Genomic DNA, 57,671 nt, shown 5'->3' with positions numbered 1-57,671 from the left:
CGGCGTAGAACAATAAGGTTTCCGCCCCCTCCCGAAAGACCGAGAGAAAACTCAATGAGAGCATTGAAAATAGGCTGCCGGTCGCTAGCGCTTTATGGATATGCTTTTCGACAAAACGTTTCCAGCCTTGCATTGAGGCTTTGCTATGCAGCCACGCACCGACAATTAACATCATTGCCACAGCGATGATCCCGACAATGCCTTCTAAAATTTCACGGTTTTTGCCGGCAGAGATAGCAGGGAAAAATTGCTGTAATGCCACCGCCCCTGCCACACTTGCCATTAGCCCTAGACCTGCACCGGCATAAACCCAACGTTTTGCAGTCGGTTGTTTGGCAAGGTTGAGGGTGGTGAGCAATGCCATAATAATGAGCAGGGCTTCTACGCCCTCCCGTAATAAGACCAGCATTGCGTCAAGCATATTATAGCCGGCATCAAGTGCTAGGGCGTTCAGATCCTGTATCAGTTGTTGAAAGGCGGCAAGGTTTTCTGGCGCATCGCCTTTGGCTAAGATGAGTGGCAAATCGCTTTCGACACGGCGGTATAAATTGCCGTTGCGGGTGCTGACTTCGCCCTCAAAAATCGGCCACTGCTGAATGAAAAGGGTAATATCCGCCTTGGCTTGCTCGTGTTGCGATTGGCTGAGAGCTTGATAACTTCGCTCAAGCAGACGAATGCCGTCTTGTAAGGTCTGCGGCGCATTATCGGCGAACGATTGTGGTTGTATTACTTTGCCGGCATTGAAATCCGCTAAGGCACTCGCGAGAGCGTCCGCCTGTTTCGCCATTTCTTCAAATTGCACCGGCTCGGACAGCATTGCGATACGCAGCAAAGTCATTGCCGTTTCAATTTGCCCGTAATGTCCAAGGCTGGTTTCTCTCACCACTTTTTCATTGACCGCCCAAGTAGTGTTGAAGCGTTTATAAGCGGTTTGAACGGCGGCTAAATCCTGCGATTGCACCGCATCTTTGAGGGCGTGATACACGGGCATTACCCGCTTGGCGAATTGTTGGCGTTTTTGGCGGTAATCGACCGGATTTTGCTCTTTTTCAAAGGTGTAGAGTGCTTTGGCAAGTTGCTCCAAGCGTGCAAGCTCAGGCTGCTGTTTTGCCGATTTTAAGGCGGAACTGACCGCTTGCCCTGCTTGAGATTGATGGTTCGGTAACGCTTCAAATTCTTGCTGTAATGCGGCGAGATACGGCTCGGCACTTGCAGCCTCCCCGTTTTTGACTTGTGCCATTGCGTCCGACAGATGCACAAAGAGTGAGCCGGTTTCCACTTTGGCATAAGCACAAACGCTCAGCACGAGGCTGAGCGTCATCACTGCAACTAGGCTAAATCGCATCAAATAATGCTTTGCCCAAATAATCATTGTCATCTTTTACTCCCGCAAAACAAGCGAATAGCCCGCTGCCGATATGGGTAATATATTCATTCATTTTGTCGATATTGCCTAAGCGGTTTTGAATGGCGATAAATTGTGCCGGATCTTTTTGATAGGAAATAAACAGTAACCCCGCATCAAATTGACCGGTTTTCGGATCAACACCGCTGGCATAGGAAAAGGAACGGCGTAAGATTTTCGGCCCTGCCTTTTTGGCTAAGTGTAGATGAGAAATATCGGCAATTTCAAGTTCACCCTTTTCGTCTTTCCGCTCTAGATCGACAGGGTCAAACTCCTGTTTTGCGCCAATCGGTGCGCCGGAATCACGATAACGCCCGAAAGTTTCCTGCTGACCGTCTAAATTGGTACGATCCCACGTTTCGAGGTGCATTTGGATACGGCGGGCGACAAGAAACGACCCGCCTTTCAGCCAGCCATTACCTTGATACCATACGGTTTGAGCCAATTCTTCCCCCTGCGGATTACCTGTGCCGTCTTTAAAACCGAACAGGTTGCGGGGAGTATCGTTGCCTTCAAAAGAGTTAAAACCCGACTGACTCCAACGCATTGTAACGTTAGCACGGGCAATTCGGACTAAGTTACGCACGGCGTGGAATGCCACCTGCGGATCATCGGCACAGGCTTGGATACAAATATCGCCGCCGGTGTAGGCTTCCCGCAGTTGATCACGAGGAAAGTGCGGAAGCGGTGCAAGCATTGCAGGCCGTAAGCGGGCGATATTCAGCTTATCGAAAAATGAGGGACTCACGCCGAAAGTTAGGGTTAAATTTGCCGGATTTAAACTGTCCGCCTCGCCGGTATCTACCGGCGGCACAAACGGATTTGTGCCGTAGGCTTTAACATTTTGACCCGCAGTTAATTTGGCACTGTATTGTGTCCAAGTTTGGAACATTTGCTGAATGTCGCTAAGGTCGGTTGTGTGCAGATCTAACACCATAAAGTAGATATGATGTTGAGCGGGTGTGGTAATCCCCTGTTGATGTGTGCCGAAAAAAGGGTAAACGGCTTGGATTTTAACGGCAGTGCGTGGTTCTAAAGCAGTTGCAGTGCCGGCAAGCACGCCGGCACCGACAAAGGTTGCTTTTTTGAGAAAATCACGCCGACCGAATTGAAACGGTGATTTGCTCATAACGATCCTTATTTTTCGAGTAATACACCCATTTGTGCCAACGGTTCGCCTAATTTGTTTACCGCTTCGGCTAAGGCTTTAATGTCTGCGGCGGATAATTTATCGTAACTCACATAATCATAGCCTTGTTTTGCTTGATTATGTTTATCTAAGAGGGCATTCACTTCGGCAAAACGAGTCGCAATTTGTTGGGAAAGTTTGGCATCTTTCTGCTCTAACTGCGGTTTAAAAATTGCATAGATTTTTTCCGCTCCTTCAATATTGGCTTTGAAATCATAGAGATCGGTTTTAGAGAAAATCTCCTCTTCGCCGGTAACTTTGGTTGTGGAAACTTCATTAAGCAGATCCACCGCACCGGTTACCATCAATTCCGGCGTTACGTCTGCCGTTGGGATTTTGGCACGCAATTCTTTGACATCTTTCAATAATTGATCGGCAATTGCTTCTGTTCCTTTCGTCGTATTTTGCTCCCAAAGGATTTTTTCGATTTTGTGGAAACCAGACCAATCAGCCTCATTTTTACCGTCTTCGGCTAAATCGGCAAGGCGGGCATCAATACGGGGATCTAAATCGCCAAAACTTTCGGCGATCGGCTCAGAACGCTCAAAATACATTCTGGCAAGCGGGTAGATTTGCTTCGCTTTTTGCAAATCGCCCGATTTCAAATGCCCGACAAACGTTTCAGTGCTACTAACTAATTGATCGATTTGTTCAACCACAAATTGTTTATAGCTGGCGGTTTCTTTTGATAAATCGGCAGCAAAACTTGAGGCGGAAAAAAGTAATAGCGAGAGAGTAAGAGATGTTAAGCGCATAGATGCTCCTTTAGGTAAGTAATAAGATTTATTCTCAATAAGATTAAATTTTTTCCGTATATTTATCAATAAAATTTACGCAAAAATCGACAATCCGCACTTTTTTTCAGCATCTAAATTAAATCTGTGAAATAAAGGTTTGACAGAGAAGTAAATTTTCGTAGAATACGCATCGTCTTCACGACATACAACTCAAATGCGGGAATAGCTCAGTTGGTAGAGCACGACCTTGCCAAGGTCGGGGTCGCGAGTTCGAACCTCGTTTCCCGCTCCATTATCTCATCAACGGCGTGTTAGCAAAGCGGTTATGCACTGGATTGCAAATCCATGTAGCTCGGTTCGACTCCGGGACACGCCTCCATCATTTAATCCGAACCAGTCCGAACTAATCCAAAAATCTCTTAAAAATCTAGTAATTTCAATACTTTTGAGTAAAATAACTACCCGATACAGTCCGAAATAATCCTATTTAATCCAAAATTTTTGGTGGGTGTTTTTGTGGGTGTGTTTAAGGAGTTATGAAATGCCAAAAATAATTAAGCCTTTAACGGCGACAGAAGTGAAAAATGCTAAGCCTGAGGATAGTCCGTTACAAGATGGTTATGGTTTATCGTTAATCATTACTGAGTATTCAAAGCGTTGGAGTTTTCTATATAGTTCATATTGGTAAAATAAACTATAAGTTATCAGTTGATGTTCTGTTGCCTGTCTATAAAAAAGTACACCTCCGTAATTATAATAGTTCAACTTTTCCTTAGTCGATTAGCCCAAAGAGCCGCCACCTCGCACAAGGCGGTATAGCCAAAATTGACAGCCTGATATTCGTATCAGGCTTTTATTTTGACGCACCACCTCAAACCGTTATCAGCCGTGTCGGTGCACCCTTGTATAGGCAGGCGGATTGATAGCTGATAATCGGAGCGGCTCTTCCAACACCAAAATCTGCAGGTAACCTTGCGACTGGCACAGGCTTTCCATTTCAATTACCGCCAGATAGCTGTCCATTAAAATGTAACCTGCCAATTCGCCGCACAAAAAACGAATCGGCTTGCCGATTTTCTCCGATACTTTCTTATCCGTTCGCCACGGCCGCAATGTACCACTGGATAAATCCACATCTTCCGCTACCTGTGCTATAGCTTGATGCAGGTTTCATGGCGAGCGACGTGGCGCGATACCGCTGAATTGGGTCAGTTTAAGTGAAGGCATATTTTCTCCATAAAAAAACTGCCTATCTTTCGACAAGCGGTCGAGTTTTGCTTTTTTTGCTATTGTCTTGGTATAACATTCGGCTATGGGAAATTCAAGATATTGCCGACTATTGTGGCTTTTCTTATCATCATACTTATTCCCATATTATTTCTGATCCACGTTTTCCTGCTTCTGTTGATATTAGAGGTAAAGGCAGAAACAGAGCTAAAAAACTTTATTTTAAAAAAGATGTTATTGAGTTTTTTGCAACGCATAAGCAAAAAAAGGTTATTTAAGAGGGAATATATGGCAACTATCGCAAAACGTGGAGATAGATGGCGGGTTCAAATTAGTAAAAACGGCATTAGAAAATCTGCCACCTTCTCAACTAAAACGGAAGCTACCCGTTGGGCAATGTCTATTGAAAGTCAAATTGAAGCTGGTGAATACAGTGCCGTACCAAAAATGACGTTTGCTGAGTTGATCGATAAATATATTGAGGAAGTTACCGTTCACAAGGGCGGCGCAAGGGAAGAACCTTACGTTTAAATCGCATTGCTAAAACTCCAATAGGGGCTGTTCTACTTGAGGATTTATCGAAAAAAGACTTTGAAAAATGACAAGCTCAACGATTAACAGAAGTCAGTGTATTAAGTGTATTGCGTGAACGTGTGAGCTTATCGGCCATAATAACACAAGCGATTAAATGGGAATTTCTGAAAAGCAATCCGCTTTCTCTCGTCGATAAACCCAAAGAACCGCCACCCCGCACAAGGCGGTATAGCCGAGCTGAAATTGACAGCCTGATATTCGTATCAGGCTTTTCTTTTGACGCACCGCCTCAAACCGTTATCAGCCGTGTCGGCGCATCACTCCTCTTTGCAATTGAAACCGCAATGCGTGCCGGTGAAATTTGTCAGTTGAAGTGGGACGATGTGAATTTGGAAAACGCCACCGCATTTCTGCCGAAAACCAAAAACGGCTTCGCCCGAACCGTACCGCTTTCTTCTTTTGCGATCCAAATTCTCAAACACCTTTTGTTGGTGAAAAGTGAGAAAGACCCGACCGTTTTTCAAATCAAGTCTGCCACCCACGATACGGTTTTTCGCAAAATGAAAGATCTTGCCGGCTTAGGCAATGAAGATTTGCACTTCCACGACTCCCGCCGAGAAGCCCTTTCCCGCCTTGCAAAAAAAGTTGATGTAATGACCTTGGCAAAAATCAGCGGACACCGAGACATCAAAATTTTACTCAACACATACTACGCTCCCGATATGGCAGACATAGCAAAATCGATTGGTTAAATTGGCGTTATTTTGGCGTTATTAAATCCCAAATGAAACAAAATAAAACCCAAAAATACTGAATTGTAACCATTTAACTAGATAAACGATCAATGGTTATCTATCTAGGTAAAATTCAGCGAAGCCTTGTGGCACAAGGGATTTCAATAATAAAAAAGCCTAGTCGTTAAAACTAGGCTTTTATGTTTGGTGCTCTGGGCGAGACTCGAACTCGCACATCCTCTGGACACTACCCCCTCAAGATAGCGTGTCTACCAATTCCACCACCAGAGCGTTAAATTCTAAATTTTATTGCGGTATATCGTTATTTTCTGTTTTAGTCGGTACAGCTTGTTTCTGCTCGACTTGGCTTAAATCGTCAAATTGACTTTTCGGTGCGATATTATGTGCATTTAGGTTGCCGATTACAAGACTAACACCGAAGAAAATAATGGCTAAAATTGCCGTTGTTCTTGATAAGAAATTGGCTGAACCGGCTGAGCCAAATACTGTTCCCGCTGCACCTGCACCAAATGATGCCCCTGCATCTGCACCTTTGCCCTGTTGCAATAAAATGAAACCGATAAGCAAAATCGCAACGAGAAGATAAACGATTGTAAGTACGTTAATTAACATTCTTTTCTCTTAATTCTGTCAAAATAAAATTCCGCTTGCGGCGGAATTTGTTTCGATGGCATGCATCATATCGGGTTCGAGATGGCGTTGCAAGCGGAATTTGACAGTTTTCACCTGTTCGATTTATTTTTCGACACTTTGGCTTTTTTTCGCCTTAAACGACCGCTTGTTTCCTTTTGCAAGCGGTTGGATTTGAGCTAATTTTTGCAAAATTTGCCGTTGAGGTGAAATCAGCAGAGCCGGTAAATCCCGAACTAAATGGTGCATAAACTGCTGATAGCTCGCTTGCTTTTTGCTAATATCCGTTAATTGCATTTCCCAATGTGCCGTCATATCGGGTTGTGTCGCAATATCCGGCAGGGCTTGGATTAAAGTTCTGCCCGCTTCGGTGCTGTGGATATTTCGCCCTTTTTTAATCAGAAATCCCCGCTTAAATAAAAGCTCGATAATGCTTGCCCGCGTTGCTTCCGTCCCTAATCCGTCCGTTTCCCGCAAGACTTTTTTCAGTTGTTTATCCTGTACAAAACGGGCGATACCGGTCATCGCCGAGAGTAGTGTCGCATCGGTAAAATGGCGGGGCGGCTGTGTTTTTTTGCTGACAATTTCCCCCTTTTCACAGTGTAACCGCTGCCCTTTTTTCACCACCGGCAATAACGGCTCGGCGATTTCATCACTATCTTCCTTACCTAATAAAGCTTTCCAGCCGGCAACAATCAAATTGCGGGCTTGTGCCACGAACTGCCCGCCGGCAATCACCAGCGAGATTTTGCTTTTACGATACTCGGCATCAGGGCAAAATTGCAATAAATATTGGCGAGCGATAAGCCGATAGATGCGTGTTTCATTCTCGGTTAATTTAATCTGCCCTTGCCGTGCAGTCGGAATAATAGCGTGGTGAGCTTCAACTTTACTGTCGTTCCAACAACGGTTTTTACGATTAGGATCAACCACCGCTGGCTTTTCGGCATATTCGGTCAAATGGTGGGCAATTGCCGCCATTACCTTCAACCTCTCATCGTAATGCTCTTTCGGCAAATAGCGGTTGTCGGAACGGGGATAAGTAATCAACTTGTGGGTTTCATACAGTTTTTGGCAAATATCCAGCACCGCTTGTGCCGACAGACCGTAACGGCGTGCCGCATCAATTTGCAATGCGGATAGGGAATAAGGCAAAGGGGCGGTTTCCGTTTCCATTTTATCTTGATAATCCGCCACGTCTGCCGGTTGATTGGTAATCCGCTTGACGACATTTTCCGCTAAGGCACGGGAAAGTACCCGACCTTCGTCATCTTGATAATCTTCGCAGGCTTTACTCGGCTGCCACTGTGCCTGAAAGCGCTCTTGCGTTTCCGGTACGAAAATATGGGCAAGCACTTCAAAATAATCCTTAGGCACAAAATGTTCGATCTCTAAATCTCGGCGGACGATTAAGCCCAAAATCGGGGTTTGCACCCGTCCGACCGACAGTACCCCCTGATAGCCTGCCGACTGCCCTTGCAAGGTGTAAGCGCGGGTCATATTGATACCGTATAGCCAATCCGCCCTCGCTCTTGCCAGTGCGGAGGTCGCAAGCGGGACGAAATCGCGATTAAATTGCAATTTTTCAATCGCTTTACGCACCGCATTCGGATTGAGATCGCTGATTAAGCAGCGTTGAATCTGTGCCTTTTGCTCGCCAGATAGATGTAGATAGCCAAACACTTCATCAACCAACAGTTGTCCTTCACGATCAGGGTCGCCGGCGTGAACCAAAACGGAGGCTTGTTTAATCAGTTTCTCGACCACCTTGAACTGCTTGAGCGTCTCTTTTTTCGGGATCAACTTCCACTGTTGCGGCACAATCGGCAAATGTTCCATTCGCCATTGTTTAAAGCGGGCATCATAAGCGTCCGGCTCGGCTTGCTCCAGCAAATGCCCGATACACCAGGTTACCGTATTTCCTTCGCCGCACTGAATAAAGCCGTCCCCCCGTGTATGAGGTTTCGGCAGCACATCGGCAATCGCTCGCCCTAAACTGGGTTTTTCGGCAATAAATAGACGCATAATAAGTACGATGATACGTGGCGTTGCCGCCACGTTATGTGGATTATAACCCTTGAGACGATAAGATCATTTGGCAAAGCTGCGGCGGTTGCGGGATCACTTTCGCTTTAGGCTTACCGGACGGTTTTGCCGGTTCAAACCACGAATAGAGCTCTGCACCGCAACCATCGCCCGCCGGTACAGGTGCTTGATTTTCGCAATTTGTCGCATCCGCAGGGCAAGTTAAACGGACGTGAAAATGTGCATCGTGCGCATACCACGGGCGGATTTTGCGTAACCATTCCCGATCCGCCCCTGCCGATTGGCACAATTTCACCTTAATTGCCGGATTGACGAAAATGCGATCCACCCGACCATCGGACGCCGCTAATTTCAATAATTTAGTGTGATGTGCAGTCCATAGCCGTTCGTTTACCACATTTGCCGCGTGATCGACCATTACCGTTGCCAACCCTGCCGGATTACGTGCGGTGGCATCGTCCATCGGCCCGAAACGCAACCAAATATCCGCATCCAAGCCGGTTTGGTGGCTAGCGTGCCCGGAGGAAAAACGCCCGCCCGCCGGCATTCCCATATCACCGATTAAAATTGGCGGAATCCCTTCCGCTTTGGCATTTTTGGCTAACTGTTGCAAATAGCTCAACAATTGCGGATGACCGTAATAACGATTTTTCACCGAGCGGATCACCTGATAGCCTTCGCCCTTTAATGCCAACGGTTGTGCACCGATAATACAACCGTTGCTATAACCGCCGATTGACTGCGCTTTGCCGGCAATCGGCTTAGTGATTTTTTCCCACTGGCTTGTGAAGCCGTTTGCCGATAACGCCAGTAAGCCGCCCAATAAAAGTGTATTGACAAATTTCATTTGCTTTCCTCAATCGCTGAAAGTATCACGCTATTCTAATTTAAGCCCGCTTGAAATGCAAAACAGCGGTTCATCGCACCTTGCCTAATCCGATTTTGAGCACTAAAATAGACACTATTTTCCGGTATTATGTCGCAAATGCACAAAAATAGACATTGTAACAGAATGTAGGGACACACTGCGTGTGTCCTTTCTAAAAATCAAGTTATTTTAATAGGTTAAAATCCGGACACACGCAGTGTGTCCCTACAGACGAATAAAAAACAACTTTGTGCAACGGCTACATAATATTGCTATTTTCCGACTCCGAGCCTGTTTTCCTAAGTCGTCAGATATGGAAACTGTACCTGTAACACTGTTACACAGGGATTGCCGAGAAATGGGCCGTCCTCTCCCTTTAGAAAGGTGTCAAATGCAAAGTATCCCGATTAAATCTCTCGACGCAGAGCTGCTTTCTGCGTTGATTGACCGTTTTCAACGGCAATACGTCTATTTGCGGCTATCGATTACCGATGTCTGCAATTTTCGTTGCAACTATTGCCTGCCGAACGGTTATCAACGCCCTGCCGATCGCCCGCATTTTCTCCGATTGGATGAAATTCAACGCCTTGTGCGTACTTTTGCTCATCTCGGCACACAAAAAATCCGCTTAACCGGTGGCGAACCCACGTTACGCAAAGATTTTCTTGACATTGCCAGCCACATCGCCCACACCGCCGGCATTCAGCAACTTGCCTTAACCACCAACGGCTATCGAATGCAACGGGACGTACCGCTGTGGCAGCAGGCGGGCATTACCCATTTAAACGTGAGCGTGGACAGCCTCGATCCCCGCCAATTCCACCAAATTACCGGCGAAAACAAACTGCACGCCGTGTTAGCCGGCATTGATCGGGCGTTTGAAATCGGCTACCGCAAAGTCAAAGTCAATGCGGTGCTGATGAAGCAATATACTGCTCATAGTTTGAACGGTTTTCTGGCTTGGATCAAACATCGCCCGATCCAAATGCGTTTTATTGAGCTGATGCAAACGGGGGAAATGGATCACTTTTTTCAACGGCAGCATCTGTCAGGGCAAGCGATTTTAGATCGACTCTTGCAAGAGGGGTGGCAATTACAGCCTAGAGCGGTCTCGGACGGGCCGGCAAAAGTATTGGCACACCCCGACTATCAAGGGGAAATCGGGCTGATTATGCCCTATGCGAAGCAGTTTTGTGCCGATTGCAACCGCCTGCGTGTTTCTGCCAATGGCAAGTTGCATTTATGCTTATTCGGAGAAGAGGGCGTTGATCTTCGGGATCTACTCCAATCGGACGCCCAACGCCCCCAGCTTGAAGCCCGTTTAAAGTCTGCGCTACAAACAAAACGAGCCCATCATTATTTACATTTAGGCGACAGCGGCATTCGTAACCACCTCGCCTCGATTGGTGGCTGACAAGCGGTCGGAAGGCACGCATTTTTGACAAATACGATTTTGCAAGAAATCCCCCCTATCGCACCGCTTGCAAACGGACAATATAAGGTTTAAACGACAATGACAACATTTACCCATATCAACCAACAGGGCGAAGCCAATATGGTGGACGTTTCCCACAAGCCCGACAGCGTGCGGGAAGCCCGTGCCGAAGCCTTAATTTCAATGAACCAAACCTCGCTGGAAATGATCTTATCCGGCAATCATCACAAAGGCGATGTCTTTGCTACCGCCCGCATTGCCGGCATTCAAGCCGCCAAAAAAACGTGGGAACTCATTCCGCTCTGCCACCCGTTATTGCTTTCAAAAGTGGAAATTCAGCTTGAAGTTCTGCCGCACAGCAATCAAGTCAGAATTGAATCCCTGTGCAAACTGAGCGGCAAAACAGGGGTGGAAATGGAAGCCCTTACCGCCGCCAGCGTTGCCGCCCTTACAATCTACGATATGTGCAAAGCGGTACAAAAAGATATGGTGATTGAACACGTTAGATTACTGCACAAAAGCGGCGGCAAATCCGGCGATTTTGTGGCAAACACGGAGCTAAAATGATTAAAGTCTTATTTTTCGCCCAAACCCGTGAGCTGATCGGCATCGATCAGCTTGAATTGGCGGCAGATGTCGAAACCGCCGAGCAACTCCGCCAACAACTGAGCGAGCGGGGCAAAAACTGGGCATTGGCGCTCACCGAGGGCAAATTATTAGTGGCGATCAACCAAACAATTTCGCCGCTCAACACCCCGATTAAAGACGGTGATGAAATCGCCTTTTTTCCGCCGGTAACAGGGGGTTAAATGCAACAAACCCTTATCCAAGTGCAAGCCGAACCCTTCGACCAAAACCGCATTTACCGCTGGTTGAGCGAACACCACTCGGTCGGCGCAACCACGCTGTTTATCGGCAAAGTGCGGGAAATGAACTTGGGCGACAGCGTATCCGGACTGTATTTGGAGCACTACCCCGCAATGACGGAAAAAGCCCTGCGGGAGATTGTCGAACACGCCCGCAGCCGTTGGACATTACAGCGGGTCGCCGTCATTCATCGCATCGGTCAACTCACGACCGGCGATGAAATTGTATTGGTCGGGGTCAGCAGCGCTCACCGTGGCGATGCCTACGCCGCCAATGAATTGATAATGGACTATTTGAAAACCCAAGCGCCCTTTTGGAAACGGGAGCAAACGCCGCAGGGCGAACGCTGGATTGAAGGGCGGGAAAGCGATCAAATCGCCGCTCAAAAATGGCAACAAGCGGGCTAATTTCAGGAATTTTTTGCAATGACACTCTATATCGATTTACAACTTGCCTGCGAAAATCAGGATAACCTTCCCACTGCTGCCCAATTTGAGCAGTGGGTCAATCAAGCCCTTGCCCTTGAAGCAGGCACGCCCGATTATCCCGACACGGAAATCACCGTCCGCCTTGTGGACGAAGCGGAAAGCCAAATGCTCAATGCGACTTACCGTAGCAAACATAAGCCGACCAACGTGCTCTCTTTCCCCTTTGAAATGCCGACAGGGATCGAGCTGCCACTATTGGGCGATTTGGTGATTTGTCGCCAAGTGGTCGAGCGTGAGGCGGTTGAGCAAAACAAACCCCTTGAGGCACACTGGGCACACCTTGCCGTACACGGCACATTGCATCTGCTCGGCTACGATCACTTAACTGATGAGGAAGCTGAAGAAATGGAAAGCCTCGAAACCCGCATTATGCAACGTTTGGGCTTTGACGATCCCTATTTAGCGGAAAAAATCGCCTAAGGCATTCTCTAATGCGGAAATTGGTGATCCTAACCCGATTGGATGGTAGCAGCCTGCCAAACGGCGTGCCGTATTTAGCCGCACAAACGGCGGATCACCTGCCGCCGCTCATTCCGTTTAGTAATGCCAAAACGTTACTGGGACAGGAATTTCCCTGTGCCGTTTATGATATGCGAACAGCGCAAGGGGTCTGTTTAAACTTAGACGCATTGGCGATTGTTGCCGGCACAATTCAACGGGGCGGCACGCTCTACCTGCTCTGCCCCGCTTGGCACGAACTTGAACAGCAGATTGATGATGACAGCCGCCGCTGGCACGCAGGAGAGCCGATAGCCACACCGCTTTTTTACCGCTATTTCAAAGGATTGGTTGAAGCCTTTGGTTTTGCGATTGAAACAAGCGGACGGATCAACCAAGATTTTTGCAATAGTCCCGCCACGCCGATTGAGCATCTCACCCCTGAACAGCAGATCATTTTCGACAGCCTACCGCTCCTCTCGGCGCATCTGCATTTTATCACCGCCCCACGAGGGCGGGGGAAATCCACCCTTGCCGGTAAATTGGCACACCACCTGTCGCACACTCATTCCGTCATTATCACGGCTCGCAGCCACGCGGCACTGCCTAATTTTTGGCGACAGCTTGACCAACAAGGGCTGACCTTTTTTGCGCCGGATAAACTGATTCAACTGATCGCAGCACAGCAGATTTCCCCGCAACAATGGTTATTTATTGATGAAGCCGCCAGCCTGCCGTTACCTCAACTCCGCCGCTTTTGCGATTATTTTGACAAAGTAGTTCTAACCAGTACCACGCATAATTACGAAGGCACAGGGCGGGGCTTTCCGCAAAAACTCCTGCCCCAGCTTCAACGCCCGACACACCATTGGACGCTCAACCAGCCGCTACGTTGGGATCAAAATGATCCGCTGGAAACCTTTATTCATCAACTGTTGCTGCTTGAGCCGCCCGTTGCAAGCGGTCGCTTTGGAGCGGAAATTTGCAACAAGCTCGCCTTTTATCAACTGCTGGCAGATGCCCATTACAAAACTACCCCGACCGATCTCCGCCGTTTATTTGATGCCCCCGATCAGCAATTTTATACTATTTCTGACACTGAAAAGACGGTTGCGGCGGCGTGGGCGATACCAGAGGGGCATTTAGACTCATCTCTCAGCCATGCTATTTGGCGGGGCGAACGCCGCCCACACGGCAATTTAGTTGCCCAATATCTTTGCTTTCAGGGCAATCTTACCCTTGCCTGTCGCCTACGTTCCCTGCGGATTTCCCGTCTGGCGGTGCAGCCGACACAACAACGGCGGGGCTACGGCAAGCGGTTAGTTTCGCAGATTATCTCGCAAATCGATCCGCTTGTGGATTTTGTCTCGGTCAGTTTTGGGCTGAATGAAGGGCTATTGCATTTTTGGCAGCAGTGCGGATTCCAGTTGGTGCAGATCACGCCCACCGTTGAGGCAAGCAGCGGCTGCCATAGTGCGATGATGCTGTTGCCCCTGTCGGAGCAAGGCAAACAGTTTACGCAGCAAGCCACCGAACAATTTGAGCGGGATTTCCCGCTTCTGCCGTTTTCGGCGGCTTTGCAACAATTCGCACTCAACCGACCGCTTGCCGAGGCTCAACCGCTCACGGAAGCCGATTGGCAAAATCTCGCCGGTTTTGCCTTTGCCCAACGGACTTTCAGTGCCTGCTACGCAGCATTGTACCGCCTTGCCGCCCACTTCCCCGCCGCCCAAACGTTACTTTCCCCTTACCTTGAACGCCGTCAATATCAGCTTCACAAAGCGGAACAAACCGCTCTCCGCCACCGTTTAGGCGATTTTCTTCTTTCAATTAATGTCAAGCAGAATTGAAAAATGTGAGTAAGATCACATTCTTTTTTAATATTTTGGAGTATTATTTCAGTCAATATATAGCTCGTTTTAGAACAGCGTTTAGGCTGTATGCGGTAATAAAACGTTCTCTCTTTGACAATACCATAGGAGTCCAGTATGAAAAAAACCGTTTTAAGTTCTCTTGTTTTAGCTCTCGGATTAGGTGCGATTGCAACTTCCAGTCAAGCGGCAAACCGTGTCGGCGTAACTATTTATAAATATGACGACAATTTTATGTCGCTAATGCGTAAAGAGATTGAAAAAGAAGCCAAGCAGTATAAAGACATTGATTTACTGATGAACGATTCGCAAAATGCGCAATCCATTCAAAACGATCAGGTCGATGTGTTGATCTCCAAAGGCGTGAAATCATTAGCGATTAACTTGGTCGATCCGTCTGCTGCCCCAACCATTATCGGCAAGGCAAAATCGGAAAATATTCCGGTGATTTTCTTTAATAAAGATCCGGGTGAAAAAGCAATCCAAAGCTACGAACATACCTATTATGTCGGCACTAACCCGCAAGAATCCGGCGTTATTCAGGGGGATTTAATTGCGAAACAGTGGAAAGCTAATCCGGCACTTGATTTGAACAAAGACGGTAAAATTCAATATGTTTTACTTAAAGGCGAACCGGGACACCCTGATGCCGAAGCCCGCACTAAATATGTGATCGAGCAATTAAACAGCTTAGGTATTCCGACAGAAGAACTCTTTATCGACACCGGAATGTGGGACGCTGCTTTGGCAAAAGATAAAACGGATGCGTGGTTATCCAGCTCGAAAGCCAAAGATATTGAAGTCATCATCGCCAATAATGACGGTATGGCTATGGGCGCATTAGAAGCCACTAAAGCACACGGCAAAAAATTGCCGATTTTCGGGGTTGATGCCCTGCCTGAAGCCTTGCAGCTTATCAAAAAAGGCGAGTTAGCAGGCACAGTTTTAAATGACGGCGTTACCCAAGGGAAAGCGATTGTGCAAATGTCCGACAATTTAGCCAAAGGCAAACCGGCAACCGAAGGCACGCAATGGATCTTAAAAGATCGCATTGTGCGGATTCCGTATGTTGGCATTGATGCGGATAATTTAGCCGAATTTTTAAAATAATGATCATACATCATTAAACGATTAAGGGGGAGGTGGTTGGCTTTCCCCTTATTGATCTGAGGTAAATATGGCAACAGACATACAACCAAACCGCCAAATTTTGCTGAAAATGTCGAATGTGAGTAAATCATTCCCCGGCGTGAAAGCGTTGGATAATGCCAATCTCACCGTCAAATCCCATTCCGTTCACGCTTTAATGGGCGAAAACGGCGCGGGCAAATCGACACTACTGAAATGCTTATTTGGCATTTATGCAAAAGATGAGGGCGATATTCTCTTTCTAGGCAAGCCGATCAACTTCAAAACCTCGAAAGAAGCGTTGGAAAACGGCATTTCAATGGTGCATCAAGAGCTAAATCTCGTCCGCCAACGCAGCGTGATGGACAATCTCTGGCTAGGGCGCTATCCGCTAAAAGGCGTTTTTGTCGATCACCGCAAAATGTATCAAGACACAAAAGCGATTTTTGATGAGCTGGATATTCAGATCGACCCGAAAGAAAAAGTCGCCAACTTGTCCGTTTCGCAAATGCAGATGATCGAGATCGCCAAAGCCTTCTCTTACAACGCCAAAATTGTGATTATGGACGAACCGACCTCCTCTCTCTCGGAAAAAGAGGTCGAGCATCTGTTCAAAATCATTGAAAAGCTGAAAAGCCGTGGCTGCGGGATCATCTATATTTCGCACAAAATGGACGAAATTTTCAAAATTTGCGATGAAATCACTATTTTACGGGACGGTAAATGGATTAACACACTACCGGTCAAAGATTGCACGATGGACAGTATCGTGGCAATGATGGTCGGGCGTGAGCTGACCCAACGCTTCCCGCCTAAAACCAATCAGCCGAAAGAGGTGATCTTAGAAATCGAGCATCTCACTGCACTCAACCAACCGTCCATTCAAGATGTCAGTTTGACATTGCGTAAAGGCGAAATTCTCGGCATTGCCGGTTTGGTCGGTGCAAAACGCACTGATATTGTTGAAACGATTTTCGGCGTACGAGAACGCCGAAGCGGAACGGTGAAGCTGTACGGCAAGGAAATGGCAAACAAAACCGCTCTAGATGCCATCAATAACGGTTTTGCATTAGTTACCGAAGAACGCCGCTCCACCGGCATTTATGCCAACCTAAGCATTGAATTTAACTCATTGATTTCCAATATGAAATCCTATATCGGCTCGCTTGGATTACTCAGTAACCTCAAAATGAAAAGCGATACCCAATGGGTAATTGATGCAATGAATGTGAAAACGCCCTCCCACAAAACCACGATCGGCTCGCTTTCCGGCGGTAATCAGCAAAAAGTGATTATCGGGCGTTGGCTACTCACCCAACCGGAAATCTTAATGTTGGACGAGCCGACCAGAGGCATTGATATTGGGGCGAAATATGAAATTTATCAACTGATTATGCAACTGGCGCAAAAAGACAAAGGCATTATTATGATCTCCTCAGAAATGCCTGAACTGTTGGGGGTAACCGACCGCATTTTAGTGATGAGCAACGGCAAAGTTGCCGGCATTGTCGAAACCAAACAGACCTCACAGGAAGAAATCTTACAGCTAGCCGCCAAATATTTATAGAAGGAAAGAATTATGTCTGCTATGACACCCAATAAATCGTTCGATTTTCTCAAACAAAATGCGATCTATTTTGTGCTGCTGATCTTATTAGCGATTATCATCGCCCAAGATCCCAGCTTTTTAAGTTTACGCAATTTCAGTAACATTCTGACCCAATCCTCCGTCCGCCTGATCATTGCCCTTGGGGTTGCCGGCTTATTGGTCAGCCAAGGTACAGACCTTTCCGCCGGTCGCCAAGTCGGGTTAGCCGCCGTGATTTCCGCCACACTGCTACAAGCAATGGATAATATGAACAAAGTGTTCCCCAATTTAGGGGAAATTCCTATTCCTGTGGTAATTCTTGCCGTTTGCGCCGTAGGGGCGATTATCGGTTTGGTAAACGGCTTAGTTATCGCCTATCTCAACGTTACCCCTTTTATTGCCACAATGGGGACGATGATTATCGTCTATGGAATTAACTCCCTCTATTATGATGCGGTCGGCTCATCGCCTATCGCCGGCTTCAACGAAAATTTCTCCGCCTTTGCGCAAGGCTTCTTCCGCATCGGTAGCTTTAACCTCTCCTACATCACCATTTACGCCGCAATTGCCGCTTTCTTGGTTTGGATAATGTGGAACAAAACCCGCTTCGGCAAAAATCTTTTTGCCATCGGTGGTAATCCGGAAGCGGCAAAAGTATCGGGGGTAAACGTTGCCCGCAACTTAGTCGCAATTTATATGATCGCAGGCATCTTCTACGCTTTCGGCGGAATGCTAGAAGCCGGACGGATCGGCAGCGCCACCAATAACCTCGGCTTTATGTATGAACTGGATGCGATTGCGGCGTGCGTTGTCGGCGGTGTTTCCTTTGCCGGCGGGGTCGGCACAGTTATCGGCGTCATTACCGGCGTACTCATTTTCACCGTCATCAACTACGGCTTAACCTACATCGGCGTCAATCCGTACTGGCAGTACATCATCAAAGGCAGCATTATCATTCTCGCTGTGGCGATTGACTCGCTCAAATATGCGAAGAAAAAATAGGCATATCCGAAAAAGGGCGTTTAAAACGCCCTGATTTTTTATTGCAAGCGGTGAGATTAGGCGGGTATTATGCAAAATCAAAAGACTAAATAAACCTATCCCTAATATTTTGATTGCCAATTCACTCCGAATAAAGACAATAAAATGACATCACCGACATTAAATATCCGACATATCGATTTCAATCAGTTATATATTGCAATTTCTCAATATCTTTGTTTTTTTGAATAACTGACTCCGTAAATTGTTCAGTAGTAATCTGTTCAGCCCAAACACTAGAATGAAAAGAAAATACCGAAGCACCTAAAAGTGCGGTGAAAAATAAAGATTTTTAAGTTGCATTATGTTTTCCTTATATTATTTTTTTAGTTTTTTCAAATAGATATTTTTTATATCAGAATCAAAATACCCGACTATTCGATATAACTCTTTTAATTCAAAATATAAATTATCTAAATCTGCTTGATACTGTTTTACTACGGAATCACCATATTCAATTTTCTTTATTTCCAATTCGCCCTCATATTTTGCGATTTCCCATCGCTTAACAGCAATTAGTTCATAAAGCGTACAATCCGATTTATCTAAACTAAATAATTCAACCTAACAATCTTTTAAAGTTTCTTCTGATTTAGTCAGCCTTCTATTTCTAACATAGCGGTAAATGATTTTCTTAATATCTTGCCGTTCTATAATTTTTTGAAATTGTTCGGATTGTTTTCCTACAGTTTCAATTTTTTTAGATAAATCAGGTAAAGCATTCTCAATATTTTGATTTATTTCATTCAGCTTTTTCTCCAAATTTTCTAAATCTTTTTCTGCTCTTTGAGCATTCTGTGTAAAATTCTGATATGACAAAATCGCTGAAACCGCAGGCACAGCTGCCCCTGCGGTTAAAAGCACGCCTAAAAAGGAAAATACAGCTAATGTGATATTCCAAAGTTGATCGTTTTCATATCGTTTTAAAAATAATGCTAAAATAAACGAGAATAAAATAATGGCTAAGCCAATACCAATAAACCAGGATTTAGTTAAACTATTCTTCCCATTAGCCGTACTCATAAATTATTCTCCCTTATTAAAAATACGATAAAGGTCACACCCGTTTTGATCACCATTATCACAGGCTTTACCTACCCAGTATTTTGCTTGTTGCTCATCTTGTCTAACACCGTGTCCTAGAGCATACATCAGCCCCAATTTAGATTGAGCCGCTGCCTCCCCTTGCTCTGCTGTTTTCTCAAACCATTTAAACGCTTGGTGATAATCCTGCTTCACGCCTTGTCCTTTGTCATACATCAGCCCCACATTAAATTGAGCCTTTGAATCCCCTTGCTCTGCTGCTTTCTCATACCATTTAAACGCTTGGTGATAGTCCTGTTTCACGCCTTGTCCTTTGTAATACATATTCCCCAAATTAAATTGAGCCTCTGCCTTCCCTTGCCCTGCGGCTTTCTCATACCATTTCACCGCTTGGTGATAGTCCTGTTTTACGCCTCGTCCTTTACCATACATCCCCCCCAAATTAAATTGAGCATTTGAATCCCCTTGCTCTGCCGCTTTCTCATACCATTTAAACGCTTGGTGATAGTCCTGTTTTACGCCTTCTCCTTTGAAATACGCATTACCCAAATTAAATTGAGCCTCTTTTACCCCTTGCTCTGCCGCTTTCTCATACCATTTCACCGCTTGGTGATAGTCCTGTTTTACACCTCGTCCGTTGTCATACATCAACCCTAATATAAGTTGCACACTTGCAACACCTTGCTCTGCGAATGGTTTAAATAGATTAAAAGCAGCAGCGTAATCTTGGTTTTCATACGCTTTCAAAGCTTGATTAAGCTTATTTGGTGCTGAATCTGCCATCGCTAACGGGCTTAAACCGGCAGTGGAAAGGGCAAATAATGCGGAAGCAAGTAGGGTTTTAGTGAATTTCATTGTTTTTCCTCTTAAAAAATAAACGCTTAAACTGAACAAAAAATAATTATAGATTGTTTTTTTTTTGTGCAATTATTTATACTAAAAAGCAGGTTTTATGCTGAAAAAATACAAGATAAGCGGGGAAAACAATGAAGATCGCAATTTGCGTAATATTGCAGTGGCAAAAAGGGCAGGGCATCAAGCTGATTGTAAAAGGGGATTATCAACGGGGAGCATAGCAAGCGGTGGGTTAGGCAGGATTTTTTGCAAATATCCTTATCATATAGTGCTACAATAGACACATCATTTATTTATGCTAAAAGAGCCGACAATGAAACCTGCCGTTCCCTTTTTTCCGCAACGCCTGCTTAGCCGGCGTTTGCTAAGTTCCGCTTCGGCGGCATTTTTAATTGTGATTTTTATGACGGGGCTGGCAGGCGCACTGCGGATTCCGGCACTCACCGTCTATTTGCATAATGAAGTTACCAATGATCCGATGATGATCGGGGTGTTCTATTCGATTAACTCCCTCGTGTCGATGGTGCTTAGCCAGATTGTCGCCCATTATTCCGACCGCTACCCTAACCGCAAGCTGATTATTTCCCTCAGTTGTGTAATGCAACTGTTCGGCTGCCTGCTGTTTGCGTTTAATCGGGATTACTATATTTTGCTGATTTTCGGCACGCTGTTAATCGGGCTGGGCTCGTCCGCCACCTCGCAACTGTTTGCTTTGTCGAGAGAATACACTCAAGCACAAAATCGGGATAGCACGATGTTCAACAGCGTGCTGCGGGCGCAACTGTCGTTAGCGTGGATTGTCGGCCCACCTCTTGCCTATTTTCTCGCCGACCAGCTCGGCTTTACCTTTATGTACGTTGCCGCCGCGACTATTTTTGCGATCTCAATCATCATTGTAATGTTGATGCTGCCGCAAGCGGTCGGTTGCGAGCCAAAATCGGCAAATGAGGAAGAAGATAATCTGCGGGAAGAGGGGATCACCAGTAATCGCCATTCGGTGATTTGGTTGAGTATCGCCTGCCTGTTGGTATGGACGTGCAACAGTATGATGTTCATCAATATGCCGATTTATCTCAGCGAAGATTTGGGGCTGTCAAACCGTGTGGCAGGCTTGATGATGGGCACGGCAGCAGGAATTGAAATTCCGATAATGCTGATTGCCGGCTACTGTACGCGTTTTATCAGCAAAAAAAGCCTGATGCTGATCGGTATTGTGGCGGGGATTGCCTATTACCTCGGTTTAGCCCTCGCCCAAACGGAATGGCAGTTGCTGGCAATCCAACTGTTTAACGGCATTTTTATTGGGATTATCGCCTCTATCGGAATGATCTATTTCCAAGATTTAATGCCTTACCGAATGGGCACGGCAACTACGCTGTTTGGCAATACCGGTTCGGCAAGTTGGATTGTCGCCGGACAACTCGCCGGCGTGATGGCAAGCCAATTTGGTTATCAAAGCACTTGGTATTTGGCGATCGGCTTTTGTGTGATTGCGTTACTCTTTATGGGGCTAGTGCGGAAAATCTAGTGTAAAAATATCCACTAAATCGCAAAATTCCGCTATAATCTGCACCAATAATTCTCGGCACGCTCGTTCGTGCCTTTTTGATGATCGAGTATAACTTTCGGAATGACTAACCAAATCAACTACGAAGGCATTGAGCAGATGCCGATTAAGCGTTTCACCGAAAACGCCTATCTCAATTATTCAATGTATGTCATTATGGATCGTGCCTTGCCGTTTATCGGCGATGGCTTAAAGCCGGTGCAACGCCGTATTATTTATGCGATGTCCGAACTCGGCTTAACTGCGTCCGCCAAATATAAAAAGTCCGCCCGCACGGTCGGGGACGTGTTGGGGAAATTCCACCCCCACGGCGACAGTGCCTGCTATGAAGCGATGGTGCTGATGGCACAGCCTTTCTCTTACCGCTATCCGTTGGTGGACGGGCAAGGGAACTGGGGCGCACAAGACGATCCGAAATCCTTTGCCGCAATGCGTTATACGGAGTCCAAATTAGCCAAAATTGCCGAGTTACTGCTCGGTGAATTAGGGCAAGGCACGGTGGAATATCAACCCAACTTTGACGGTTCGTTGGAAGAACCCAAATACCTGCCCGCCCGCCTGCCGCATATTTTGCTGAACGGCACAACCGGGATTGCCGTGGGAATGGCAACGGATATTCCGCCGCATAACCTCAATGAATTGGCAGAGGCGTGTGTAACATTATTGGATAATCCGACCGCTTGCTTAGACGATCTACTTGAGATTGTGCAAGGGCCGGACTACCCGACCGAAGCGGAAATTATCACCCCGCGAGCCGAGCTGAAAAAACTGTACGAGCAAGGCAAAGGCTCGATCAAACTGCGGGCGGTATGGCATAAGGAAGACGGCAATATCATTATTTCCGCCCTGCCGCATCAAGCCTCGCCCTCCAAAATTATTGAGCAGATCGCCACCCAAATGCGTAACAAAAAATTGCCGATGGTGGACGATATTCGGGACGAGTCCGACCGTAAAAATGCGACGCGGATTGTGATTGAGCCCCGCTCAAACCGCATTGATCTTGATGCGTTAATGGCTCACCTATTCGCCACCACCGATTTGGAAAAAAGCTATCGGGTCAATATGAATATGATCGGCTTAGACGGCAAACCAGTGGTGAAAAATCTGCTCACCATTCTCAACGAGTGGTTAAGTTTCCGCCGCACCACCGTTACCCGCCGTTTAAACTACCGTTTGGATAAAATCCTAAGCCGCCTGCATATTTTGGAAGGTTTGCTGACCGCCTATCTCAACATTGACGAAGTGATTGAGATTATCCGTGATGACGGCGATCCGAAAACCGAGCTTATCGCACGTTTTAATTTGAGCGAGCTGCAAGCCGAGGCGATTTTAAACCTGCGGTTGCGTCATCTTGCCAAGTTGGAAGAGTACGAGTTATACGCCGAGCAACAAAAACTCACCGAAGAAAAGGAACGCCTGCAAGCGATTTTAGGCTCGCCACGCCGTCTGAATACTTTAATCAAGCAAGAAATTCAAGCCGATGCCAAAACCTATGCCAGCCCTCGCCGCTCACCGCTTGTTGAACGGGCGGAAGCCAAAGCCATTGCCGAAAGCGATCTGATCCCGACCGAGCCGATTACGGTAATTTTATCGGAAAAAGGCTGGGTACGTTGTGCTAAAGGGCACGATATTGACGTGCAAGCCCTGAATTACAAGGCAGGGGACGGCTATTTGGCGCACGTTCACGGTAAAAGTAACCAACCGGTCGTTTTTATTGACAGTACAGGGCGCAGCTACGCTCTCGACCCGCAAACCTTGCCGTCCGCCCGTTCGCAAGGCGAGCCAATCACCAGTAAAATTACGCTGACGGACGGTGCAGCCGTGCAATATGTTCTAATGGCGGAGGATAATCAAAAAGTGCTGATGGCGTCAGACTCCAGCTACGGTTTTATTTGCCAATTCAGCGACTTAGTATCCCGTAATAAAGCGGGGAAAGCGGTCATTTCCCTGCCGGAAAATGCAAAAGTGCTGCCGCCACAGCTGATCGGTGATGATCCCGACACCCTGTTGGCTGCAATGAGCAGTGTCGGCAGAATGTTAGTCTTTCCGATTGCCGAGTTACCGAGCTTGTCAAAGGGCAAAGGGAATAAAATCATCAATATTTCCGCAGCAGCCGCCAAAGCCGGCACGGAATTATTGGCACGCCTATTCATCATTCGCCCGACCAGCTCGCTCGTGTTCGTTTCCGGCAAACGTAAAATCACGCTCAAACCAAGCGACATTGAAAAATACCGTGGCGAACGTGCCAGAAAAGGCGCACCGCTTGTGCGTGGCTTAAATGTCAATACCGAAGTGGCGGTTATTGATTGATCGCCTACAAAAACAGACCGCTTGCGGTCTGTTTTTACGAGTTTTCAACATTATATTGTGTTGCGCCATACTTGAGCTGCCCCTTTTTTAACGCTACGCCAATGACCGTTTACAACTATTAACATTACCACTTCATACATAGCCTATTTTGTGGCAACCCGCTAATAACTGCCTTGTTCCGCTTGGGTAAACATCATCTTATGTGGTTGATTTTGCAACAGTTGGTAATAATAGTCGTACGCCAGTACATTTTGCACATAGCCACGGGTTTCCAAAAACGGAATTGAGGCAATAAATTCGTCCATTGCCAAACGCCCGCCGGCACGTTCCAGCCACGTTTTTACCCGATGCGGTCCTGCATTATAAGCTGCGGCAATTAAAATGCGGTTATTCGGATATTTTTCGTTTAACTCCGCCAAATGTGCCGTGCCGAGCATAATATTTTTAAACGGATCGAGCAAATCTAGCTCGCTAAACGGCAGTTGCTGATTATCCGCCGTTTGTTTCGCCGTACTCGGCAACATTTGCATTAGTCCCTGTGCGTTGGCGTGGGAGCGGGCTTGCGCATTCCACGCACTTTCTTGGCGGGCAATCGCCATTGCAAAGGTTTTTGTGATATTGTGATCGGTCAAATGCAGATCAAACCATTGGGCATAGGTATTCGGCAAGCGTAGCTGAACATAATCCCACGCTTTCGCCTGAATTGTGCCTTCCACCGCTAAATCCACCCAGCTTTGCCCGTTGGCATAATCGGTCAATGCAATTTTTTCGTCAAAACTGACCGCTTGTAACAGGTCAATCCACGCTGTTTTTGCTGCCTCAAAACGTTTTAATGCTCTCAACTCCCGCACCCGTTCCAACGCCGGTGTAAATTGTGCCTGCTGATGAGGCATTAAAGGCACAACTGACGGCAAATTGAGGGTGTAAGGTTTACCCAAGGCGTGAGCGGCAAGCATCGGGTAAAATCCCCGCTCCATTGTCAAAGCATTCAGTAAGACATTTCGCTGTTTCGGGTCGGCTTTTGCCTGCCAATAACGCCATTCCGCTTTCTCTTTTGCTTGCGGTGTTAAATTGTCCAGCCACGGTTTCAACGGCGTTTGCTGGAAAATCGCCGTGCGTAATCGCCGCTCAGTGAGTTGATCTGCCTTTAAGGCGAGCAACTGTTCGTCCCGCCAGAGCTGAAAAGCCGGTTCGAGATTGTCAAATACCCGACTGATAAACGCCATTTTCCACGCTTTTTGCGTTTCCTCGCTCAGCCCCCATTTTTCCGCCCAGCCTTGATAGACAGAAAAGTTGGGGTTATCCATCTGTTCTGCCAGTGTACGCACAAACGCAGGGAAGGCTTTCTCAATGATCCGGCGATTAACCTCTGTAAGCGGTTGGTTCTGCACAAAATGTTGCAAATTTTTCGGCTCGGCGAGCAGTTTTTCCAACGCGGTCAACCAGCTGTTTAATTCGGGATCTTGGCTATTTTCGTTAAGCGAGACTAAGGCTGGCTTCGCCCCTAACTGAAATAAATAGAGTGCCTTTTGCTGAATTTTTGCCGCCGTTTTTAATCCCTGATCTCGCCAATAGGCTTCTATTCCGCCACATTCCAAGGGCAAAACCGCATTTTTGCGCCAATAACTCGCTTCTGCCTCACCCAATTTCTCATTTTGTTGCGCGATTTTACCCTGCCAAAAAGTATCGAACGCTGTCAGCAGTTCCCCCATTTCCGGCGAAGCGTTTGCCGGGCTGCCAGCCTGCTCCGCTTCCGGATTGAGTGCTGTTTTTTCGGCTAATAGCTGAAATTTTGCCGCAAACACACGGCACATATTGTCCATTGTCTCTGGCGGCACGGCTTGGCTGTACGCAATCAGTTCCGGTAATTTCTGTGCTTGATAATAGTGCGTATAAGGCAGTTGTGCCAACCGATTACGCTTGGCAATCAACGGATATTGGGCGGCAAATTGCGCGACTTCGTGCTCCAACTGTTCCGGTGTAAAACGTTCGCTTGCCACTAACGCCTTAAAGATAAGCCAATCGGCGTCCGGTTTTAAAGGGTAGTCATCGGATATTAAACGTTTCGCCAAAGCCAGTACACGATCGGATAATTTACCCTGCTTTTCGGCGTTTTTCAGCAAGGCTTCTAATTGTAGAAACTGTTCCCGTTCGACGACTAATGTTTGTTGTGCCTGTTGATATGCCTGCGTCCACTGTTGTTTCAATGCGTCCAATTCCGGTGCGGACACGCTGTGTTTCTCCGATTTAGCCATTGTCGCCGAACTAAACAACAATAGCGACACTAAGGTTTTCTTCCACATAATTCCTCCGTTTTTGATAGCCGTTAGAATACAAAAACCGCTTGAAGTTGCATACCACAAGCGGTTAGTTTAGCGTGTTTTTTTGACAATTAGGCGTCAAGCACCACTTTGGCAATATAATCCAAATTGCGATAGCGTTGGGCATAATCAATCCCGTAACCGACAACAAATTCATCGGGAATCGCAAAGCCTATCCACTCCACCGGCACGTCAACTTCACGGCGGGAAGGTTTATCCAACAATGTGCAAATTGCCAAGGATTTCGGCTCACGCAGGCGTAAAATATCGCGCACTTTGCTCAAGGTAAAGCCGGTATCAATAATGTCTTCGACAATCAGCACATCTTTTCCGGCAATATCGCCGTCCAAGTCCTTCAGAATTTTCACATCACGGCTGGATTCGGTACTCAATCCATAACTGGAAGCCGTCAGAAAATCCACCTCCACTGGCAAATCCAAGCGGCGTACTAAATCCGCCATAAACATAAACGACCCTCGTAACAACCCAATCACCACAAGGCTCTCACAATGATTATGCTGATAATAGTGGTTAATCTCTTTCGCTAATTCCTCAATACGCTGCTGCACATCTTGCTTTGGAATAAGGGTTTGAATATGGTGTTTTTTCATTGTCCGACCTTGAAATATAAGAAATAAAAAGTGTTAAAACTGCGGTATTTTATCCTTTTTTGTAGGTTGCAACAAACTTTTACATTCGGCAAGCGGGCGGTTTTGTAAGAAATTTTACCTATCTGACCGCTTGTTTTGTTCAAAATTAAGCCGTTTGATTTTAACCGCCGCCAAAAGCCGAAATTCCGTTTGACACTTAACGCAGATCAGGGTATTTCTATGCACGTTTTCCGCTCAATGCGGGGAAAAGTTATAAGTGATTATAGCAAGAGAGGCGCAACATTCAGGCAACTTATCTTAGGGAACTAGACCGTTTGAGGATAAGTGATGGGAATGCTTGCCGAGGTGTGAATTCACTAGACAGGAATGATCATCGGCTGAGTCAGGTTGAATCCTATCAGCTGTCATTTGAGCAAAGTTCAAATGGAGTGCTCTTAAATTTGTTCTCACAAACCAAAAGTAACTCAATTCCACCCTACCATTCTACCTCTTTATTTTGTAAACACATTCATCATAGGAAATTATTATGTCTTATCTTTCCGTTGCGAAATTTGGTGGAACCAGTGTTGCCGATTTTGAGGCAATGTCCGCCTGTGCCGATATTGTTATCGCTGATGCCAATACTCGTGTGGTGGTCTTATCTGCCTCGGCGGGCATCACCAATTATTTAGTCGAGTTGGCAAACGGTTGTGAGAGCGAACACCGAGAGATCATTTTAGCGGCAGTCCGTGCCATTCAATACCGTATTATTGACAAGCTCCAGCACCCTGAAAACGTGCGTGAAGAGATTGACCGCTTACTCAATCAAATCCAAATATTAGCGGAATCCGCCGGTTTAGCGACCTCCCCTGCTCTCACCGATGAGTTAATCAGCCACGGTGAGATGATGTCTACCCGCCTGTTCACCCAGCTGCTTCACGAAAAGCAGTGTCCTGCCGAGTGGGTCGATGTGCGTAATGTGGTAGCAACCAATAGTCAGTTCGGTAAAGCCGCCCCTGACGATACCAAAACCCAACAGCAAGCCGATCTCGTGCTGAAACCGCTGATTGCACAAGGTAAAATCGTTATCACCCAAGGGTTTATCGGGCGTGATGAACAAGGTAAAACCACGACCTTAGGACGAGGCGGCAGCGATTACACCGCCGCCCTTCTCGCTGAAGTATTGAACGCAAACGATGTGTTAATTTGGACGGACGTGCCGGGAATTTATACAACCGACCCTCGCATTGTCGCCAACGCCAAACGGCTTGAAACTATCAGCTTTAACGAAGCGGCGGAAATGGCAACTTTCGGTGCAAAAGTCTTGCACCCTGCAACATTACTCCCTGCGGTACGCAGTAATATTCCTGTGTATGTCGGTTCAAGCAAAGCCCCGCAACAGGGCGGCACTTGGGTAACCCGTGATCCGCAACCCCGCCCAACCTTCCGAGCGATTGCCTTACGCCGTAATCAGATTTTGATTACCTTGTCCAGCTTGAGTATGCTGCACGCCCAAGGCTTTTTAGCCAATGTGTTCGCTATTTTGGCGAAGCACAAAATTTCGGTTGATGTGATCACTACCTCCGAAGTGAGTGTTGCCCTGACTCTCGACAAAACCGGTTCGGCGTCCTCCGGCACGGATATGCTCTCGCCCGCTTTACTCGCTGAATTACAAGCCTATTGCAATGTGCAGGTGGAATCCGATCTTGCCTTAGTCGCTATTATCGGCAATCATTTGCATCGACAAGCGGGTATTGCTGGGCAATTATTTGCAACCCTCGCACCTTACAACGTCCGACTTATCAGCTACGGTGCCAGCACCAACAACGTCTGCACCTTAGTGAAAAACGAAGACGCCAATCAGGTTGTCAATGCCCTGCATCAAGCCTTGTTTGAATAATATATACGGAGCGCCATTCGTCAATGAATGGCGTTTTTAATGATGAATGAGAACACCTTTTCAGCCTCTTTTAATCACTGTGAGATCGCTGCCGGTATTACCCAAAGTGAAAAAGGCAATTACTTGGACTTTGTCGTTCATCGCCAGGAGGGAATGAAAGGTTATATGCTTCAACTCACTACGTTCGGAAAAGGGATAATGCACGACGGCAAGCACCCTTTGCCCTTACAACGTGGGCAATTATTACTATTTTGCCCTCACAGTGTCCATCACTATTTCCGCCAACCGGAATGCCCGTTTTGGCATTCTAAATGGCTCTATTTTTATGCTAAACCGGGCTGGCTAAAATGGCTGCATTGGCGTAATAACCAACAAAATATCGGTAGAATTACCCTAAATGATTCGGTGCTTTTTCAAGAAATCAGTCAATTATTCACGAAAATTGAATGGGAGCTAAAATCCGCTCATCCTTTCAAACAAGATACTAGCCGTTGCCTATTGGAATATTTGCTGATGAAATGTGTGTCTGCCGAGCAAAGCGACACGATTTTCCCCATTGATAGCAGAATATTAAAGGTGTGCGATCTCATCTCGGAAAATCTTTCACAAAATTGGAATGTAGCATTTCTAGCCCAACAGGTCTATTTATCGGAATCCCGCCTTGCACACTTATTTAAACAAGCGCTTGGAATGGGGATTATTCAATGGCGGGAGCAACAACGCATCAATGAAGCGCAAAAACTGCTCTATTTTTCTAACTTATCCGTACATAAAATTGCCAAATCCTTAGGCTATGAAGATGCGCTTTATTTTTCAAAAATTTTTAAAAAACATACGGAGCTTTCCCCTTCCGAGTTCAGACAGCAAGAACAAAATCGCTTATAAAAATGTGATCTGCTTCGCACTTTATTTTCGGTAGCAGAATATTCCATATTTATAACTGAAATTTACCTATTCTTTTACATCTCCGACCTCTAAGATATTTCCAGCCCTTAATTGCGGTCATTAAATTAAGGAAAATCAACTCACCTACTATGAGGACTTTCTGATGAAAAAACAAATGCTTAAACCCTTGCTGCTCTCTACGCTATTCACCCTTGGCTTCAGCAGTAGTCTACTTGCCAATGATGTTGTGAACATCGCCAAAATTGACGGTATGCCTTGGTTCAATCGGATGGCGGAAGGCGTTGTACAAGCGGGTAAAGATAATAATATCAATGCCTACCAAGTCGGGCCTGCAAATACCGATGCACCCCAGCAAGTGAAATTGATTGAGGATTTAATCACCAAAAAAGTGCGAGCCATTTCCATTGTACCTAACGATGCCAGTGCATTAGAGCCGGTACTGAAAAAAGCCAAACAGCAAGGTATTGTCGTCTTAACTAATGAATCTGTCGGGCAGCCCAGTGCCGATTGGGACATCGAAGTCATTGATAATGCCCGGTTTGCATCGGATTATGTCGAAGAAGTTGCCAAATCACTAGGCGGAAAAGGCGGTTATGTGATCTATGTCGGTGGTTTAACCGTTCCGCAACACAATCTTTGGGCGGATTTATTTATTCAATATCAACAAGCTCACTACCCTGAAATGTTTGAAGTAACCAGTAGAATGCCCGTTGCTGAAAATATCAATGATGCCCGCCGCACCACGATTGATTTGGTCAAAGCCCACCCGGATCTGAAAGCCGTCGTTTCATTCGGCTCACAAGGCCCGATTGGTGCAGGCTTAGCCGTCAAAGAAAAACGCTTGAAAGGAAAACTCAATGTATTTGGAATGATGATTCCATCGCAAGCCGCCGCCCTGATTAAAAGCGGTAATATTACAATGGGGATCACTTACGATCCGGCAAATGCCGGCTATGCTTTAGCTGCCGTGGCTGCTAAAGTGCTAAAAGGCGAAGCGATTGAAGACGGATTAGTAATTCCTCATATTGGCAAAGCCAAAGTCGATCACACCAAAAAATTATTACAATTCCATAAAGTGCTGAAAGTTACGCAAGAGAATATCGACAGCCTCTATTGATCGAAGATCGACAAGTGATTCATCACACTTTTACAAAAAAGAGCGGATAACAGACCGCTTGTTATCCGCTTTTATCCGGATACGCTTGCTCTCATCAATAACCAGGAAGTCATTATGCCCTTTATTTCAATGCACAACATCAGCAAAACCTTTGGCGGTGTCAAAGCACTTAATCAAGTCGATCTTCGTTTAAATGACGGCGAAGCACTATGCCTATGCGGTCAAAACGGCTGCGGCAAATCGACCTTAATCAAAATTCTATCCGGCGTTTACCAACCGGATAGCGGTGCGGAAATTCGGATTGGTTCAACATTGCATACGCAATTAACCCCTAAAACCGCTATTGAGCAAGGTATCCAAGTTATCTATCAGGATCTCGCTTTATTTCCTAATTTAAGTGTTGCGGAGAATATTGCCATCAATCATTACCGCCAATTTGGGATCGTTAAGCCGAAAGCGATCCGAGACATTGCTCAAAATGCACTGGATAGCATCAATGCAACCTTAGATTTAACCGCTAACGTTGAAGATCTCCCGATTGCCCAGCAGCAACTGGTCGCAATTTGCCGAGCCTTAGCCCAAAATGCCCGCTTATTGATAATGGACGAGCCGACCGCCTCTTTAACCGCTCACGAAGTCCATTATTTACTGGATATTGTGCTTAAGTTGAAAAGTAAGGGGATCAGCATCATTTTTGTCAGCCACCGCTTAAAAGAAATGCTGACCGTTTCCGACACGGTGTTAGTGCTAAAAGACGGTAGTAAGGTTGGTGAATACCCGATTCAAGAGGTGGACGAAAAACGCCTGACCTTTTTGATGACCGGTCTTACATTACATCAAAAGCGGTTAGATCCGCCCGATTTTTTGCAAACGCCGACAGTACTTGAGGTTAAAAATCTCTGTCTCGCCCATCAATATCAACAGATTGATTTCTCGCTTAAACAAGGTGAAATTATTTCGTTAGTCGGTCTATTAGGATCAGGACGTACCGAGCTCTGTTTGAGTTTATTCGGCATTACTCAACCGGATTGTGGTGAAATCAGGCTGAACGGGCAACGGATTTCCTTAAAAAATAACCGCCAAGCGATCGCCAAAGGGATTGTGTACGTTTCGGAAGATCGAATGAATACCGGACTGATAATGGCAGAATCCATCCATCACAATATAATTTCAACCGTGCTTCAACGTCTCACCGACAGATTTAATATTATCCAAAACCAATCTGCCCGCCGATTAAGCCAAACGCTTATTGAAAAGCTCAAGATTAAAGCCGCCGATGCGGATTTAGCCGTCAATACATTATCGGGCGGTAATGCCCAGCGAGTGTCTATTGCCAAGTGGTTAGCCGTTTCGCCCCAAGTGATGATTTTAGATTCGCCAACGATTGGGGTTGATGTCGCCAATAAAGCGGGGATTTTTCATATTATTCAAACACTGTCCGAAAAAGGGATTTCAGTTATTTTTATTACCGATGAAATTGAGGAGGCCTATTACCATAGCCATCGGGTATTTGTAATGAATAAAGGCAAAATAACGGCACAGTTTCGCCCAAGCGATTGTACAGAACAGGCTATTGAGGATATTGTTTATGAAAAATCTAAATAACCGTATTTTATTTTTAACGTTACTCGTGCTATTTGGGCTATTGAGTTTATTCACACACGATTTTTTAACCATCGAAAATATCTACGATATTTTTAATAATTATGCAATGTTAATGATACTTGCCTGCGGATTACTTGTCGTTTTAATTGCAGGCGGTATTGATATTTCCTTTCCGGCGATTACGATTATTGCCCAATATGTAATGATTTCTATTATTCAGCATTATCATATCGGCTTAATCGGTGTTTTTGCCATCGCAATCTTGGTGGGGTGTTTATTTGGTATGCTCAATGCCGTTATTATTCATAAATTAGCCGTACCCGCCATTATTATTACGATTTCGACACTTAATATCTTTTATGGCGCTCTGCTTTATGTTACGAAAGGGGTTTGGCTGTATGATTTTCCACACTGGTTTCAACAGGAATATATTCTCTTTAAACACACCACAGCAGAAGGCATAGAATACGGGCTATCTTTTCAAATTATTGTGATGCTCTGCGTTATTCTGATAACTCATCTCTTATTAAATAAAGCCAGTCTGGGGCGACAAATCTACGCACTGGGCGGAAATAAAGAATCCACACTGAGAATCGGCTTTAATTTGCTGAAATTGCATATTCTCGCTTACGGCTATATGGGCATAATGGCAGGTGTTGCCGGCGTTGTTCAGTCTTATACGGTGCAATCGGTCGCACCGGATTCTCTGTTAGGCTACGAATTAACCGTACTCACAGCCGTTGTATTAGGCGGAGCAAGCCTAACGGGCGGCAAAGGCACATTATCCGGCACGGTAATGGGCGTGGCATTAGTTGCAATGATTCAAAACGGTCTGAATTTATTAAATGTCTCATCTTACTGGCAGATGGTTATTACCGGTTGCATTATGATTTTAAGTATTAGTTTAACCGCTCTCGCACAACATAAAAAATAAGGAAAACAGAATGAAACGCTATATTGATCGCCCGACAAAATACCTCTGCTTATTATTTATTTTAGCGCTATCCCTATTTTCAATCCTTATTCCCGAGCTTTTTTGGTCGATAGATCACTTTCAATCAATGGCATCACAAGTGGCGATTCTCGGTATTCTAACGCTCGCAATGTCCATTCCAATGATAACCGGCGGTATCAATCTCTCTATCATTGCCACAATGAATAGCAGTGCATTGATTATCGCCTATTTGGTTACTCAAAATGAAAGCCCGCTGTTTCTATTCCTAGCTATTGGGCTAAGCGGAGTATGTGCAGCTCTGATCGGTTTATTGAACGGCAGCTTAATCGCTATTATTAAAGTCTCTCCCATTTTAGCGACACTTGGTACAATGACACTGATTAACGGCTTAAATATTTTATTCACCAATGGCTCGACTATCTCCAATCTCCCTCATCATCTATTAACGCTCAATGCCTCTTCCCTCTTTTACATTCCGATCCCTATCTTAGTATGTTTAATACTCTTCTTTTGTGTTTGGTTTATCTTAGAAAAAACCACCTTAGGCAAATCAATTTATTTTATCGGTAACAACGAAAAAGCCACCTTCTATTCCGGCATTCATACCCAAAAAGTGATCATCATTGTTTATATTCTTTCTTCACTACTTTGCACCTTTGCCGCAATATTGATGACATCAAAATTAAACTCGGCAAAAGCATCTTATGGGGACTCTTATTTATTGATTTCCATCTTAGCCGCCGTATTAGGCGGTATAAATCCTGACGGCGGGAAAGGTAAACTCATCGGCATTATCCTAGCACTCATTCTATTACAAATGATTGAAAGCGGTTTAAATATGCTTGGTATCAGTAGCTATATCACAATGATATTGTGGGGAACACTACTGATTTTATTTATCTTTTTAGAAAAAGCCGTTTATTCAAATAGGAGTTTACAATGCAAAATGAAAAAATAGAGATTGATTCAGGCAATATTATTATTGGGATTGAATTAGGTTCAACCCGCATTAAAGCCGTTCTAATCAATCCGCAAGGCGTCATTCTCGCTACCGGCGGCGCAGACTGGGAAAATCATTTCATTGACGGTATTTGGACTTACCATCAAAGCGAAATTTGGCAGACATTACAACTGGCTTTCGGCGATTTACAACAGACTGTCAAAGAGAAATACCGCACGGTTATCAAAACGGCACAGGCTATCGGTATCAGTGCAATGATGCACGGCTATCTTGCCTTTGATAAAGCCGGCAATCAGCTCGTGCCATTTCGGACGTGGCGTAATAATATGACGCTACAAGCTGCCGAAACATTAACCGAACGGTTTGGATATCCGATCCCTCAACGTTGGAGTATTGCCCATTTATACCAAGCCATTCTCAATCAAGAGCCTCACCTCTATCAGCTTGATTATCTCACCACCTTATCGGGCTATGTTCATTGGCAACTAACCGGCGAAAAATGTCTTGGTATTGGTGATGCATCAGGAATGTTCCCGATTGATACGGGCTTACTTGATTACAACCGCACAATGCTTGCTCAATTCAACCGTCTTATTGAACAAGACCACTACCCTTGGACGCTGGAACAGTTACTCCCTAACGTTAAAATTGCTGGGCAAAAAGCCGGACAACTAACCGCTTGCGGTGCTAAAAAACTTGACCCGACCGGCAATCTACAAGCAGGTATCCCGTTTTGTGCCCCCGAAGGGGATGCCGGTACAGGGATGATTGCCACAAACTGCATCAAAGAGAAAACCGGCAATATCTCTGCCGGCACATCTGCCTTTGCGATGATCGTACTGGAAAAAGCCTTATCCAAGACCTATGCCGAGCTGGATATTGTTACAACACCTGCCGGAAAATTAGTCGCAATGGCACACGCTCAAAACTGTACCTCCGACATCAATGCGTGGGTCAATCTACTCGGTGAATGCCTGCAATTATTCGGCGTCAAAGTTTACACGGAGGAACTCTATGAAACACTGTTTCGCCACGCATTAGAAGGCGATGCCGACTGCGGTAATCTCCTCTCTTACGGATTTTATTCGGGCGAACACAATGTCGGGCTCACCAAAGGCTGCCCACTCTTTCTACACCCCACCAATGCACAATTTCACCTTGCTAACTTTATGCGTACCCACCTCTATACCGCATTCGGTGCAATGAAGCTTGGAATGGATATTTTAATTGAGCAAGAAAATGTCGCGATCGATCGCATTTTAGGACATGGCGGTATTTTCAAAACGGAAAACGTTGCCCAAAAAATCCTTGCCTCCGCCCTGAATATCCCGCTTGCCACAATGGATACCGCCTCAAACGGTGGCGCTTGGGGCATTGCGCTATTGGCTAATTTTCTCGCTAAATCAGACAGTATGTCCTTAGAAGATTATTTGGACGCGTATATTTTTAATCAAACTAAGCTCAACTTAATTTATCCGGAAAAAACCATTGTTGAAGGTTATCAACGATTTATTGAACGCTATAAACAGGGGATTGACATTGTGAAATCGGCAATCACGACAAATTTGGTTACATAGCCTATAAAAAAGGGGAACTTCGTTCCCCGCTCATTTTACATTGTCAATTAGCCGTCTTCATTGATTCGGCTTGATACCGCACTTTGTTGGTTTTTATATTTTGCATCTTTGCGGGCATTATAAGGGCGTTGGGCATCACCGCTAAGAATTTCAAAGCTCAATGCCCCGATCGCCATATTTGGTCTTAGGGCAAGCGGCAGTTTGCCTGCGTTGAAGAACTCCAGCACAATTTTTCCTTCCCAACCCGGATCGATGCGGTGAGCGGTAACGTGTACCATTAAACCAAGGCGGGCAAGGGAAGAACGTCCGTCCAGCCAGCCGACAATATTCGCCGGCAATTTTACCGATTCCAGAGTCGTTGCCAACGCCAGCTCACCGGGATGCAGGAAAAAGGCTTCATCCTCGCCAATTAAAATTTCTTCGCTCATCACCCGCTCAAGTTGAGCGGTAACTTCCTCTCTCGGCCCGCTCAAATCAATATAAGGGGTGGAATGCTCACGAAACACCCGAAAAGAGTTGCCCAAACGTACATCAATGGTCGCACCGTTGATCTTTTCATTCGCCGGACGAGGCGTAAGGGCAATAATCCCTTCATCTAAATAACGTTCAATATCACTGTCGCATAAACGCATACGGCTCTCCTATTTTTGCTTGAGCAACTGTTTGATCTGTGCTTTTAAGATATTGATAGCAATACGGTTTTTACCCCCTTTCGGCACAATAATATCCGCATATTGTTTAGAGGGTTCGACAAATTGCAGGAACATTGGTCGCACCGTTGCCCGATATTGATTTACCACCGACTCCATCGTTCTGCCCCGCTCTTGCATATCCCGTTGTAAACGGCGGATAAAACAAATATCCAACGGCGCATCGACAAAAATAGACACATTCAATTCATTGCGGATTTTCTCATCGGTCAGCAATAGAATGCCTTCCAAAATAATCACCCGTTTCGGCGAAAAATGCGTTACCGTTTTTTTACGGTTATGCTCGGCATAGTCATACTCCGGAATCTCCACCGATTGCCCTTGTTTCAACGCTTTCAAATGCGACACCAACAAGGCGTGATCCATTGAATTCGGGTGGTCATAATTGGTTTTCACCCGCTCCTCCATTGCCAAATGGCTCTGATCACGGTAATACGCATCTTCCGAAATAATCCCAATATCGTCCTGCCCCAATTCCGCTTTCAATTCTTTATAGATAGTGGAGGCAATCAAACTCTTTCCGGAGGCAGACGCACCGGCGATCGCAATCACAATACAGGATTCATTTTCGTTAAGATGTGGCATAAGATATTCCTTCGCAAACAGGGAGTAAAATTTTGCGGATTATACCCTAATTTTTGCAAAAAATTCAGTATAATTAACCGCTTGTTTATAGGGAGAAAACATTATGGATACATTTTTACACGGTTTCGTAGTCTGTTTTGGGCTGATTGTTTCTATCGGCGCACAAAACGCCTTTCTGCTCAAACAAGGCATTTTAAAACAGCACGTTTTTTGGATTGCCTTTATCTGCTTTTTCTGCGATGTGGTGCTGATGACCCTCGGCGTACTCGGCTTGGGCAGCCTGATTTCCCAATCACCGCTCTTCAGTTTCGGGTTAGCCTTATTCGGTGGGATTTTCCTGTTGAGTTACGGCAGCCGCTCGTTTATCAGTGCTTACCGAGGTACGAGCCAACTGCTTGTCGGTGGTCAAACGCTCAAAGCGAGCTTAAAAAAAGCGGTAATGATTACCCTCGCCATCACCTTACTCAATCCCCACGTTTATATTGATACGGTTGTGATTGTCGGCGGTATTGGCGGCACGCTGACTTTCGAGGAAAAAATCACCTTTTTACTCGGGACACTCACCTGCTCTTTTTTATGGTTCTTCGGTTTAGGCTTTGCTGCCGGCAAATTAGCCGGCTATTTTCAAAATCAGCGAACTTGGCAAATTCTCGACACCCTCACCGGATTGATAATGTACGGCATCGCCGCCAGCCTCTTTCTATATGCAATCAAACTCGGCGGCACGATTTTTTAATGCAAGCGGTCGGTTGGCAGGGAAATATTGCAAATATTCGGTTGAGGTCGCCATTGTATTTCATCAAACTCTAGGGACACGAGTGTGTCCTCTCCGAAAATCAGTTGGGCGCAGAGCCTCCCTACCGATGGGCAAATATTCAGCGCTGTGCAACCGCTATATGATATTGCAAAAAATCTGACAAAACCGACCGCTTGTCTTACATTTCAGTTATCACAGCTTCACCGAGGTTTGCCCAAACGCCTTTTTTGTTTAATTTTTTGTGAACAAAATGTAAAAATCAGACTTACTTCACAGTTTTAGATTTGAATTTCAGGCATAATAGGCATTATTCGGTAACATTCGTCCGTCAATGACGGGAATGTGTCGCCTGTTTGCCCAATATTCGGCAATCAGTGCAAATTTTGTAAACATCTCAATAAGGTTAGGTCTGTATGCAACATAACAATTTTGATGAATGGTTTGCGTCCACCGCTCTCGGCGGCGCTAATCAATCTTATGTTGAAGAAATCTATGAGCAGTATCTTGACGATCCTGACAGTGTCGATGACAGTTGGAAAACCATTTTTGCCCAACTGCCTCAAGCTCAAAAAGCCGAGCAGCCCCACTCTACCGTGCGGGATTACTTCCGCCGTTTAGCCCGTGAGCAACGTTCGGAAGCGGTCAGCGTCATCGATCCTGAAGCCAGTGCGAAACTGGTCAAAGTGTTACAATTCATCAATGCTTACCGTTTCCGTGGGCATTTGGAAGCGAAACTCGACCCGCTTAACTACTACCGCTGGAAAACCTCGCAAGTGCCGGAGTTGGATTACCGCCACCACGGTTTTAGCGAACAAGATCTGGACGAAACCTTTAATATCGGGCGTTATGTTTACAATAAAGAAACGATCAAACTGAGCGAGCTTGCCGATGCACTCAAAGAAACCTATTGCGGCAGCATCGGGCTTGAGTTTATGCACGTTCAGGATATGGAACAAAAATTATGGCTGCAAGCCAAAATGGAAAGCGTGCTGAATAAACCGCTCTTTTCAAAAGAAGAAAAGCTCAACTTATTAAAAGAGCTGACGGCGGCAGACGGGCTAGAGCGTTATTTAGGGGCGAAATTCCCCGGTGCAAAACGTTTCTCCCTTGAAGGCAGCGATGCGTTTATTCCGTTAATGAAAGAGATTATCCGCCACGCCAGCCGCCAAGGAATGACCGATGTGGTAATGGGAATGGCACACCGTGGGCGTTTGAATATGCTCGTCAATGTTCTCGGCAAAAAACCGGCAGAATTGTTCGATGAATTTGCCGGCAAGCACGCCGAAACCCACCGCACAGGCGATGTGAAATACCACCAAGGTTTTTCATCGGATTTTGCCGTTGATGACAAAAAAGTGCATCTTGCTCTTGCGTTCAACCCGTCCCATTTAGAAATCGTCAGCCCGGTGGTGATCGGTTCGGTACGCGCAAGACAAACCCGTATTAACGATACCGAGCGGGAAAAAGTATTGGCGATTACCGTTCACGGCGACTCCGCCGTTGCAGGACAAGGCGTGGTACAAGAAACCCTGAATATGTCAAATGCACGGGGCTACCGGGTAGGCGGTACGATTCGGGTGGTCATTAACAACCAAATCGGATTTACGACCTCTAACCCAAACGATACCCGCTCAACCGAATACTGCACCGACATTGCCAAAATGATCCAAGCGCCAATCATTCACGTTAACGGCGATGATCCGGAAGCGGTTGCCTTTGCAGCAAGGATGGCGGTTGAATACCGTGCGTTATTCAAACGGGATATTTTCATTGACTTAATCTCTTACCGCCGCCACGGTCATAACGAAGCGGACGAGCCGTTAGCCACGCAGCCGATGATGTACGGACTTATCAAAAAACACCCGACACCACGCAAAGTCTATGCCGACCGTCTTATCAATGAAGGGGTGATCACCAATGATGATGAAATTGAGATGATTAACCTCTACCGTGATGCGCTAGATAACGGCGAACGGGTCGTGTCGGAATGGCGTGAAATGGACACCGCCACAATGGATTGGTTGCAATATCTCAACTATGAATGGACTGATCCGTATGAAAATACCTTCCCACAAGCCCGTTTCCTAACCCTTGCCAAACGGGTATGCGAATATCCGGACAGCGTACGCCCACACTCTCGGGTCGAAAAAATTTACAAAGACCGCCGAGAAATGTATCAAGGCAATAAATTATTTGACTGGGGAATGGCAGAAACAATGGCATACGCCACCCTGCTAGACGAAGGGACGCACGTTCGCCTTTCCGGTGAAGATGCCGGTCGTGGCACATTCTTCCACCGCCACGCCGTCATTCATAACCAAAATGACGGTACAGGCTATGTGCCGCTCACCCAATTACACAGCAATCAAGGGCGTTTTGAAGTGTGGGATTCGGTATTAAGCGAAGAGGCGGTTTTAGCCTTTGAATACGGCTATGCCACCACTAACCCGAAAACCTTAACCATTTGGGAAGCCCAATTTGGTGATTTTGCCAACGGTGCACAAATTGTTATCGACCAATTTATCAGCTCCGGCGAACAAAAATGGGGCAGAATGTGCGGCTTGGTAATGCTATTACCGCACGGCTACGAAGGTCAGGGGCCGGAGCACTCCTCAGCACGCCTAGAACGCTATTTACAGCTTTGTGCCGAGCAAAATATGCAAGTCTGTATCCCATCCACGCCAGCACAGGTTTACCATATGCTGCGCCGCCAAGCACTACGCAAAATGCGCCGACCGCTTGTCGCGATCTCGCCGAAATCCTTACTGCGTCATCCATTGGCGGTATCCAGCCTTGATGAATTAGTCAACGGCGAGTTTCAGAATGTCATCGGTGAGGTTGATAAACTCGATTCTGCGCAGGTCAAACGGGTGGTAATGTGCTCCGGTAAAGTCTATTACGATCTGCTTGAACAGCGCCGCCAAAACAACCAAACAGATGTGGCAATCATTCGGATTGAACAACTCTATCCGTATCCGCACGATGATGTGAAAAAAGCCCTTGAGCCGTATGCACACGTTACCGATTTCGTTTGGTGTCAGGAAGAGCCGCTCAACCAAGGGGCGTGGTATTGCAGCAAGCACAATTTTGAGGCTTCGATTGCAGATAATGCCAAACTCAAATATGCCGGACGTCCTGCTTCCGCCTCTCCTGCGGTCGGCTATATGTCATTGCATACACAGCAGCAAAAACAACTGGTCAGCGATGCCTTAACTATCGCTTAACCCGCACGCAAGCGGTCAGTTATACACACTATTTTGTAAAACAGCGGACACACCCCGTGTGTCCCGATTGGTGAACGAAGATTAAAAGGAAACCTATTATGACTATCGAAATTCTTGTTCCGGATCTCCCTGAATCGGTGGCTGACGCAACGGTTGCCACTTGGCATAAAAAAGTGGGCGACAGCGTTAAACGTGATGAGGTCATCGTTGAAATTGAAACGGACAAAGTGGTATTAGAAGTCCCTGCAACCAGCGATGGCGTGATCAGCGAAATTGCACAAGACGAAGGTGCAACCGTTATCAGCAAACAAGTGCTGGGCATTTTATCCACCGCACAAGCGGGTGATGTCAGCCCTGCTACCCTAACGCAAGCAAATGAAGCAACGCCGGCAGATCGTAAATCCGCTGCGATTGAACACGATCACAGCGATGCCGAATCGCAAAGTCCGGCGATCCGCCGCTTACTTGCCGAGCACGATCTCAACGCCGAAGAGATTAAAGGCACGGGCGTAGGCGGCAGAATTACCCGTGAAGATGTGGAAGCGGCACTCGCCAAACGTACCGCTAAAGTGGCGGAAAAAGCGGAAAATACCGTCAGCACCGTTGCCTACGCTGCCCGTAGCGAAAAACGCGTGCCAATGACCCGCTTGCGTAAACGTATTGCCGAACGTCTGCTTGAAGCCAAAAACACCACCGCAATGCTCACCACTTTCAACGAAGTGGATATGCAGCCGATTATGACCCTGCGTAAACAATACGGCGAAAAATTTGAAAAACAACACGGCGTGCGTCTAGGTTTTATGTCTTTCTACATTAAGGCTGTCGTGGAAGCCCTCAAACGCTATCCGGAAGTCAATGCCTCTATTGACGGCGATGATGTGGTTTACCATAACTATTTTGATGTGAGTATCGCCGTTTCTACCCCGCGCGGTCTGGTTACGCCGGTCTTGCGTGATTGCGACAAACTCAGTATGGCAGAAATTGAAAAATCCATTAAAGCCTTAGCGGAAAAAGGACGGGACGGCAAATTAACCGTAGAAGACTTAACCGGCGGTAACTTTACCATTACCAACGGTGGCGTATTCGGTTCATTGATGTCCACCCCGATCATCAACCCGCCACAAAGTGCGATTTTAGGGATGCACGCCATCAAAGATCGCCCGGTTGCGATTAACGGTGAAGTGGTGATCCGCCCGATGATGTATCTGGCACTCAGCTACGATCACCGCTTAATTGACGGACGTGAATCGGTCGGCTTCTTAGTCGCAATTAAAGATTTATTGGAAGATCCGACACGCTTATTACTGGAAATTTAATCCAAAAGACCGCTTGTTTGTGCAAGCGGTCTGTTATTTGAGATTTTTTGCAAATCTCGCAGCGGTACGCACCGCTTACCAAACCGAATTATAAAGCCTTTATCATAAAACAAAGGAAACACTATGAATTTACACGAATACCAAAGTAAGCAAATTTTTGCTGAATACAAATTACCTGTGAGCCAAGGGATTCCTTGCCAAACTGCTGCCGAAGCGGGCGAAGCCGTCAAAAAACTCGGCGGCGACTTGTGGGTGGCGAAATGCCAAGTACACGCAGGTGGACGGGGCAAAGCCGGCGGAGTGAAATTAGTTAAAAACGAAGCCGAAGCGAAAGCCTTTGCCGAGCAATGGCTCGGTAAACGTTTGGTTACCTTCCAAACCGATGCCAACGGTCAGCCGGTCAATACTATTTATATTGAAGAAGGCTCGAATATTGATCGTGAGCTTTATTTAGGCGCAGTGTTAGATCGTGCGTCGCAACGGGTTGTCTTTATGGTTTCAACCGAAGGCGGCGTGAATATCGAAGAAGTGGCGGAGAAAACCCCACATTTATTGCACAAAATGGCGATCGATCCGTTAGTCGGCGGAATGCCGTACCAAGGGCGTGAATTAGCGTTTAAGCTCGGCTTAAAAGGTGATCAAATCAAACAATTTGCCCATATTTTCGTGCAAATGGCGAAAATGTTCGTTGAAAAAGATCTCGCATTACTTGAGGTAAACCCGCTTGTTACCACCAAAGAAGGCAATCTTCTCTGCTTAGATGCCAAAATCGTTGTCGATAGCAATGCACTCTATCGCCAGCCTGCCTTAGTAGCGATGCAAGATCCGAGCCAAGACGACCCGCGTGAAGCCCTTGCCGAATCCCACCAGCTCAACTATGTTGCCCTTGAAGGCGATATCGGCTGTATGGTAAACGGTGCAGGTCTAGCAATGGGCACGATGGATATTGTGAAACTACACGGCGGTCAGCCGGCAAACTTCCTCGATGTCGGCGGCGGCGCAACCAAAGAGCGTGTTGCAGAGGCCTTCAAAATCATCTTATCCGACAAAGCAGTGAAAGCGGTATTGGTCAATATTTTCGGCGGGATTGTGCGTTGTGATTTAATCGCAGAGGGTATCATTGCAGCCGTCAATGAAGTGGGCGTTAGCGTGCCGGTCGTGGTACGTTTAGAAGGAAACAACGCACCGTTAGGCCGTGAAATCCTTGCAAATAGCGGTTTAAATATCATTGCCGCAACCACATTAACCGATGCGGCACAACTTGCCGTGAAAGCCGCTGCTAATCAATAGGGGGAAACAATGGCGATTTTAATCAACAAAGACACAAAAGTAATCTGCCAAGGTTTTACCGGCGGACAAGGCACATTCCACTCAGAACAAGCACTCGCATACGGCACGCAATTAGTCGGCGGCGTATCGCCGGGTAAAGGCGGCACGACGCATTTAGGCTTACCGGTCTTCAATACCGTGCGTGAAGCGGTCGAAGCGACCGGTGCAACGGCAACGGTAATCTATGTACCCGCCCCCGGCTGTAAAGATGCAATTTTAGAAGCCATTGACGCCGGTATTGAGCTTGTGATTTGTATCACCGAAGGCATTCCAACCCTTGATATGTTGCAAGTCAAACAACGCCTCAATCAAACGGGTGTGCGAATGATCGGGCCGAACTGCCCGGGTGTGATTACCCCTGATGAATGTAAAATCGGTATTATGCCGGGGCATATTCACCAGAAAGGGAAAATCGGGATTGTCTCTCGCTCCGGTACGCTCACTTATGAAGCGGTTAAGCAAACCACCGATGAAGGTTTTGGACAATCGACTTGTGTCGGTATCGGCGGCGACCCGATTCCGGGCTCAAACTTCATTGATATTCTCAAGCTGTTCCAAGATGATCCGGAAACAGAAGCTATCGTGATGATCGGCGAAATCGGTGGTTCGGCAGAGGAAGAAGCGGCAGCCTTTATTAAAGAGTACGTAACCAAACCAGTCGTTAGTTATATTGCCGGCGTTACCGCACCAAAAGGCAAACGTATGGGACACGCAGGTGCAATCATCAGCGGCGGCAAAGGCACGGCAGACGAAAAATTTGCCGCCCTTGAAGCTGCAGGTGTAAAAACCGTGCGTAGCCTTGCCGATATCGGCAGTGCCTTAAAAACGGTTTTAGCCAAATAAACCTGCCCTATTGTTAGGCAAACGATTTTCCTCAAAAATCGTAGGGATACAATGCTTGCGTCCGTTATGACGGCATATCGTTTCGCTATGCTTTACCTGCGGACGCTAGTGTGATTTCTACCACGTTTGCATTCATATAAGTAAAGGCAGATTAAGACTGTTTGAACATAAAAAAATCCGCAGCGTTCTGCGGATTTTTTAGCTATTTTACGGTAGCGACCAGCATTATCATCATAAAGCTCACCACCGCTAAGATGAAATGCTTGAGCGAAAAAGGTTGGTTTTTCTTAAAGGCTTTAGCGGCAAACAGAATATACATTACCAAGAAAAAGAGTTTGGCAAACATCCACGCTTGCAGTTCCAACCCAAACCACACGAAAATCCCGATCCCCGTTGCAAATAAAAAGGTATCGACAATGTGCGGTGCAATTTTTAACAATTTATATTGTCGCCATTCAACCTTTCTTGCCGACAATACCCCACGCAACAATAATAACATCAGGCTGACATACGCCAAACCAATATGCAAATAAAAGAGAGTTTCCATTGAGTTTCCTACTGCTCCACAATCATTGATTTTAAATATTGAAAAATTTCACGGTAATTTTTAGGAGGTTTATTGGCTTGTTTTTCTTTTTGTGCCGCCCGAATTAGCTGACGCAAATGCTGACGATCCAACGTCGGATATTCCTCAATCAACGCACTTAATGCCTCATCGCCTTGCGCGACTAATTGATCCCGTACCAATTCAAGTTTATGAAACAATGCCTGTTGCTGATTATGACGGTTTTCGACCTTATCCAACGCTTCTTGAATAGGCTCAGGATCAACGCTCCGCAATAACTTGCCGATATATTGAATTTGGCGGCGGCGCGCCTCTAATCTTAACCGCTGCGCCAGCTCAATCGCCTCTCGGATATTCTCTTGCAGCGGCATTTTCGCTAAATTCACCGCATTCAGCCCAATCAAACTTTCGCCCAGCTTTTTAAGCTGCTCCGCATCTCGTTTAATCTCACTTTTGCTGACCCAAATGATCTCTTCCTCATCATCCGTCCAATCAATCTCATTACGTTGCTTTCTCGCCATTCTGTATCCTTCATTCAAAAAATTGTGGCTAGTTTAGCAGAAAATTAAGGTAAAATGAGCGGAATTTCATTATCAAGCGGTCGGTTAGCCGAGATTTTTTGCAAGATTTTCCCCTCAACCAACCGCCTGTACACGACCAAAAGGAAGAAAAATGGCGTTAATCAGTCAAACAGAACTTCAACAGCAAGAGCAACAACTGCGCAATGCGGTGGAAATTGCGCTCGACTATGCCCAAAAAGCAGGAGCAACCGCCGAAGTCGGCGTTACCAAAGTCGCGGGATTATCCGTTTCTACCCGTTTAGAGCAGACGGAAAATATTGAGTTTAACAATGACGGTTCGCTCGGTATCTCGGTTTATCTGGGTAAGCGTAAAGGTAATGCGTCCACTTCCGACTTACAGCCCCAATCCATTCAACAAGCGGTCGAATCCGCCCTTGCGATTGCAAAATATACTTCTGAGGACGAATGTAGCGGACTTGCCGATGAAGCCCTAATGGCGTTTAATCCGCCGGATTTAGCGCTTTATCACCATGCAGAGATTGAGGTTGACCAAGCCGTTGAACTCGCCGCTGAAACAGAGCATCACGCTTTGGCAAGCGATGAGCGAATTGTCAACAGCGATGGAGCAACGTTCAACTCTCACAGCGGTATCCGTGTTTACGGCAATACCCACGGAATGCTACAAAGCTATCTATCCAGCCGCTATTCCCTCTCTTGCAGTATCATCTCCGCCTATCAAGATCAGCTTGAACGGGACTACGAATACACCATTTCCCGTGAATTTGACTGCCTTGCCTCACCGGAATGGGTCGGCAAGCAAGCCGCCCAAAAAGCGGTAGAGCGGCTTAATCCCCAAAAACTGGCCACCTGCGAAGTGCCGGTTATTTTTTATAACGACATCGCTACCGGTTTAATCGGACATTTAGCCGGTGCCATCAGCGGTGGTGCGTTATATCGTAAAGCAAGCTTTTTGCAAGATAAACTCGGCGAGCAAATTTTGCCGAGCTGGTTTGAGATAATCGAACGTCCTCACCTCGCCCGCCAACTTGCTTCCTCGCCCTTCGATAGCGAAGGCGTTTACACCCGAGATCAACAAATTATTCAAAACGGGATCTTGCAAACCTATCTGCTCACCTCATACAGTGCGAGAAAACTGGGAATGCAGACAACAGGCCACGCCGGCGGTATTCATAACTGGTTGGTGAAGCCGAACCATTCAGGCGGTCTGAATAGCTTACTTCGCGAAATGGGGACAGGACTACTCGTTACCGAAATGCTCGGTAGCGCTATAAATGGGGTAACGGGAGAATACTCTCGAGGGGCTGCAGGATTTTGGGTCGAAAACGGCGAAATCCAATATCCCGTTGCCGAAATCACGATTGCCGGCCAACTCCAAGATATGTTTAATAATTTAGTCGCCGTTGCCGATGACGTTGAACATCGTTCCAATATTCAAACCGGTTCAATTTTATTGGAAAAATTAAAGATTTCCGGTAATTAACTATCAAACAGGGCGGTAAAATCCGCCCTTTGTTTATTCTAATGCCTCAATTGCCTGCAAGCATTTCTGCTTACGGTACTCTGTTTCCTGAATTTGTGCGATATAGTCCTGTCTTTGTGCCTCATCGTTACATTGATAACTCTGCTCGGTCAGCCAGCTCAATTTTTCATTCAATGCTCGTAAGGCTTTCTTATACTCCATCAACCGTTTTTCAACGGGAAGCTGATGAATATTTCGGGCAAAACGATAAGACGATTGGAACGGTTTATCTTGATCTGCTGCCTGCAATTTATCTAACGCTTTTTGTAACGCATCAAACTGCAAAATTAACCGTTTCGCATAAAGCTCGGCATAAAGAGAATCACGCTGTTGAACCAGTCGCTTAGCAGTTTCTTGTAACTCAGCAACAAACTCTCTCATCTCTCCCTGTGAACGCTCAAAAAGTGCTTCCGGCACACTCACCCTATAATTAGAATAGGGTAAAAATGCTGCAAACTGTTGCTCAATCGTATCAAGAAATGTTTTCATTCCAATAGATAAATAAGAAAACCATAGCACGGAATACTAATGTAGCAGGCATAAACTCGTCAATCAAAATCCCTTAGCACCTAGAAACAGCAGGAAAATCCCCATAAACCATTTGGTGATGAAAAAAAGTTCAAATATTTTTCTCATTTTGTGATCTACTTCACAAATTTGAAGGATAGAGCCTATTTTCAGTTTGATTGAAACTTTCCAATTATAATCAATGGGTTAATAACAATCCGCCACTTTTTTGCATTAACTAATTTTCAACATTCTCTATGTACTTTACAGACCTAAATACACATAACACATTGAAAAATAACTAAATCATTCAAACACCACCTATTCTATTGACATAAATTTTGCTTTCTGACAATATGCACACGCAATCGGTGTTGCTTGGTTTTAGTCAGATTAAGCAACGGATTTGGAGAATTACTTCTATACCTTAACGGGAGTAATTTTGACTTTAAATAAAATTTAAGGTGAACACTATGAAAAAAACACTTGTAGCATTAGCAGTAACAGCATTCGCAGCGTCAGCATCAGCGGTAACTGTGTATGAAAACGAAGGCACTAAAGTTGATGTGGACGGTTCTCTCCGCCTATTGTTAGATAACTCTGGCTCAAGAACTAAAGATGGAAATGGTAACGAAACTGAAAAAGCACGCAACCATACTAACTTAAAAAATGACGGTTCACGTTTCGGTGTGCGTGTAAAACACGACTTATCTGACGATTTATTTGCATTCGGTCGTTTAGAGTTACGTTTCTCAAGCAATTCAAAAACAACCGATGAATTTGGTGATGTTTATGCTCACCGTGCTTATGTTGGTTTAGGCAGCAAACAATTCGGTGAAGTATCTTTCGGTCGCCAAGTAACTATCGGTGATGATATCTCACAAGCAGGTTTCGATAATACCTACGGTGTTACTAAAACGCCATTAACAACTTCAGGTAAATCTGTTGTACGTTATGACTACAAAGGTATTGAAGGCTTACAAGTTGGTGTTGACTACCGTTTTGCTGAAGATCGTAAAGACGGTGAAGTTGTTGTTGGCAAATTAAAATCAGGCTATGGTGCAGGTGTTACTTACGGATTTGATGTAGCTCAAGGTCAATCCGCAAAAGTTGCAGCAGGTTATACTCGTGATAACTACGCAACAGAAACAAGCACTAAACACTACCGTGATGCTGGAATGGTTGGTGGAAGCTATACCATTGATAGCTTAACTCTTGCAGCGGACTACGGTTTCGAAAATGATAAAGAAGGTGCAAACAGAAAATTCACTCACGGTTTACATACCGGTGCTAAATACCAAGTAACTCCGGCAGTTGCAGTATATGGTAACTATGTTTACTTAAACGGTAAAACAAAAGAATCAGGTACCACAATTGAAAAAGAACGTTCACACCGCTTTATGTTAGGTACAGAATACAAAGTCCATAAAAATGTATTCACCTTTATTGAAGGTCGTATCCAAGAAACCAAAACATATAATAATGCAGGTCAAAAACTTAGCTCAGTTAAAGACAACGCATTCGGTGTAGGTTTACGCGTACACTGGTAATCTCCCCAACCGTAGTAAAAAGCGAGTACCAGTACTCGCTTTTTTATTACACATAAATATCTATTCTAAAAAAACTGCCTTATCTTCTCAAATATCAATACAGCAATTATTGTTGTAAACATTACCACATTTTATTATAGATGGGAGATATCCCCCTATATTTGAGCATATAACTACTAAAATGTCATAAAAAAACCACCGAAACACGCCATTTGTAAGGTGATTTCGGTGGGAGCGGGGAGTAATCAATAATTACGAAAGATATTTCGCTTTTAAAGTTTTGACAACGGCTTTTTGTTCGTCAGAGAGCGATTTGGTCATCGGCTCACGGCAATAGCCCGCTTCTACGCCTTCACATTCAAGTAATCCTTTGATGGTTTGATACAAGCCGTTTGCTAAAATGCCTTCAATCAAATCATTGGTAACATTTTGAATTTCAAAGGCTTCTTTAATTTTACCTTGTTGGGCTAACTCGAAAATTTGTCTTGCCCGCAAACCGTTCACATTGAATGTGCTACCGATTGCACCGTCAATACCCAATACAGCCGCCGGTAGCATCATTTCGTCAAAACCGGCGTAAATTAAGTGACTTGGGAAAGCTTTGCGTAAACGTTCTAAGAGATAGAAATCGCCTGCCGTAAATTTCACCCCGATAATTTTCGGATTTTCAAACAATTCGGCAAATTGGCTCACCCCGATATTCACGCCGGTTAAGAACGGGATAGAATACACAATCATTGGGCTGCCGGTTTCACGGATAATTGTTTCGTAGAAGTTTTTGATTTCAGGGAAGCTGAACTTATAGTAGAACGGAGTAACCGCCGATAAGCTGTCGTAGCCTAATGCCGTTGCGTATTTACCTAACTCTACCGCTTCTTTTAAATTCACGCTGCCGACTTGTGCGATCAACGCCACTTGGTCTTTCGCTTCATCTTTCGCAATGCGGAAGATCTCCTTTTTCTCTTCGGTTGAAAGCATAAAGTTTTCTCCCGTTGAGCCGCCAACATATAAGCCGTCCACTTTCATCTTATCGATATTGTGGCGGATAATTTGGCGTAAACCTTTTTCGTTGATCGTGCCGTCTTCATTAAATGAAACGAGCAACGCACTGAAAATACCTTTGAGATTTTTCATTTTGTTTTCCTTGAGTTGATGAATGAAGGCAAGCGATCGGTTTTACAAAAAAATCTGTCAATCCGACCGCTTACTTGGTTATTTAATTCGCTGTTCCAAAATGACATTGAGCGTTTTTTGCTTTTGCCGTATTGCTTTGTCCGGATCAGCTTTGACCAACAAAGTATAGATGAGATCCAAAACAAACAGTTGCGCCATTTTCGTCCCGATAGAGTCGCCCTGCATATTGCCTTGACGGTTGCCGTTAATCAGCACATAGTGAGCCACTTCGGTAATTGGCGAGCGTAAATTATGGGTAATCGCCACTGTTGTTGCTTTATTATCACGGGCAATGCGCAAGGCTTTGGTTGTTTCTTCAGAATGACCGGAATGGCTGATGCCGATGACTACATCGCCTTTTTTTAGCAATGCCGCCTGCATATACATAAAATGGTTATTGGTTACCGCATCGGTTTGTAGCCCAATTCGCATTAATTTGTGTTTGGCATCTTCGGCTGTCAGCCCCGATGAACCGACCCCAAAGAGAAAAATGCGATTGGCTTTACGCAGCTCTTCGACTACTTTTTCCAATACCGGATAATCGAGTAAATTCACCGTTTCGGCAATAACATTTGCTAATGTGGTTTGTAATTTCACCGCAATCTCTTTCGGGGAATCCGTTTCCGCCACATCGGTATCCAGTAGTGTGCCACTTTCTTTGTCTTGGGTTGCCAGCTCAATCGCCAGATCCAATTTAAAATCGGTGTAGCCTTTAAAACCGAGCGTGCGGCAAAAGCGGATAAAGGTTGCCTCGCCCACATCAAGTTGATGCGCGACTTCGGATAACGAGCATTGGTTCAACAAGCCCGGTTGAGATAAAATCGCACTGGCGATTTTCTTTTCCGTTTTAGTCAGACTATTTTGTAGTGCGCCTATGGTGTCTAAAATTTTTCCGTGTGCCGGCATTATGCTCCCCCTAGTAATTCAACCGGCACTTTGACGACCAATTTCTTAATTGTTTGATGGGTAACAACCGCATTACCCGGTTTATGCGGCTCAAAGGGTAAAAAAATCGCAAACATATTCGGTTTTAAAATCACTTCATTTTTATTTTCGATCGCCGGCGTTAATTGGTAGTCATCTTCTTCACGATAGTCGTCATACAATGACAAATTCGGCTGACTCAACCCATACTCAATCATCTCTTCACCTTCGATCAACAACTGAATATCAATAAATTTACGGTGCATTTCCGCTTGCTTGCCTTCCGCCGCTGAAGTTTCAAAGGTCATCACATTCATTCGGATACCTGCTTCCAAATCCTGCCAACCTAACGGTAAATTAGGCAGATCGAGCGTTTTCAGTCGAGCGCATAATCTGGCAAAAACAGGGGGAAGTGAGTTTGCGTAGTCCGCACGAGATAAATCACCTAGTAACATAACATCTCCAAAAATAAAGGGGTGAGTTTATTGAGCAAATCGCTCCGTAACAAACAGAATAAAAGAAGATATACTCCGTAGAGTATCGAGTTATGGGAAGAATAACAAGGGGCAAAATAAAAAAATGCGAGGTAGATCAAATTTTTAATGGGGAAACACTCGGCTCACATTTAGCCGCCGAGTGTTTTGCAAATCAATGCCGCCATCTGACCGCTTGTCAGCTCACATTCAGCGTCAGACCAAGCGGCTGCAGATATTGCGCTTCTTCATCCAAATCCGCCAAAACCAGCGGATTTTGACTTAAAAAATCCGGCTCAAATTGTAGTTGCCACACTTTATCCTCAATAGAAAGTGATAGCTGGTTCGCCGCAACGGTTGCTTGGCGGGAACGGTTGAGCAACACCGCTAACCGAAAGAGGCGTAGTAGTGTCAGGATATCACGGTGATGAAAACGGCTTGTGCCCCTTAAATCGCTACGTTTAAAATTCTTCAGATGAAAACGCATTAAATTCGCCAACAAATTCTGCTGCTCGGTATCAAAGCCCGGCAGATCACGGTTTACAATGATGTAGGCGGAATGGCGATGCACGCCGTTATGGTTGATGCTGATGCCGACTTCGTGCAACAAACTTGCCCATTTTAGCATTGAACGCAACTCGTTGATCTGTGTTTTATTCTTCCACGTTTTCACTTGTGCAAATAATTTTAATGCCGTTTCTCGCACACGGTTTGCCTGTTGCTGATCGATATTAAACTGCTTGGCAAGCGCTTCTGCCGTGCGTTGTCGAATATCGCCGACCTGAAAACGTTGCTCCAGCCCGTACATTACCCCTTCACGCAATGCCCCGTCAGAATAGCGCATTGATTGAATTTGGAAGGTGCGAAACAGGGCTAAGAGAATGGCAATGCCCGGTACTAATACATCAGCCCTCTCTTCCAGTAGCCCCTTTAATTGAATTGCCTTGAGTGAGCGAAAGGTTAAACAACGCTCAACAAGATCCTGCAAGCGACCCTCGGTAATCAGCCCATCACGATAACCGTTTTCCATCAGCACTTTGCTCACGGTTTTAATCGTACCGGACGACCCCAATACGTGTTGCCAGCCTAACTCCCGATATTCCCAACCAAGATCCTCGATTTTTTCCATTGCAGATTGATAAGCCGCATCAAAATGTGCTTCAGTTAATTGTCCGTTGGGAAAAAAACGTTTCGCGAAACTGACGCAGCCCATATGACGACTTTCCGCCCGTAGCGGCGTAAATTCATCGCCGATACTCATTTCTGTTGAACCGCCGCCGATGTCAATCACGAGTTTACGCCCTCGCTCCGGCTGGGTATGGCTTACGCCGGAATAAATCAGGCGCGCTTCTTCTTGACCGGTGATAATTTCGATCGGATACGGAAACACTTTCGCCGCCTGCGCCAAAAACGCTTGATTATTCACCGCTCGCCGTAAGGTGTAAGTGCCGACTACTTTGACATTATCTGCGGAAAAACCTTGCAGCCGTTTAGCAAATAGCCCCAAACACGCTACACCCCGATCAATCGCCTCTTGACTTAACACGTGGTTATCGTCTAGCCCTTCTGCCAAACGGACACGCCGTTTAATACGGGATAAAATTTGAATAGACCCGTTTACAATACGGGCAACAATCATATGAAAACTGTTCGAGCCGAGATCAATCGCCGCAAACTCACGGGGAGGCAGAATACCTAGAGGCATAGATCAAATGTCCTTCGCAAAAGTGAAAATCATAAATGTAGTGAGTTTATCATTTTTTGCCCAAAAAAGAATGATTACTTCAAGAAATTTACGCAATTCACCGCTGTTAAAAACCACTAAAACTAAGAAATAAAAAAGAGATAGGGATTTGGTTGAATTTTGCGGGAATAAGTGGAACAGAACCTTTGGTGTGTGGGGCTTCGTGAAGAAAGCCCCACTATTCCACTATTATATCAAAGAAAAAGCAAAAATAATGAATTGCGAAAATTTTGGTGAAATCAGCGGAATGCACCACTAAAACTAAGAAATTTATCGGTGGAGTTTAAGGCTGTTTAAATTGTCTTTAAATGCCCTGCTGTTTAAAGGGCAATCAAACAGATTGACTGATATTGACAATCTTTGACATTCCTCCCTATTATCGAAATTATCCTACACCTAAGGGGCTTTTTATGGAAAATCAGCCCCTCAGATTGGTATTGCTCAAAGCTATTAGGCTACCTTATAAGCCTCAAATGGCTCCAAAGTCTCTTTTTCACGATTTAAACCCGCCATAGTTTCAGCCAAATTCATTATTGCAATTCTGCCATCATCAGAACTTTTTCGGTAATAGCGAATTAGATCTTTCTCGTGATTATTTAATTTATCTATTTCTGATTTCTGTGGTTGGCTTTGCGCAGGCATAAGCCCCAAGGCTTGCTCAATCATTCTAAGGGCTTGTTCCAGTTCTTGCCTGTTCATTTTACCCGCCTTAATATCAAGCCCTAATTCGCCCCCTGACCGCGTGTGAATAACGTAATCGTGAGGTGGTTCGGAAAAATGTACTGCAGTGAAGCCCAATGCTTGTCGCACACTTTCAGGCATATCCCCCACATAATATTCAAATACGTTGCCTTTTACACCTGCAACTCTTCTTCTTTGCCAGTTTTCTTTCTTAGCTCTTTGTGCAACACCTTGTGGCGTACCAGCTAATCCACCAACACCAACCAAATCTTTTACTAAGACCCATTCTTTCATTTAAAACTCCTTAAAAGAAAGTTTGTTTATTTTAACTTTGTTTTAGAGTAAACCTTTGTAAATCAAACACTTAAAAGAAAAATAAAAACTTCTCCAAAAATTTTAAAAGAAAGTATTTGACTTTCACTTAATGTTTAAATTAAAATCTAAACGAAAACAAGGGTAACACTAAGGATTTACACCTAAAGTTTAACCTAAAGTAAGTTTAAATTAAATGCAGGGAGAGATTTATGCAGAAAAAAGATTGGAGCAGAAAACGCATTGTGTATGAGCTTCACGAACGAAATATCACATTGCAATCACTTTCTGTGAAGTCAGGGTTAGCCCCTTCTACATTAAAAAATGCATTACGAGTAAGTTATCCCAAAGGAGAAAGGATCATTGCTGATGCTATTGGTGTACCTCCTCAAGAAATTTGGGCATCGCGCTATGCGGAACGGGAGAGCCGCTTATGTGGATAACAACTCAAGATTTATTAGGTCTGCCTACGATGCCAAAAACAACACAAGGTATTAATTTTCGAGCAAAACAAGAAAACTGGGAACGGCGTAGAAAAGCAGGTGTACGAGGAAATGTGTTTGAATACCACCTCCACAGTCTCCCCCCTGAAACCCAACAAGCGATCCGGTTACGTTCTGCATTGGAAATTGTCCCGATTGGTGAAATGCCCGAACAAAAACCGAATTTTGAGTTGGCTCGTAAGCTCAACGAGGCAAGCGATAAAGCACGGGATAAAGCAAAAGTTAAAGTGGAAGTTTGCTTACAGATTAAACAGTGCCTTGACCAAGATTTTCCACTGATGACAGCGCTCAATAATGTGGCGAAAGCAAACAATATCTCGGCGGGGTCGTTAAAAAATTGGTACTACAAGGTGAAAGATCACCCTGTCCACGACTGGCAAGCCGTTCTGATTGGCGAATCGGGCAAGGGGAAAAAACCAAGCCGCAAAGCCTTTATTGAACAAGAAGCGTGGGATTGTTTTTTAGCGGACTATCTCCGCCCTGAAAAGCCCGATTTGCGTGCCAGTTATCGCCGAACGGCAGAGATAGCGAAGCATTACGGCTGGAAAATTGCCAGTTTCCAAACCTTTCAACGCCGTATTGTGGAAGAAGTCCCTTACGAAGTGATCCTGTTGAAAAGAGAGGGGGCAAATGCGGTAGCAAAATTAGTGCCGTCTTTACAACGTACCGTGAAAGACTTGATGGCGGGTGAGTGGATCAACGGCGACGGTTATCAGCACAATGTCTTTGTGAAATGGCATACGGGCGAGATTGTCCGCCCGAAAACGTGGTTTTGGCAAGATGTGCGTACCCGAAAAATCTTGGGCTACCGTACCGCGATTTCGGAAAACACCGACAGTATCCGCCACGCTTTAATGGATGTGATTTATCAGTACGGCATTCCCTGCACGATTACTTTAGACAACACCCGTGCGGCGGCGAATAAAGCGATGACAGGGGGTATTGAGAACCGCTATCGGTTTAAACACAACGAATTAGATCCAAAAGGGATTATGCCGATTTTGGGGATTGAGGTGCATTTCACCAGCATTTTATACGGTGAGGGACACGGACAAGCGAAACCCGTTGAACGTGCCTTTGGGTGGGGCGGGATTGGCGAAAAGGTGGATAAACGCCCCGAATTGAGCGGCTTTTATACGGGTAAAAATGTGTTGGAAAAGCCGGACAACTACAACGGCGGCAAGGACGGTGCGGATTATGCGGTGTTCCTGCAAGCCTTAGCGGCAGGGGTAGCAGAATATAACTCCCAAACCGACCGCAAAACAGAGCTGTGCCAACACGATAAAACCTTGAGTTTTGACAAAGTCTGGGAACGGGATTACGCCCCAACCAATATCAAGCAGGCAAGCCCCGAACAGTTACGGTTACTGTTTTTACAAGCCGAGACGGTCAGCATTAAACGCAACGGTGAATTTTCACTGAAAGCGGCGGGCAAGCTCTACGGTTTAACCAACACCTACTGGGCAGAAAGTTTGATAGGCATTAAAGCCCAAAAGGTGGTGGCAAGGTTCGACCCGGACAATCTACACGGCAGCGTCTATGTGTACGACCTTGAAGGAAAATTCCTAGCCGAAGCGGTTTGCCGGGAAGCGAAAGGGTTTGGCGATACCCGTGCGGCACGCGAGCAAGACAGATTGCGTAAACAGGTAGTGAAAAACGCTAAGAAACAAGCCGAAAATCTTGAAATGCTAGACGCTCACGAACTGGCAAGCCTACAACCACAAGTGGACGTACCACCGCCGATTGAAGAAAAAGTGCGAACCGTGTTGATAGACAAAGTGATTGAAGATCGCAATGCCCTTCGGGTAGTACAGGAGGAGGTAGAAATCGACCACGAAGAATTAAGCGAGTTTGAAAAAGCCTTTCAACGAGGTGTTGCCAAACTCACACAAAGCAAAGGCTAAAGCCTGATTTAAACAGAGTTTAAACTCCCTAAGGAGAAAGAAATGAACACATTTGAAAATCAAAACAGAGGTTTGGCAGACGAAAGCGAGTTTGAGCAAGCCTTTATGCAGGCGGTTGTTCGGCTTCAAATAGGGGAAGCCAAACAGGTAAAAATCGGTCAATTTGAGTATGAGACACAGACTACCGAGACAATGACGAGCCAGCAATATCAGCAACTGCAAAAACTTCAACAAATGGCAAATGATCTGCTTGCAGCAATAGACGAAGCCTTTCCCTATAAGACAAAGGAAGCAGCACCGATTGCCCGTCGTAAGCAATTTTTAAGTCTGCCGAAAGCTCAGGCGGACAGCGTAGCGAGACTCCGTTCGGAAGTAGCACTTGTAGCGAAAAACGGATTTGTAGAACGCGGTTCGCTAGGTTTAACTGTCAATGATCTTCCAAAATTGAACCACAAAGATCCTTTAAAAGTGATCCACTTTTATTATTTCTTAATTACGATGTTTAAATCGATAAGATTCATTACCCGTTTCTAAAATATGGCAATGGTGAATTAA

The 57,671-nt window shown here is 45.6% G+C and carries 51 protein-coding genes, 3 tRNA genes, 1 pseudogene and 2 riboswitches (1 of these 57 running past the window's edge); of the genes and pseudogenes, 33 read left to right on the top strand and 22 right to left on the bottom strand.

Annotation, left to right across the window (positions count from 1 at the left end):
• The 3 genes in view from E4T80_RS02665 to efeO are tightly spaced (at most 8 nt apart) and all read right to left on the bottom strand, a layout consistent with a single transcriptional unit that may run on beyond the window.
• Positions 1-1,372: the 5' portion of an FTR1 family iron permease gene (locus tag E4T80_RS02665; RefSeq protein WP_167740683.1), read on the bottom strand. Its footprint begins 338 nt before the window's first position; 1,372 of the gene's 1,710 nt are visible here — the first part of the coding sequence; its start codon is at positions 1,370-1,372; the stop codon falls past the left edge of the window.
• Complete coding sequence (gene efeB, locus E4T80_RS02660) at positions 1,335-2,534, bottom strand: iron uptake transporter deferrochelatase/peroxidase subunit (protein ID WP_135054697.1); 1,200 nt, start codon at positions 2,532-2,534, stop codon at positions 1,335-1,337. Before efeB ends, E4T80_RS02665 begins: the two co-directional genes overlap by 38 nt.
• Positions 2,535-2,542: 8 nt before the next feature.
• Entirely contained in the window at positions 2,543-3,349 is an 807-nt protein-coding gene (gene efeO / locus E4T80_RS02655; RefSeq protein ID WP_047977633.1) for an iron uptake system protein EfeO, read from the bottom strand.
• A 198-nt stretch (positions 3,350-3,547) separates the two neighbouring features.
• Between efeO and E4T80_RS02650 the strand changes: the two genes are divergently transcribed.
• The 3 genes from E4T80_RS02650 (at position 3,548) to E4T80_RS12755 (ending at position 4,019) form a co-directional block, all read left to right on the top strand.
• A tRNA-Gly gene (locus E4T80_RS02650) sits at positions 3,548-3,623 on the top strand.
• 13 nt (positions 3,624-3,636) lie between these two features.
• A tRNA-Cys gene (locus E4T80_RS02645) sits at positions 3,637-3,710 on the top strand.
• Positions 3,711-3,872: 162 nt separating this feature from the next.
• On the top strand, positions 3,873-4,019 hold the full coding sequence (locus tag E4T80_RS12755) for a hypothetical protein (RefSeq protein ID WP_167740681.1): 147 nt from the start codon (positions 3,873-3,875) through the stop codon (positions 4,017-4,019).
• A 194-nt stretch (positions 4,020-4,213) separates the two neighbouring features.
• Here the strand turns inward: E4T80_RS12755 and E4T80_RS02640 are convergent, their stop codons facing one another.
• Positions 4,214-4,465 carry a hypothetical protein gene (locus E4T80_RS02640; protein ID WP_135054695.1) on the bottom strand — a complete coding sequence of 84 codons (252 nt, stop codon included), beginning with the start codon at positions 4,463-4,465 and terminating at the stop codon, positions 4,214-4,216.
• A gap of 83 nt (positions 4,466-4,548) precedes the next feature.
• Here E4T80_RS02640 and E4T80_RS02635 point away from each other — a divergent pair, with 83 nt between their 5' ends.
• Together E4T80_RS02635 and E4T80_RS02630 are read left to right on the top strand one after the other, a co-directional pair.
• Complete coding sequence (locus tag E4T80_RS02635) at positions 4,549-4,836, top strand: hypothetical protein (RefSeq protein ID WP_135054693.1); 288 nt, start codon at positions 4,549-4,551, stop codon at positions 4,834-4,836.
• A gap of 10 nt (positions 4,837-4,846) precedes the next feature.
• Positions 4,847-5,844, top strand: a pseudogene (locus E4T80_RS02630) (tyrosine-type recombinase/integrase).
• A gap of 187 nt (positions 5,845-6,031) precedes the next feature.
• Here the strand turns inward: E4T80_RS02630 and E4T80_RS02625 are convergent.
• From E4T80_RS02625 to mepA, 4 genes are all read right to left on the bottom strand, one after another.
• Positions 6,032-6,117, bottom strand: a tRNA-Leu gene (locus tag E4T80_RS02625).
• Positions 6,118-6,132: 15 nt separating this feature from the next.
• Positions 6,133-6,459, bottom strand: a complete 327-nt coding sequence (secG, locus tag E4T80_RS02620; protein WP_135054691.1) for a preprotein translocase subunit SecG — start codon at positions 6,457-6,459, stop codon at positions 6,133-6,135.
• 123 nt (positions 6,460-6,582) lie between these two features.
• Positions 6,583-8,502: a DNA topoisomerase III gene (locus E4T80_RS02615; protein ID WP_135054689.1), complete on the bottom strand. Its 1,920-nt coding sequence runs from the start codon at positions 8,500-8,502 to the stop codon at positions 6,583-6,585.
• A 43-nt stretch (positions 8,503-8,545) separates the two neighbouring features.
• Positions 8,546-9,370 (bottom strand): penicillin-insensitive murein endopeptidase, encoded by an 825-nt coding sequence (mepA, locus tag E4T80_RS02610; protein ID WP_135054687.1) that lies wholly within the window; start codon positions 9,368-9,370, stop codon positions 8,546-8,548.
• 292 nt (positions 9,371-9,662) lie between these two features.
• Positions 9,663-9,794: riboswitch (molybdenum cofactor riboswitch) on the top strand.
• On the opposite strand from mepA, the gene moaA reads away from it, so the two are divergent.
• The 9 genes from moaA to mglC all read left to right on the top strand — a co-directional run bounded on the left by moaA (position 9,783) and on the right by mglC (position 18,208).
• Positions 9,783-10,805, top strand: coding sequence for a GTP 3',8-cyclase MoaA (moaA, locus tag E4T80_RS02605; protein WP_135054685.1), 1,023 nt, complete (start codon positions 9,783-9,785; stop codon positions 10,803-10,805). (Overlaps the previous riboswitch by 12 nt.)
• A gap of 99 nt (positions 10,806-10,904) precedes the next feature.
• Entirely contained in the window at positions 10,905-11,393 is a 489-nt protein-coding gene (gene moaC / locus E4T80_RS02600; RefSeq protein WP_135054683.1) for a cyclic pyranopterin monophosphate synthase MoaC, read from the top strand.
• A complete protein-coding gene (moaD, locus tag E4T80_RS02595) occupies positions 11,390-11,635 on the top strand; it encodes a molybdopterin synthase sulfur carrier subunit (RefSeq protein ID WP_047977917.1) in 246 nt (81 codons plus the stop codon). Before moaC ends, moaD begins: the two co-directional genes overlap by 4 nt.
• Positions 11,636-12,100 (top strand): molybdopterin synthase catalytic subunit MoaE, encoded by a 465-nt coding sequence (moaE, locus tag E4T80_RS02590; RefSeq protein ID WP_135054681.1) that lies wholly within the window; start codon positions 11,636-11,638, stop codon positions 12,098-12,100. It abuts the gene before it with no gap.
• 18 nt (positions 12,101-12,118) lie between these two features.
• The gene (gene ybeY, locus E4T80_RS02585) at positions 12,119-12,601 is read left to right on the top strand and encodes an rRNA maturation RNase YbeY (protein WP_135054679.1); all 483 of its coding nucleotides are present in this window, start codon (positions 12,119-12,121) and stop codon (positions 12,599-12,601) included.
• 11 nt (positions 12,602-12,612) lie between these two features.
• A complete protein-coding gene (locus E4T80_RS02580) occupies positions 12,613-14,469 on the top strand; it encodes a GNAT family N-acetyltransferase (RefSeq protein WP_135054677.1) in 1,857 nt (618 codons plus the stop codon).
• A 138-nt stretch (positions 14,470-14,607) separates the two neighbouring features.
• On the top strand, positions 14,608-15,600 hold the full coding sequence (gene mglB / locus E4T80_RS02575; protein WP_135054675.1) for a galactose/glucose ABC transporter substrate-binding protein MglB: 993 nt from the start codon (positions 14,608-14,610) through the stop codon (positions 15,598-15,600).
• Between the two features lie 67 nt (positions 15,601-15,667).
• The gene (mglA, locus tag E4T80_RS02570) at positions 15,668-17,185 is read left to right on the top strand and encodes a galactose/methyl galactoside ABC transporter ATP-binding protein MglA (protein ID WP_135054673.1); all 1,518 of its coding nucleotides are present in this window, start codon (positions 15,668-15,670) and stop codon (positions 17,183-17,185) included.
• A 12-nt stretch (positions 17,186-17,197) separates the two neighbouring features.
• Entirely contained in the window at positions 17,198-18,208 is a 1,011-nt protein-coding gene (gene mglC / locus E4T80_RS02565; protein ID WP_135054671.1) for a galactose/methyl galactoside ABC transporter permease MglC, read from the top strand.
• A gap of 603 nt (positions 18,209-18,811) precedes the next feature.
• Here mglC and E4T80_RS02560 read toward each other — a convergent pair.
• Positions 18,812-19,270, bottom strand: a complete 459-nt coding sequence (locus tag E4T80_RS02560; protein WP_135054669.1) for a hypothetical protein — start codon at positions 19,268-19,270, stop codon at positions 18,812-18,814.
• A gap of 3 nt (positions 19,271-19,273) precedes the next feature.
• Entirely contained in the window at positions 19,274-20,146 is an 873-nt protein-coding gene (locus E4T80_RS02555; RefSeq protein ID WP_135054667.1) for a tetratricopeptide repeat protein, read from the bottom strand.
• 313 nt (positions 20,147-20,459) lie between these two features.
• Between E4T80_RS02555 and E4T80_RS02550 the strand changes: the two genes are divergently transcribed.
• Positions 20,460-21,674 (top strand): sugar efflux transporter, encoded by a 1,215-nt coding sequence (locus E4T80_RS02550; RefSeq protein WP_135054665.1) that lies wholly within the window; start codon positions 20,460-20,462, stop codon positions 21,672-21,674.
• Between the two features lie 102 nt (positions 21,675-21,776).
• On the top strand, positions 21,777-24,023 hold the full coding sequence (gene parC, locus E4T80_RS02545; RefSeq protein ID WP_135054663.1) for a DNA topoisomerase IV subunit A: 2,247 nt from the start codon (positions 21,777-21,779) through the stop codon (positions 24,021-24,023).
• Positions 24,024-24,184: 161 nt separating this feature from the next.
• Here the strand turns inward: parC and E4T80_RS02540 are convergent, their stop codons facing one another.
• Together E4T80_RS02540 and hpt are read right to left on the bottom strand one after the other, a co-directional pair.
• A complete protein-coding gene (locus tag E4T80_RS02540; RefSeq protein WP_194186368.1) occupies positions 24,185-26,326 on the bottom strand; it encodes a transglycosylase SLT domain-containing protein in 2,142 nt (713 codons plus the stop codon).
• A gap of 89 nt (positions 26,327-26,415) precedes the next feature.
• The gene (gene hpt / locus E4T80_RS02535; protein WP_047977948.1) at positions 26,416-26,955 is read right to left on the bottom strand and encodes a hypoxanthine phosphoribosyltransferase; all 540 of its coding nucleotides are present in this window, start codon (positions 26,953-26,955) and stop codon (positions 26,416-26,418) included.
• Positions 26,956-27,216: 261 nt separating this feature from the next.
• A riboswitch (Lysine riboswitch) is annotated at positions 27,217-27,397 on the top strand.
• Positions 27,398-27,481: 84 nt separating this feature from the next.
• Between hpt and lysC the strand changes: the two genes are divergently transcribed.
• The 7 genes from lysC (at position 27,482) to E4T80_RS02500 (ending at position 35,955) form a co-directional block, all read left to right on the top strand.
• Positions 27,482-28,834 carry a lysine-sensitive aspartokinase 3 gene (gene lysC / locus E4T80_RS02530; protein ID WP_135054661.1) on the top strand — a complete coding sequence of 451 codons (1,353 nt, stop codon included), beginning with the start codon at positions 27,482-27,484 and terminating at the stop codon, positions 28,832-28,834.
• 39 nt (positions 28,835-28,873) lie between these two features.
• Entirely contained in the window at positions 28,874-29,719 is an 846-nt protein-coding gene (araC, locus tag E4T80_RS02525; protein ID WP_228064872.1) for an arabinose operon transcriptional regulator AraC, read from the top strand.
• Between the two features lie 163 nt (positions 29,720-29,882).
• Entirely contained in the window at positions 29,883-30,857 is a 975-nt protein-coding gene (locus E4T80_RS02520) for a substrate-binding domain-containing protein (protein WP_135054659.1), read from the top strand.
• A gap of 114 nt (positions 30,858-30,971) precedes the next feature.
• Positions 30,972-32,462, top strand: a complete 1,491-nt coding sequence (locus E4T80_RS02515) for a sugar ABC transporter ATP-binding protein (protein ID WP_135054657.1) — start codon at positions 30,972-30,974, stop codon at positions 32,460-32,462.
• Positions 32,446-33,396, top strand: a complete 951-nt coding sequence (locus E4T80_RS02510; RefSeq protein WP_135054655.1) for an ABC transporter permease — start codon at positions 32,446-32,448, stop codon at positions 33,394-33,396. Before E4T80_RS02515 ends, E4T80_RS02510 begins: the two co-directional genes overlap by 17 nt.
• A gap of 10 nt (positions 33,397-33,406) precedes the next feature.
• Complete coding sequence (locus E4T80_RS02505) at positions 33,407-34,375, top strand: ABC transporter permease (protein ID WP_135054653.1); 969 nt, start codon at positions 33,407-33,409, stop codon at positions 34,373-34,375.
• A complete protein-coding gene (locus tag E4T80_RS02500; RefSeq protein ID WP_135054651.1) occupies positions 34,357-35,955 on the top strand; it encodes a xylulokinase in 1,599 nt (532 codons plus the stop codon). Before E4T80_RS02505 ends, E4T80_RS02500 begins: the two co-directional genes overlap by 19 nt.
• A 47-nt stretch (positions 35,956-36,002) precedes the next feature.
• On the opposite strand, the gene dcd is transcribed toward E4T80_RS02500, so the two are convergent.
• Positions 36,003-36,587 carry a dCTP deaminase gene (dcd, locus tag E4T80_RS02495; RefSeq protein ID WP_135054650.1) on the bottom strand — a complete coding sequence of 195 codons (585 nt, stop codon included), beginning with the start codon at positions 36,585-36,587 and terminating at the stop codon, positions 36,003-36,005.
• Positions 36,588-36,596: 9 nt separating this feature from the next.
• Positions 36,597-37,250: a uridine kinase gene (gene udk / locus E4T80_RS02490; protein WP_047977846.1), complete on the bottom strand. Its 654-nt coding sequence runs from the start codon at positions 37,248-37,250 to the stop codon at positions 36,597-36,599.
• Positions 37,251-37,353: 103 nt separating this feature from the next.
• Between udk and E4T80_RS02485 the strand changes: the two genes are divergently transcribed.
• The 5 genes from E4T80_RS02485 to sucD all read left to right on the top strand — a co-directional run bounded on the left by E4T80_RS02485 (position 37,354) and on the right by sucD (position 44,719).
• Positions 37,354-37,986 carry a LysE/ArgO family amino acid transporter gene (locus E4T80_RS02485; RefSeq protein ID WP_135054648.1) on the top strand — a complete coding sequence of 211 codons (633 nt, stop codon included), beginning with the start codon at positions 37,354-37,356 and terminating at the stop codon, positions 37,984-37,986.
• A 434-nt stretch (positions 37,987-38,420) separates the two neighbouring features.
• The gene (gene sucA / locus E4T80_RS02480) at positions 38,421-41,231 is read left to right on the top strand and encodes a 2-oxoglutarate dehydrogenase E1 component (RefSeq protein ID WP_135054646.1); all 2,811 of its coding nucleotides are present in this window, start codon (positions 38,421-38,423) and stop codon (positions 41,229-41,231) included.
• A 98-nt stretch (positions 41,232-41,329) separates the two neighbouring features.
• Positions 41,330-42,547, top strand: a complete 1,218-nt coding sequence (gene odhB, locus E4T80_RS02475; protein ID WP_135054644.1) for a 2-oxoglutarate dehydrogenase complex dihydrolipoyllysine-residue succinyltransferase — start codon at positions 41,330-41,332, stop codon at positions 42,545-42,547.
• A gap of 123 nt (positions 42,548-42,670) precedes the next feature.
• On the top strand, positions 42,671-43,837 hold the full coding sequence (gene sucC / locus E4T80_RS02470) for an ADP-forming succinate--CoA ligase subunit beta (protein ID WP_047977842.1): 1,167 nt from the start codon (positions 42,671-42,673) through the stop codon (positions 43,835-43,837).
• 9 nt (positions 43,838-43,846) lie between these two features.
• Positions 43,847-44,719, top strand: coding sequence for a succinate--CoA ligase subunit alpha (sucD, locus tag E4T80_RS02465; RefSeq protein WP_135054642.1), 873 nt, complete (start codon positions 43,847-43,849; stop codon positions 44,717-44,719).
• Positions 44,720-44,921: 202 nt separating this feature from the next.
• On the opposite strand, the gene E4T80_RS02460 is transcribed toward sucD, so the two are convergent.
• The gene (locus E4T80_RS02460; protein ID WP_135054640.1) at positions 44,922-45,266 is read right to left on the bottom strand and encodes a SirB2 family protein; all 345 of its coding nucleotides are present in this window, start codon (positions 45,264-45,266) and stop codon (positions 44,922-44,924) included.
• Positions 45,267-45,274: 8 nt separating this feature from the next.
• Complete coding sequence (yjgA, locus tag E4T80_RS02455) at positions 45,275-45,805, bottom strand: ribosome biogenesis factor YjgA (RefSeq protein WP_135054637.1); 531 nt, start codon at positions 45,803-45,805, stop codon at positions 45,275-45,277.
• Between the two features lie 151 nt (positions 45,806-45,956).
• Here yjgA and pmbA point away from each other — a divergent pair, with 151 nt between their 5' ends.
• Positions 45,957-47,306 carry a metalloprotease PmbA gene (gene pmbA / locus E4T80_RS02450; protein WP_135054635.1) on the top strand — a complete coding sequence of 450 codons (1,350 nt, stop codon included), beginning with the start codon at positions 45,957-45,959 and terminating at the stop codon, positions 47,304-47,306.
• A 33-nt stretch (positions 47,307-47,339) separates the two neighbouring features.
• Here pmbA and priC read toward each other — a convergent pair whose 3' ends face one another.
• On the bottom strand, positions 47,340-47,834 hold the full coding sequence (gene priC, locus E4T80_RS02445) for a primosomal replication protein PriC (protein WP_135054633.1): 495 nt from the start codon (positions 47,832-47,834) through the stop codon (positions 47,340-47,342).
• Between the two features lie 491 nt (positions 47,835-48,325).
• Between priC and E4T80_RS02440 the strand changes: the two genes are divergently transcribed.
• Positions 48,326-49,402 (top strand): porin, encoded by a 1,077-nt coding sequence (locus E4T80_RS02440; RefSeq protein WP_135054631.1) that lies wholly within the window; start codon positions 48,326-48,328, stop codon positions 49,400-49,402.
• Positions 49,403-49,654: 252 nt separating this feature from the next.
• On the opposite strand, the gene nanA is transcribed toward E4T80_RS02440, so the two are convergent.
• The 5 genes from nanA to E4T80_RS02415 form a co-directional block, all read right to left on the bottom strand.
• A complete protein-coding gene (gene nanA / locus E4T80_RS02435) occupies positions 49,655-50,536 on the bottom strand; it encodes an N-acetylneuraminate lyase (protein ID WP_135054629.1) in 882 nt (293 codons plus the stop codon).
• A 78-nt stretch (positions 50,537-50,614) separates the two neighbouring features.
• A complete protein-coding gene (locus E4T80_RS02430; protein ID WP_135054627.1) occupies positions 50,615-51,481 on the bottom strand; it encodes a MurR/RpiR family transcriptional regulator in 867 nt (288 codons plus the stop codon).
• Entirely contained in the window at positions 51,481-51,954 is a 474-nt protein-coding gene (nanQ, locus tag E4T80_RS02425) for an N-acetylneuraminate anomerase (protein WP_135054625.1), read from the bottom strand. Before nanQ ends, E4T80_RS02430 begins: the two co-directional genes overlap by 1 nt.
• A 217-nt stretch (positions 51,955-52,171) precedes the next feature.
• Positions 52,172-53,677 (bottom strand): exopolyphosphatase, encoded by a 1,506-nt coding sequence (ppx, locus tag E4T80_RS02420; protein ID WP_135054623.1) that lies wholly within the window; start codon positions 53,675-53,677, stop codon positions 52,172-52,174.
• Positions 53,678-54,166: 489 nt separating this feature from the next.
• Positions 54,167-54,691 carry a DNA-binding protein gene (locus E4T80_RS02415; protein ID WP_135054621.1) on the bottom strand — a complete coding sequence of 175 codons (525 nt, stop codon included), beginning with the start codon at positions 54,689-54,691 and terminating at the stop codon, positions 54,167-54,169.
• A 230-nt stretch (positions 54,692-54,921) separates the two neighbouring features.
• Between E4T80_RS02415 and E4T80_RS02410 the strand changes: the two genes are divergently transcribed.
• Genes E4T80_RS02410 through E4T80_RS02400 form a run of 3 tightly spaced genes read left to right on the top strand, consistent with a single transcriptional unit; the run spans position 54,922 to position 57,650 of the window.
• Positions 54,922-55,152, top strand: coding sequence for a helix-turn-helix domain-containing protein (locus tag E4T80_RS02410; protein ID WP_135054619.1), 231 nt, complete (start codon positions 54,922-54,924; stop codon positions 55,150-55,152).
• 29 nt (positions 55,153-55,181) lie between these two features.
• Positions 55,182-57,116, top strand: coding sequence for a transposase domain-containing protein (locus tag E4T80_RS02405; protein ID WP_233437158.1), 1,935 nt, complete (start codon positions 55,182-55,184; stop codon positions 57,114-57,116).
• A 42-nt stretch (positions 57,117-57,158) separates the two neighbouring features.
• Positions 57,159-57,650: a hypothetical protein gene (locus tag E4T80_RS02400; protein ID WP_135054615.1), complete on the top strand. Its 492-nt coding sequence runs from the start codon at positions 57,159-57,161 to the stop codon at positions 57,648-57,650.
• The last annotated feature ends 21 nt before the right edge of the window (positions 57,651-57,671 follow it).

It is taken from the genome of Muribacter muris, assembly GCF_004569585.1.
Taxonomy (GTDB): Bacteria; Pseudomonadota; Gammaproteobacteria; order Enterobacterales; family Pasteurellaceae; genus Muribacter; species Muribacter muris.
Note: the sequence above shows the minus strand (reverse complement) of the source record. Positions and strands in the feature narration are given on the sequence as shown.

Coding starts and splice junctions, on each gene's coding strand:
- efeB (WP_135054697.1), bottom strand. CDS start 2,534: ATGAGCAAATCACCGTTTCAATTCGGTCGGCGTGATTTTCTCAAAAAA.
- efeO (WP_047977633.1), bottom strand. CDS start 3,349: ATGCGCTTAACATCTCTTACTCTCTCGCTATTACTTTTTTCCGCCTCA.
- E4T80_RS12755 (WP_167740681.1), top strand. CDS start 3,873: ATGCCAAAAATAATTAAGCCTTTAACGGCGACAGAAGTGAAAAATGCT.
- secG (WP_135054691.1), bottom strand. CDS start 6,459: ATGTTAATTAACGTACTTACAATCGTTTATCTTCTCGTTGCGATTTTG.
- E4T80_RS02615 (WP_135054689.1), bottom strand. CDS start 8,502: ATGCGTCTATTTATTGCCGAAAAACCCAGTTTAGGGCGAGCGATTGCC.
- mepA (WP_135054687.1), bottom strand. CDS start 9,370: ATGAAATTTGTCAATACACTTTTATTGGGCGGCTTACTGGCGTTATCG.
- moaA (WP_135054685.1), top strand. CDS start 9,783: ATGCAAAGTATCCCGATTAAATCTCTCGACGCAGAGCTGCTTTCTGCG.
- moaC (WP_135054683.1), top strand. CDS start 10,905: ATGACAACATTTACCCATATCAACCAACAGGGCGAAGCCAATATGGTG.
- moaD (WP_047977917.1), top strand. CDS start 11,390: ATGATTAAAGTCTTATTTTTCGCCCAAACCCGTGAGCTGATCGGCATC.
- moaE (WP_135054681.1), top strand. CDS start 11,636: ATGCAACAAACCCTTATCCAAGTGCAAGCCGAACCCTTCGACCAAAAC.
- ybeY (WP_135054679.1), top strand. CDS start 12,119: ATGACACTCTATATCGATTTACAACTTGCCTGCGAAAATCAGGATAAC.
- E4T80_RS02580 (WP_135054677.1), top strand. CDS start 12,613: ATGCGGAAATTGGTGATCCTAACCCGATTGGATGGTAGCAGCCTGCCA.
- mglB (WP_135054675.1), top strand. CDS start 14,608: ATGAAAAAAACCGTTTTAAGTTCTCTTGTTTTAGCTCTCGGATTAGGT.
- mglA (WP_135054673.1), top strand. CDS start 15,668: ATGGCAACAGACATACAACCAAACCGCCAAATTTTGCTGAAAATGTCG.
- mglC (WP_135054671.1), top strand. CDS start 17,198: ATGTCTGCTATGACACCCAATAAATCGTTCGATTTTCTCAAACAAAAT.
- E4T80_RS02560 (WP_135054669.1), bottom strand. CDS start 19,270: ATGAGTACGGCTAATGGGAAGAATAGTTTAACTAAATCCTGGTTTATT.
- E4T80_RS02555 (WP_135054667.1), bottom strand. CDS start 20,146: ATGAAATTCACTAAAACCCTACTTGCTTCCGCATTATTTGCCCTTTCC.
- E4T80_RS02550 (WP_135054665.1), top strand. CDS start 20,460: ATGAAACCTGCCGTTCCCTTTTTTCCGCAACGCCTGCTTAGCCGGCGT.
- parC (WP_135054663.1), top strand. CDS start 21,777: ATGACTAACCAAATCAACTACGAAGGCATTGAGCAGATGCCGATTAAG.
- E4T80_RS02540 (WP_194186368.1), bottom strand. CDS start 26,326: ATGTGGAAGAAAACCTTAGTGTCGCTATTGTTGTTTAGTTCGGCGACA.
- hpt (WP_047977948.1), bottom strand. CDS start 26,955: ATGAAAAAACACCATATTCAAACCCTTATTCCAAAGCAAGATGTGCAG.
- lysC (WP_135054661.1), top strand. CDS start 27,482: ATGTCTTATCTTTCCGTTGCGAAATTTGGTGGAACCAGTGTTGCCGAT.
- araC (WP_228064872.1), top strand. CDS start 28,874: ATGATGAATGAGAACACCTTTTCAGCCTCTTTTAATCACTGTGAGATC.
- E4T80_RS02520 (WP_135054659.1), top strand. CDS start 29,883: ATGAAAAAACAAATGCTTAAACCCTTGCTGCTCTCTACGCTATTCACC.
- E4T80_RS02515 (WP_135054657.1), top strand. CDS start 30,972: ATGCCCTTTATTTCAATGCACAACATCAGCAAAACCTTTGGCGGTGTC.
- E4T80_RS02510 (WP_135054655.1), top strand. CDS start 32,446: ATGAAAAATCTAAATAACCGTATTTTATTTTTAACGTTACTCGTGCTA.
- E4T80_RS02505 (WP_135054653.1), top strand. CDS start 33,407: ATGAAACGCTATATTGATCGCCCGACAAAATACCTCTGCTTATTATTT.
- E4T80_RS02500 (WP_135054651.1), top strand. CDS start 34,357: ATGCAAAATGAAAAAATAGAGATTGATTCAGGCAATATTATTATTGGG.
- dcd (WP_135054650.1), bottom strand. CDS start 36,587: ATGCGTTTATGCGACAGTGATATTGAACGTTATTTAGATGAAGGGATT.
- udk (WP_047977846.1), bottom strand. CDS start 37,250: ATGCCACATCTTAACGAAAATGAATCCTGTATTGTGATTGCGATCGCC.
- E4T80_RS02485 (WP_135054648.1), top strand. CDS start 37,354: ATGGATACATTTTTACACGGTTTCGTAGTCTGTTTTGGGCTGATTGTT.
- sucA (WP_135054646.1), top strand. CDS start 38,421: ATGCAACATAACAATTTTGATGAATGGTTTGCGTCCACCGCTCTCGGC.
- odhB (WP_135054644.1), top strand. CDS start 41,330: ATGACTATCGAAATTCTTGTTCCGGATCTCCCTGAATCGGTGGCTGAC.
- sucC (WP_047977842.1), top strand. CDS start 42,671: ATGAATTTACACGAATACCAAAGTAAGCAAATTTTTGCTGAATACAAA.
- sucD (WP_135054642.1), top strand. CDS start 43,847: ATGGCGATTTTAATCAACAAAGACACAAAAGTAATCTGCCAAGGTTTT.
- E4T80_RS02460 (WP_135054640.1), bottom strand. CDS start 45,266: ATGGAAACTCTCTTTTATTTGCATATTGGTTTGGCGTATGTCAGCCTG.
- yjgA (WP_135054637.1), bottom strand. CDS start 45,805: ATGGCGAGAAAGCAACGTAATGAGATTGATTGGACGGATGATGAGGAA.
- pmbA (WP_135054635.1), top strand. CDS start 45,957: ATGGCGTTAATCAGTCAAACAGAACTTCAACAGCAAGAGCAACAACTG.
- priC (WP_135054633.1), bottom strand. CDS start 47,834: ATGAAAACATTTCTTGATACGATTGAGCAACAGTTTGCAGCATTTTTA.
- E4T80_RS02440 (WP_135054631.1), top strand. CDS start 48,326: ATGAAAAAAACACTTGTAGCATTAGCAGTAACAGCATTCGCAGCGTCA.
- nanA (WP_135054629.1), bottom strand. CDS start 50,536: ATGAAAAATCTCAAAGGTATTTTCAGTGCGTTGCTCGTTTCATTTAAT.
- E4T80_RS02430 (WP_135054627.1), bottom strand. CDS start 51,481: ATGCCGGCACACGGAAAAATTTTAGACACCATAGGCGCACTACAAAAT.
- nanQ (WP_135054625.1), bottom strand. CDS start 51,954: ATGTTACTAGGTGATTTATCTCGTGCGGACTACGCAAACTCACTTCCC.
- ppx (WP_135054623.1), bottom strand. CDS start 53,677: ATGCCTCTAGGTATTCTGCCTCCCCGTGAGTTTGCGGCGATTGATCTC.
- E4T80_RS02415 (WP_135054621.1), bottom strand. CDS start 54,691: ATGAAAGAATGGGTCTTAGTAAAAGATTTGGTTGGTGTTGGTGGATTA.
- E4T80_RS02410 (WP_135054619.1), top strand. CDS start 54,922: ATGCAGAAAAAAGATTGGAGCAGAAAACGCATTGTGTATGAGCTTCAC.
- E4T80_RS02405 (WP_233437158.1), top strand. CDS start 55,182: ATGCCAAAAACAACACAAGGTATTAATTTTCGAGCAAAACAAGAAAAC.
- E4T80_RS02400 (WP_135054615.1), top strand. CDS start 57,159: ATGAACACATTTGAAAATCAAAACAGAGGTTTGGCAGACGAAAGCGAG.